Here is a 50,147-nt window from a genome sequence, read left to right on the forward strand (position 1 = left end):
GGCCGCTGCAGCCGCAGCACCAGTTCGATCAGCTCTTCCTTCGTCAGGCGCTGCAAATCAGTGCGATCCATGGCCCCATGGATTCAGGAATTGCGCCTGATGACAAGGGCGTGGGTAATTACCCGCCCAGAGCTCTCATTTCCAAGAGGGCAAGACGTTCGATTTCGGCTATGCCTTGTAAGACGGATAGTTTACCTGAGATGCCGCAACGAACCTGAGATTTGCCTATAGGACTTGAAGCTGTTCCCACGTGACAAAGCACATCAGCTCCTGTCGAGAGGGAGCTGTCATGCCACCTTGTCTATCAACGGAGCTGCGCATAGGTATCCCCTGTAATTGCGTCTTCGGCATCTCCACCTATGGACAGTGAGCACAGCTATAGCCTTGGACCGCGGGTACAGTATCCCATGCGATCGCGCAGGTACCTCAATCCCATCTATTCCATATCGCTTGAGGGCACTGCGGATCGACTTATGACCCTGACCATAAACTGCTGCCAGTTCTGAAAGCGGGACATAGTCTTCGAACAATTTGACGCATTCTCTGGGCTTCACCAGACGCCGGAAGCTGTCGTCCGACTTTGCGTCAATGCTCTCTAGCATGCCTCTGTCGATTAGTGCTCTAAGTAAGTTCGTTTCATAACCGCATTGCGCGGCCGCCCTCCTAATGTCGACAGGCTCATCAGGATCTGAAGGAAGGCACAATAAGTCCCTGGGATTTATGAGTAGCGAATTCAATCCCTTACGGCCTCTCAATTGCCCGAGTACGGCAACTTTCTTCTGAAGTATCGCAGCAAGAGCGTCAGGATACGATATGCGCGCTCGTTCGACCGCACGCCCGATTGGCAGAGTTTTCTCTGGCCTCCTGTCTACCACCGGCGCATGATTCGCCAATATGTCGAGTAAGTTCTTCACGCTAGACTTGAACAGATACTTGATTGGCCCCCTACCTGTTCGCCCTTCAAACCGGCGAAGTATTCCTGCTTCGCAAAGCATGTTAGCTGTCGTCGAGGTAATCCCAAGGATAATGGATGCGTCGCGCGTCTTGATCATATCACGGGCGAGACGCTTCAGCTCGTTTAAGGACGCTATCGGAACTGGTAAGGAAGCTCTGAATGGAGCCGCAGCGGGAACCAGCCCGATGTGCTTAGCGAGCAGAAATGTAATTCCTGGGTCGACGTGAATAGATCGCGATGCTGCCTTAATGTTCAACTTGCCTGTATTAACTGAACGACCGAATATTGTCGGGCGCACAGGTGTCACCATGTGTTTTTCTGCATGGTTCACCAAACGGGCCCTCAAGTCCTCCAACGCAGCAATTTTGCAAATGTCCAACCAGCGATAAAGACCCCCGTATATGCGCTTTGAACTGAACTTGGACTTTTTGTCTTTTTCAGATTGCCTCTCAAACAGTCTGTCTAAAAGGCACTCATACGCAGCATTCCCGCCCTTGGATATCTGAATGCCTAGGTTCTGCAGTTCGTGGGATGTCTCCCTATCGAACGAGTTCATGTTATATTTTGCACCATAGGCTTGCGCCGCTCCGAAAGCGCGCATTGCTGAGGCCGCCATACTAACGGTTAGTCGATCGAGCACTGCGATTGAGGTGCAGTTGCTTCCGGTTAGTCGGCCAACCAAATAATGATCCGCCTCACAATAATTCGACCCAACGTGTTTGGCTTTAATGCGCGAGAGATCGAAGCCACAAACACATTTCCAAGGAAGCAACTGATTGACACTCAGCTCACTCAAGCACGAAGGGCAAGATCTTACGAGTTTCACTTGATGAGTGGGACATGTATTGATGAATGTAAAGTCCCACCAGAATCTCAAGAATGGACGGAAGGCGCGAGGGCCATTATTCTCCTCACACCCAATTAGGTCGTTCTTAAGACAACACGGGCATACACGACGTATGCTCGGATTCCAGAATGACGGTGGGATGTTCTCCGCCTTCCATTGACGTGTAGGACCCATCGCGACAACGGTACTGTGTACTAGGAGGTCTGGATCGATCCCGGCAATTTCCGAAACGGACTCAAGACGCTGCGCGCAGCGAACATCGCGGTCGTAGTTTAGACCGGCGGTGGTTGCTAGTTCGCGACTGCTTTGAAAAAGATTTCGGGCAGCTAATCGGCCAAATAATCCATAAAGTGGCTCTCCCATTTGGAAGCGCACCCGCAAGGGCAACTTCTTCGGTGTAGGCATTTAATGCCCTCGTTTTGATGTCTGATAGCATAGCCACGACGGGTCATTGAACATTCTAGCTGGATTCGACGCGATGCTATCGCGGAACGATCTATAATGCTGGTAGAGCCACTGGTTTCCCGCAGCGCCATTATCGTTGCTGAAAGGCCCAAGTGCCGCCAGCCCTACACTGTCGATATTCCGTGGAAAACTGGGACTTAGAGCCTCTTAGGAAAGGTTATCTAACGATGGTGTATCAGACCATCGTACTGGCACGCTGCGACTGACGCATAGTGATGCACAACCTCTTGCCGTTGATCAGACCAAAGGCTCCATGCTCAATCCACACCCAAAGATTTGCCTGTTTTCCGTTAGAAAAGTCAGGTTTTATGGTTGTCTGTTCTGGAACTTTTGACTGTCAAGAGTCGTGAAGATTCCCAAAAAGCAACGCTTCTTGGCCCAGCCCTTTTCCTTGTCGGTACATATCTTCATATTGGAAATGCCAAAGGGCGCCTTCGCAAGAAGGCGCCCTTTGTGTTGATGGCATTCGCGTTGACTTCCGCTTAGTTGAAGACCCGCCAATCCTGCGAAGATGCACACTCCAGCAGCAGACCTGGATCGTCATCCCCAAGCACCCGGATCTTTTCCTCGACGAGGTCCGCCAAGACGCTTTCTGGGCTTGAAGCGCGCAACTCGCTGACGGCATCCCTGATCTGTTTCAAATCCCATGGCGATAGCGTCGTTCTTCTTTGCCCTTTGAGCTCCTGGTTCGAAGTCATCCTGATTCTCCGTGTGAGCCGGCACAGCAATGAAAGGGTGTACGCTAGAGCATCGGATTGGATCCCAAAAGTGGATCCACTTTTGGGATCCAATCCGATGCTCCACTCTTTGAAGAGCGCATCGTCGGGCGCGGAAAACCGGATCCACTTTTCCGCACGATGCGCTAGAACGAGGTTTACGGTAGGCGTGGCCGTTTGCCCGCTTCATTGCAGGAGAATTACAATTCCGTAATGCGACCGGTCGGATCGGAAGAGGACGAGGCCCGCACTGCCTCAAACGACAGGCTTCAGGTCTCCAAGAACCGTTGGAATCAGCTCCGAAACGGTCGGATGGATCGGCACCGCCCATTGCAGAATCGGATAATCGGCACCGGCATTCATCATGTTCAAGATGCCGTGAATGGCCTCGTCACCGCCGGTTCCGAGAATGGCGGCGCCGAGAATCTTTTTCGTCTCCGCATCGGCCACGATCTTCATGAAGCCCTTGGTCTCGTCCTTCTCGATCGCGCGCCCGACTCGCGTCATGGGACGCTTGGACACGAGGAGCTTGCGACCCGTCTTGCGCGCCTCCGTCTCCGTCATGCCGACGCGGCCGAGCGGCGGATCGACATAGAGCGCGTAGCCCAGCAGCCGGTCGCTGACGCGATGGGACGCGCCGTCGAGGAGATTGGCGGCAATGATTTCGTAATCGTTGTAGGCCGTGTGCGTGAAGGCGCCGCGTCCGTTGCAGTCGCCCATCGCCCAGATGCCCGGCACGTTAGTTGCGAGAAACTCGTCGACCACGATATTGCCGCGTGCATCGACCGCAACGCCTGCCTTGTCGAGACCGAGATCGTCCGTGTTGGACCGGCGCCCGACGGCGAGCAGCACATGCGAACCGACTACCGTCGGATCGCCAGAGGTGCAATCGACATCGACGGCGACGCCATTCGCATGCGGCTTGAAGCCGATGCAGGTGGCATTGGTGCGAACGGCAATCCCCTCTGCTGTCAGGATGTCGCGAATGGCGTCCGAGACATCCTCGTCCTCGCGCGCGATCAGGCGCGGTCCTTTCTCGACCACCGTCACCTCGGCACCGAAGCGGCGATACATCTGCGCGAATTCGAGCCCGATATAGCTGCCGCCGACCACCACGAGATGCTTGGGAAGCGTATCGAGCTGGAGGATCGACGTGTTGGTGAGGTAGGAAACGGTGTCGACGCCCGGCATGTCGGGAACGCTCGCGCGGCCGCCGACATTGAGGAAGATGCGCGGCGCCTTCAGCACCTCATCCCCGACGCGGATCGTGTCCGGCCCCTCGAAGCGGGCATGCCCTTCGATGACGGTCAAGCCATCCATGCCGCGCAGCCATTTCTCGACATTCGTGCGCGCATTGGTCGAGACGGTGTCGGCGCGGGCCCTGACCCGCTTCATGTCGATGGCGACGGGGCTCGCGATGGAAACGCCGTAATCCGTGCCCCTGCGCGCGAGATGCGCCGCATAGGCGCTCGCCACCAGCGTCTTCGTCGGCATGCAGCCGGTATTGACGCAGGTTCCGCCAAAGAGCTTGCGCTCGATGATGGCGACCTTCATGCCGGCGGTTGTCAGTCGCCCGGCAAGCGAAGGTCCCGCCTGTCCGGCACCGACGACGATGGCATCGAAGATCTGAGTCATGGCACCGCTCCCACGATCAAGGCCGCTCCGATGATCGCGACGGCGTCCTCGATCAGGGCGGCAGGGCGATCCTTGCCGAAGGCGGCGGCCAGACGCGCCCGGCCTTCCGCGCCTCCGAGCGTCCCAATAATGCCCCCAATGGCTCCGGCGACAAGCCCGCCGAGGAAGGAACCGCCTGCGGCCGCAATCGCACCGCCGCACAGGCCGCCCATGATAATTCTCGTCGTAAAGGGAAGCGGCGTTTTGCGGCTCGGTGTGGTGGGGAGCTGATCGCCGATCAATTCACCGATGGCGAAAACCGTCATGATCCAGGGCGTCCACCGGTAGCCCAGAAAGGCGAGCCAGGTTCCTTCGAGATTGATGAGGCCGAGGGAAGCCGCCCAGCTGATGGCCGCGGGAGCGGTCATCGCGCGCAAGCCGGCAATCACTCCGATCAGGAGCGCCAAAACGTAAAGAACCATCCCTCGTCCCCTCTGAAAGCGCTCAAGGTTGCAGCCCGCCGGCGCCTTTTTCAATCCTATCCGGAATCATCAACGTGACGTCGCAGCGGGTCGGCCGGATGGCGCGCGATAGCCCTCTTTTCACCATCCGGCCGAAAGGATGACATAAAGATACATATGACGCTATCAAGCTCGCCTTTTCAGGAACTCATTTTCAGCGGACGGCGCTCTCTACGAGGCCAAGTCGGCCGGACGGAAGAGCGTTGGCATCCGGCGATGCCTACTTCCGAATGATCAATATGAGCTGCTCGGCACAGATCTTCAGGGGATCCACGCATTGGCAGGCTTTCGACATCGCCATGGCACCGGAATAGGTTGCCACAACCAGCGTTGCCACGGCCTCGGGATCGAGGTCTTGAACAGTGCCAGTCTGCAGGTCTGCCCGGAGTTTGGCAGCGATGGCGCTGCGCCAGCGCAGGAAGATCGCATCGATCGCGGCTTGGAAGTCCTCATCCTGACGGGACAGTTCAAGGGCGAGATTGTTCAGCGGGCAGCCTGATACCGCTCCATTCCGCTCCAGTTCCGACACGATGCTGGCGAACACCGCCCGGATGCCCTCCGCCGTCGAAGGCGCACGTTCAACCGGTCCGATCCAGGTCTCCTCGACGGCATCCGCCACACGATCCTGAATCACAGCAAGCCCAAGGGCCTTCTTGGAGGGGAAGTGATGCGAAAGTGCTCCGCCCGTGACCCCTGTCTCGCGCCTGAGGTCATGCAGGGCAGTGGAATGGTAGCCGCGAGCCGTGAAGGCGGCATAGGCTGCATTCACGAGCCGCAGCCGCAGGCCTTCAGGATCGTTCGTGCGACGGTGCGGTGAGGCAGGCTTGGCCGCCATGGGGTCTCTCCTTGCCGCCAAGCATAGCAGGTTGACAAAACCGGACAAGCGTCCTGTAATCCGAAACAGGACGCTTGCCCGGTTTTCCGAGAGGCACACATGGCATCTTTCACAAGTCTCACCCAGGAGAGCGGATCCATTCCGCAGGCGACCGGGCCTATGGCCGACGCGATTATCGAACTGCGGCGGTATCGGCTGTATCCCAGCACCCGGGATACGCTGATCGACCTGTTCGACCGCGAGTTCATCGAGTCCCAGGAAACGCAGGGCATGAGCGTGATAGGCCAGTTCCGCGACCTCGATGATCCCAACAGCTTCGTGTGGCTGAGAGGCTTTCGCGACATGCCCTCGCGCGCAGCAGCCCTGAACGCGTTCTACACCGGCCCTATCTGGGCCGCTCACCGAGACCAAGCGAACGGCACGATGATCAATTCGGACAACGTCTTGCTGCTGCGCCCCACATCGCCTGGGGCTGGCTTTGCCCCTCCGCTTGTTCCGCGTCCTGCGCCTGGCGCGAGCGACATGCCGCGCGGGCTTGTGGTCGCAACAATCTGTTATCTCGCACCGCGCACGGAGGACGAGTTCGCCAGGTTCTTTGAGGCGGTTGTCAGGCCCCATCTCGAGCAGGCCTCGGCCACTGTTCTGGCCACATTGGTAACCGAGCGGAGCCCGAATACTTTTTCCAGGCTGCCCGTCCGCGAAGGGGAAACCGTCTTCGTCTGGTTCTCTACCTTCCCAAGTGTGGCTGCATACGAGACGCACCTTGCCGAACTTGCGCGATCCGCGACCTGGACCAGGGAGGCCGTCCCCGAGATGGAGCAGCGTACATGGCGGCAGAATGAGGTGTCGCGGCTCGCACCGACGACACGGTCGCTGCTGCCGTGATGCATTGCGTCGGAGGTGCCCGTGCGAGGACTGTCGATCAGGTTATGACGGTCTGGTGGCGTTTGCTGCCGAATGCCGAAAAATGCGGTAAGCCAAGAAAAAATGAGATGCTTCCACGCAAGTGGAAACATCTCCAGAGCATCGGATCCAAAAGTGGATTTTGCACTTTGGGATCGATCCGATGCTCCCTTCAATAGCGCATCGTTGGGCGCGGCCCTCTGGGCCCGCACGATGCGCTAGGAGCCACGATAGGCGCTCTCGAGCGTCTTCACATCGAGCTTGATCATCTTGAGCACCGCTTCCATGACGCGACGGGATTTTGCGGGATCCTTGTCCTTCATCATGGCGCCGAGCGCGGCTGGCACGACCTGCCACGACACGCCGTAGCGATCCGTGATCCAGCCGCATTGCTGCGGCGAACCGCCGTCCGACAAGGCATCCCACATCCGGTCGAGTTCCGCCTGATCGGTGCAGCTCACGGAGAGCGAGATCGCCGGCGTGAACTGGAAATACGGGCCGCCGTTGAGAGCCATGTAGCTCTCGCCGGCCAGCGTAAACTCAACCACCATCACGTCGCCGGGCTTTCCGCCGGGCGTCTCGACACTGTAGGGCACGACGGCGTCGATGCGCGAATTGGGCAGAAGCGAGACATAGAATTTTGCGGCTTCCTCTGCCTTTCCGTCGAACCATAGGCAGGGCGTGATCTTGGACATGGGCATCCTCCATCGTATTCGTCGAGACGATGTTTGGTTGAGGGATCAGCGGGCGATGGGCAGCAGCGCCCGCACGCGCGGATCGCGCAGCCAGAGCCCGGCCCACAGCGCGATTCCGAGATAGACGCCGAACAGGATGTGACTGAACAGCGGGCTGCCGATGCGCACATGGGTGGCGATCGCGCCGCCGAGATAGGCGGTGATCAAGATCGCTCCCAGGATCGCCGTGCGCGGAGTGGCATAGAGCAGGGTAGATGCAATGAGCACGATGCCGAGCGTGCGCCACAGAGCGGGATCCGTCGGCCAGCCGAGCGGGATCACGGTGTCGATCACCACTTGAAGCGGCGCGAGCTTGATCGCTCCATCGAAGATGAGAAAGAGGATGACGAAACGGCTTAAGACTCGTCCGATCCAGAGACTTCCACGGCTCCCCTTGCCGGGTTGTTCCGTTGCCGCGTAAGGCATCGTCGTCATCCGTTTTCTCCCTTCGATGACTACGCCGCAGAGGATACGGGCCGGCCTTCGGCAAGCTCCGCGAGCTGGCCTGCCACGATGCCCCATCCTTCATGGAAGCCCATCTGCTCGTGCTGCTTCAGGGCCTCTTCGCTCCAGTGCCGCACCCGGGCGGTGTAGCGGGTACCACCGCCTTCCGGGTCGAAGGTGAAGATGGCGGTCATGAACGCATCCTGCGGAATCCAGCCCGGTTTGAAGGCATCGGTCACGACGATCTTGCGATTGGGCACGACCTCCAGAAACACGCCTTCATGGGGCATGTCGGCGCCATCGGGCGAGCGCATCTTTGTGTAGGCGCGGCCGCCGGCCCGAAGATCGAATTCGACCACCGGCGTGGTGTAGGGGCGCGGCGCCCACCATTCGCCGGTGCGTTCCGTCCAGACCTTGTAGACGGCTTCCGGCGACGCTTCGATGAAACGCGTAATTGAGAGTTCGTACTTGGCGGCATTCTGGTCGGTCACTGTTGTCACTCCCATTCAAACTTGCGCTTACGCCGAGGCCGTATTGCTCATGGCTTCCGTAGCCGCCGCGAGGTCCATCCACATCATTTCCCAGATATGGCCGTCGGGATCCTCGAAGCTGCGGCCATACATGAAGCCGTAATCCTGCTGCGGGCCGGGATCGGCCTTGCCGCCAGCCGCCACGGCCTTGGCGAGCGTCGCGTCAACCTCGTCGCGGCTGTCGGCGGACAGGCAGATCAGCACCTCCGAGGTCTCCTTGGCATTGGCGATCTTTTTCGGCGTGAATTCACGGAACTTGTCGTGGGTCAGGAGCATCGCATGGATGGTCTCGGAGAAGACCATGCAGGCAGCCGTGTGGTCGGTGAACTGCTCGTTCTTCACCGCACCCAGGGCCTCGTAGAAGGCGATGGACTTCGGCAAGTCGGCAACGGGCAGGTTCACGAAGATCAACTTGGACATTGGATATTCCCCTCTTGGTTTGTGGTTTGACATTGATTCCACGGAAAGTTATAAATAGCAACTATGAAGTTAGAAAAAATAACTGAAAAATCGGAAGCCCGCACGAAGCGCCATTACGAGGACGCTTGCGCGACAGCTCACGCCCTCGATCTCGTCGGCGAGCGCTGGGCGCTTCTGGTGATGCGCGAACTCATGCTGGGGCCCAAGCGTTTCAGCGACCTGCGCGAGAGCCTGCCCGGAATCAGCGCCAATGTGCTCACCCAGCGCCTCGAAGGACTGGAATCGGCCGGCGTGCTCATCAAGCGCAAGCTGCCCCCGCCAGCGGCGGCGCAGGTCTACGAGCTGACGGAATGGGGATACGAGAGCGAGCCGATCTTTCAGGCGCTCGGCCGGTGGGCGGCGCGCTCGCCCTCACACGACCCGACCCTGCCGTTCAGCACGGCTTCCCTCATCCTGTCCATGAGGACGATGTTCAACGCCGAGCGGGCGAAGGATATGGATGCGCGAATCGGCTTCAGGATCGGCGAGGAAACCTTCCTCGCCCGTCTGACCGACGGAATAATCGTGATCGCCCGCAATCCTCTCGACGCGGCAGACGTGATCCTGACAGGCACGCCGCCGGCGCTGGCCGGCGCGATCTATGGCGGCCAGCCGCTGGAGGCGATGGAACAGGCGGGCGTATTGCAGGTCGAGGGCGATCGCGCCCTGGCCCGACGTTTCGTGAGCCTGTTCCCGCTGCCGTCGAAGGCTTCGAAGCCCGCCTGAGACATTGCGGACGAGCAAGCCCGATCTTAACGCAGCGTTTCTTCGAAGAAGGTCAGCAGCCGCTTCCAGTGCCGCTCGGCGCCGCCTTCGTCATAGACGCTGTGGTCGGAAACCGCCCAGCCATGAGCCATGCCGACATAATTCTCGATGATGTGATCGATCTCGGCCCGACGCAGCGCCTCTGCGAGCAGAGCCGATTGTTCCGGCGGGAAACTGCCGTCGACGCCGGCGCTGCCGACATAGACGCGTCCCCTGATCGTCGACACGTGACGATGCGGGCTGTCGGGCGCATCGCTCGCAAGGCGTCCGCCGTGGAAGCTCGCGGCAGCGGCGATGCGGTCGGGATAGGCCGCTGCCGCGTGGATGGCGCGGCTGCCACCCATGCAATAGCCGACGGTGCCGATGCGGCCCGTCGCACCTGCCTCAGTCAATGCAGCAAGAAACGCGGCCGTGTCGCGCCGGGTCATCTCCTGGCTCGTGCCGTCGATCATGCTCCGCAACTGGGTGCGTGTGTGCTCTTCGGAAAAGGCCGTCTTGGCATCGAACGGGCCATAATCGCCGAAGCGATGAAAGAGATCGGGCACGAGAACCACATAGCCCTCGCTCACGAGGCGCTCAGCCATCCCATCAAGAGCGGGACGGGGGCCGAAGGCATCCATGTACAGGATGACGCCTGCAACGGGTTGACGGCTCGGGCGGAACAGGCCTGCCTTGGCGGTTCCGTCGTCTGTCCGAATCGAAATGTCCTGCTTTGCCAAAACAATCTCCCCACGTCGTTCGGCCTCTTATCGCGCACATCGTGGGGACCGTCACCTGCTGCGGATACTATGATCTCAGGCTATGATCTCATGGCCCCCCGGCCAATGATCCGACCACCGCCATGGTCAGCTCGTCGAGGTTGACGCGGCCTTCGATGGTGATCATCTCGGCTTCGCCCGGCTTGACGCGAAGGCCCTGCTGTCCCGCCTCCGACTGGCGCTTCAGCTCGGCCATGATGGCCTCGCGCACTTGATCCTCGATATTCATCGCCGATGTCCTTTCGCGTGATGCTGCTCGCTGTCGAACGTCGGGATGGACAGGCCTGTTCCCACTCTTCTTCGCTTCACGCGCTCACGGTTCTTTCCGGTTCGCTTTCAGCACCTTGAACGCCTGCACATCCATGGTGCCGCGCTCGTTGTTGCAGGCGGAGCAGGCCAGCACGACGTTGTCGCGGTTGAGCGGGCCGCCGAAGGACTTCGGCATCACATGATCGAGGGTCGCGAGATCGGGCGCGCGCTTCACGCCGCGTCCCGGTCGCCGCGCGAGGATTCCGCAATAGACGCAATGCCCTTCATCACGGGCAAAGACATCGTTGAAGAGCTTGAGGCGCTGAGCCGCTTTCATGGCGGAAAACTGCGCGTCTTCCTGTGGAACCCGAGGGAAGTGGTGTGGTTGCCCCTGCGATGAGAGGAGCAGAAAGCCATGGTAGACACCCGCCGCAGGAATCGAAACCCTTTCGACGACGATAACGGATATGGCGATTTGCCTTCGCGTGGCGCTGTCGGCTTCCGGGACGATCGCCGTGGCAATCCGCACGGCTACGGCAGCGATGCCGGCGATTTCGCCGGAGGCGTGATCGAAGACGGACGGCGCGGGCCTCCGGATGACGAAGGTTTCGATCCCGGCTACAGCCGCTACCGCTCCGGTTACGGAGCATTCGGTTCACGCGATCCGAACGATCCGGAACTCCGCTCCGAATTTGACGACGAAGAGCGCCGCTCCCTCCGGAGCAAAAATCATCGCGGCCGCGGCCCCAAGGGCTACAAACGTTCGGACGAGCGCATTCATGAGGATGTGTGCGAACGCCTGACGGAAGACCCGTTCATCGATGCTTCGAACATCGAGGTGGCCGTGAAGGATGGCGAAGTCGCGCTGAACGGGACCGTTTCGAGCCGCGGTCTCAAGCGCCGCGTCGAGGATCTGGCGGAGCTGGCCTCGGGCGTCGCGCATGTGCAGAACAATCTTCGCGTCGAAGGCGCCTGAAATATATGAAAGCTCCCACACCGTGGAGCTTCCCCTCTCGATGGCCGATATCCCTCCAGATCCTTCGCCGATCATCTCGTCGCGGCTCACGGAACCTCGGGCGGCGGCATCGGATGAATGACCGGTTTTTCGGATTCCGGCGGTTGCTCGGGCATGGATGACGGCGCACTGGGGGGCACCGACGGCAGAGGAGTCTCGGGAGGAATCGGCATCGTGGGCACCGGCTCGGTCGGCGGCGGCTTGGGATAGAACTCGTCCGGCTGCGGACGGCTGCTGGTACTGAACACGGACAAGAAGCTCTCCCTTTGCAACATTCTGTCTCGTGTTCAACCGCCCACGCGCGTGAAAGTTCTCCTGCGATCGATGCCTTACGGTTCTTCTTGCTACGGTCACGATGGCGAAACCATAGGCGCAATCCACGGCTTGACCTTACGGCCGTTTGAGGCCACGACGGCAGGGTGGAATTTTGAACCGGAAGAGCCATGCGCGCAGCCCGAACCCTCGCCCTCCTGACTTTCCTCGCAGCCGGTTCGACCATGGCTCAGGCGGCGGATCTGCTCTTCTCGCCGGAGCCCATCCAGGACTCTTCGGGCTGGATCGTCACCGTGAAGGGCAACCTGCGGGTTGGGCCATCCTATCCCGGTTCGGACGAATTCAGCTTCATCGGCTATCCGTCCCTGAGCTTCCGCCGGGCCGGCACGGTGGAGCGCTACAGTGCCCCCGACGACGGCCTGAGCTTCTCGTTCCTGGAGGATTCCACCGTCCGCTTCGGTGTCGTCGGTCGTTTCGTGGGCGGCCGCTATCTGCAGGACAATCCGGAACTCTTCGGACTGGAGAAGATCGACTGGGCGGTGGAGCCCGGCGTCTTCGTGGAGTACTGGCCCCTCGAATTCCTGCGCGCGCGCGCCGAAATCCGGCGCGGCTTTGGCGGACATGAAGGCTTTGTGGCCGATTTCGGCCTCGATGCGGTCCAGAGGTTCGGAGCGTTCACCGTCTCGGTCGGTCCGCGCCTTGCGCTCGGCGACAGCGAATTCACCCGCACCTATTTCGGCGTGACGCCCGCCGAGGCCGCGCTGAACGGCCAGGTCACGCCCTATGACCCGTCCGGCGGTATCACCTCGGTCGGCGCGACGGGCGCGATCAGCTATGAGTGGTCGCAGCAATGGTCGACCACCGCTTTCGTCACCTACAAGCATCTGGTGGGCGATGCCGCCGACAGCCCGATCGTCAAGCGCTTCGGCTCGGAGAACCAGTGGGGCTTCGGCCTGACCGCATCCTACTCCTTCGGCTACGTGCCGTAAGCGCGGTGCCCGCATCAAAATGAAAGAGCCGCCTCACAAGCGCATCGTGCGGAAAAGTGGATCCGGTTTTCCGCGCCCGACGATGCGCTCATCATAGGAAGAGAGCATCGGACCCAAAAGTGCACTCACTTTTGGGTCCGATGCTTGAGGCGGCTCTTTCATTTTGGCGATGCGTCAATGTCTCAGGCTGCGAGGCTGGCTTCGCTCGCAGCTTCACCACGATAGATGCAGCCTTCCGTCGAGCCGGGCATGCCGCGCTTGAGCTCGACCTCTTCGAGGTTGGGAAACCGAGCCGTCACGAGTCTCCAGATATAGGGGGTGACGTTCTCGAGCGAGGCGATGCCGATCTCAGGGTTGAGATCGAGATTGCCGTGATCGAGGCCCGATCCGTGCTCGCCCTTGATTTCCTTGATGTAGTTCTCGACGTCATAGAGATTGACCGGCCAGCCATAGATCTCGTCGACGGCTCCACCGAACGTGAGTTTGACGATGAAGGTATGTCCATGCAGCCCGGAATAGGGAGCCACCGAGTGCGCGGCTTCGAACGTAAACTCGCAATATGTCTTCATTCACCTTGCTCCCGTCATCAGCTCTCTGTTCGTTGCGAATCTAAAGGCGCAGCGTGCTGAACATGCGATCCAATCGGCATTTCTGCGTTCAGGCAATGGAAAATCTGCCTAGCATATTTCGCTTCGTCGACAAAATCGCGCAAGGGCGCTGCGCATCGGCTATCGATCGTTCTCTACTAGCGCATCGTGCGGACCCAGCGGGCCGCGCCAGCGAAAAGTGGACCCGGTTTTCCGCACCGAACGATGCGCCGCTTAAGGGATTGAGCATCGGATCGATCCCAAAAGTGGGTCCACTTTTGGGTCCGATGCTCTAGGAATATCGAGGGGCCACTTATGACGCGACCCTGACCTTGTGCTGGAGCGCGGCCAGCGTATGGACCAGTTCCCGCGCCGGCTTGGGACGGCCGAAATAATAGCCCTGCGCATCGGTGCAGCCGGCCGCCTGAATCTGCCGCAGGTGGTCTTCCGTCTCGATGCCTTCGGCCACGGTCGGCATCCCTAAGCTCGCGCCGAGATTGGCGACCGATTGCACGATCGCGAGGCAGTCCGCGCGCTGGGACATTTCCCGCACGAAGGACTGGTCGATCTTGATCTTGTCGAACGGGAAGCTGCGCAGATAGCTCAGGGACGAATAGCCGGTTCCGAAATCGTCCATCGCAATGCGCACCCCGAGCCGCCGCAACTGATGCAGCGTCGAGACGGTCATCTCATTGTCCTGGAGCAGCACCGATTCGGTGATTTCCAGCTCCAGCCGGTTCGGAGCGAGTCCCGACGCCGCCAGCGCGCGGCTGACGCATTGCACGAGGCCCCTGTTCCTGAATTGAATCGGCGAGAGATTGACGGCGACATGAATGTCGCCCGGCCAGGAAGCTGCCGCCTTGCACGCCTCCTCCATGATCCAGTCGCCCAGGGGAGAGATCATGCCGGTATCCTCGACGACCGGGATGAACTCGGCCGGGGGGACGAGGCCGCGCTCGGGGTGATGCCAGCGCAGGAGCGCCTCGAAGCCGCTGATCTCGTTCCTCTGGATGTTGATCTGCGGCTGGTAGAACAGTTCGAACTCGCCGTTGGTCATCGCCTTGCGCAGATCGACCTCCAGCGCGCGGCGAGCCTGAAGCTGCTCGTCCATATCCGGCTCGAAGAAACGGAACGTACCGCGGCCGTCCGCCTTGGCATGATAGAGCGCCATATCCGCATGCTTCAGAACCTGGCTCGGGGTCATATGCCTCTGAGCCAATGCAATGCCGATGCTCGTGCCGATAAAGAGTTCCTGGCCGTTCACGCTGAAGGGTTCGCGCAGGGCCTCGACAATGCGCGATGCAAGCGCAGCGCTTTCCTCGGGCCGCCGAATCCCGGTCTGCAGAATGGCAAACTCGTCGCCGCCGAAGCGGGAAATCAGGTTTCGCACCTGACCTTCGCTGGCGGGAATGCAGGCGCGGAGACGCTCGGCCACGGCCTTGAGCAGTTCGTCACCCGTTTCGTGACCGAAGGAATCGTTCACATCCTTGAAATGATCCAGATCCAGATAGGAGACTGCCAACGTACGACCGTTCGGCTTCAGGCGCACGAGCGCGTATTCGAGCTCGTTGCGAAGCACCACACGATTGGGAAGGCCCGTGAGCGCGTCCTGATGCGCCAGGACGTGCAGCTCCTCATGGGCTCGCCCCAACAGGCGGTTATGCTTGTCGAGCAGGAAGATCAGGACAATTCCAACCAGGATCAAGCTTGCCGCAATGCCGGAGAAGGCCCAGTGCAGCCGGATCAGTTCCTCCTGATCCTTCTGAACGAGCGTTGCCCCATGGTTGTGCGCCACGGATGCGAGCTGCGCGAGTCTGCTTTCCAGCGGCCGCAGAATTTCAAGCGCCTCTCTGGCTGCTTCCGGATTCCGGTCGAGTTCCGCGATCAAGGGCTGCGCTGCAGCGAGCCTCTCCTGAAACTCGCGAAGGGTGGCATGATGCTCCGGATTGCGCTGGAGAAGATCCTGGAAGCTCCCCTCATTCAGCATCTGGGCCCGGCCGAGGAGAATGTCGTAGCGCAGCTCGACCTCGCCCTTGTCCACATCGCTTCCCGGCTTCCCGAACTCCGCCAGGCGATGTTCAAGACGGACGAACTCGGACGCGGCTTGTCCGGCCTCCCAGGCCGGGTTGTAGACGGAGATCTGCTGCAACGCACCTTGGCGTTGAACGACCAGCACCGAAATGTAGATGCCGGCGATCAGAAAACCGCCAATGACGATCGCAATAACCGTTTTGAAGGTGCGCAGGGACAAATGCTTTAGGCCTCCGAGACCTGCCGGCTGCTGCTACTTCACTTCGATCTTGGCGACCTGCCACGCCGAGCGCGCATAGTAGGTCTGAGTCTTGAGTTCGGGATTGCTGTCATAAGGATAGACGATGAAGAGCGGACCTTTGTCCCGCACGGGCATGTACTCGCCGTTGCGCTTGAGTGCGAGAATGACGTTGTACTTCCCGAAATCCGCCATCGGGATCTCGGTGGCGTAATCGTTCAGCGCCACGACCGACACGCGATCCCCCTTCGCTTCGACCTGCTTCATCAGCTTGTCGAGAGAAACGCCCTCGAATTTCACTTTGCCCTCGAACCAGGGCGTCGTCGTCTCGATGGTCACGAGACCGAGGGACTCCAGCATCGCGCGATCGAACTGGGCCGTGTTGTCCTTGTTGGTCACCCCGATCTTGCCCGAGATGGTGAGGATCGGTCGCTCCTTGGGGGCGGCCAGCGACGCGGCATAGGCCACGCCGATGATTCCCAGGAACGCGACAAACGTTCCCAGCAGGCCCGTTCTCAACTTGGCGCCAAGCATGCAAATCCCCTACGGAAAATTAATATAAGCGATAGAAGCACATAAAATTGATCAAAGTGTTACACAACTCTGCCGCAGAAGTAAAAGCGGCGAAACCGCTAGTGTTATTTTGTAATGGCATTTAAATCTCAAGGCATGAAATCCTAGATTGTGCCTGCAAAGAAAAACCGCCTCGCACGATGGTGCGAGGCGGCTTCAGGTCTTTCGGGGCTAAAGATCGGCAGCCTTTAGAGGGGCTTGAGACCTGCCTCGATCTCGGCCCGGCGCTGCTCCAGGAAGGGCGGCAGGGCCAAGCGCTCGCCGAGCTTGTCCATGGGCTCGTCCGTGGCAAAGCCCGGACCGTCCGTGGCGATCTCGAACAGGATCCCGTTCGGCTCCCGGAAGTAGAGGCTCCGGAAATAGTAGCGGTCGACCGGGCCGCTGGAGGGCGCCCTCAAGGACTGCAACCGCTCCCAGCATTCCTGATAGGTCTGCTCGTTGGGCGTGCGGAAGGCCACGTGGTGAACTCCACCCGCTCCGGGCTGGGCCGGGGACAGACCGGGCTCGACCGCCACATGCAGTTCCGCCGCCGGGCCGCCCTCGCCCATCTCGAACACATGAACCGGCGTATCACCCACGCGGTATTCACGGGCGGCGCGCATATCCATCGCTTCCGTCAGAACGCGGGCCGTGCGCTCGAGCTTCGGCACGCTGATCCGGATCGGCCCGAGTCCCCGGATCTGGTACTCGGCCGGCACAGGGCTGCGCTTCCACGGATGGACCTCGCCCTGCCCGCCATCGTCGACCAGGCTGAGGCGCTGACCCTCGAAATCCTCGAAATCAAGCGTGAGCCGCCCGTCGCGCTCGACGATCTGCTCGCTGCTGATGTCGAGGCTCTTGAAACGGTCCTGCCACCATGCCAGCGCCTTTTCGCCGTTCACGCGCAGGGCCGTCTGCGAGATGCTGTGCGTGCCGCGCCGCTCGCGCTCGACCGGCCAGTCGAAGAAGGTGATGTCGGTGCCGGGCGAGGCTTTTCCGTCCGCATAGAACAGGTGATAGGCGCTCACATCGTCCTGGTTCACCGTCTTCTTGACGAGGCGCAGCCCCAAGGACTGCGTATAGAAGTCGTGATTGCCCTTTGCATTGGCCGTCACGGCCGTCAAATGGTGAATTCCCGTCAGCTTCATGGTGCTGTCTCCATCGAATGTTGCGATGAAGATAGACTTGCAAAGGTGCCGTTGCGAGCCCGCGACACGCCAAGGCAACCTTGCCGAAATGCAAGAACGCCCCAGCCGTGGGCCAGGGCGCTTGCAGAATTGAAAGAGATTGATCGCTCAGGCCGCTTTCGCGCGCAGGTCATCCGGTGTCACGTCCTCCGGAATCGGGCAGAGATAGGCCCTTCCGCCATTGCGCTCCTTCAGCTCGGCCTTGGCCCGGACGATGAGATCCGGGTTGCGCAGGCAATCGGCGGCGGTCGCCGCCATGGCCTTGGCGGCGAGCACCATGCCCTTGTGCGCGGCCGGCAGATTTCCTTGAGTGACGAGCTGCCAGGTGTGGAATGGTGTGCCAATGGCAAAGCAGGCCGTGTGGCACTGCACCGTTGGCACGATCCAGCTGACATCGCCCACATCGGTGGTGCCCATCATGACCTCCTCGCGGGTCGGCATGGTGAGCACGCCGTCGTGAAGCACCTTGGTCTTGAGCGAGAGATCGTGCGGCTTCACGCTCGCGAGAATCTCCTCCTCGGTCAGCGCCGATTGCTGAAGCTTTTCGGCAAAGGCGAGATCGGCATCGTCGAAGTCGGGTGGCCCGAGGCGGCGCATGTTCTCGTACATGGCTTCCTGCAGTGCCTTGTTGGGCAATACGTTCGAGGTCGCATCCGTGATCTGCACCGAGCCGGAGGTTTCCGTCATCAGCGCCGCGCCCTCCGCGATCTTCTTCACGCGTTCGAACAAGCGCTCCGCGTCAGGAAGATGCGGCGAGCGCACGAGGTAAAGCGATTCCGCAAAGGCCTGCACCACGTTCGGTGCATCGCCGCCGGTATTGGTGGTCGCGTAATGCACGCGCGCATCGGATGGCATGTGCTCGCGCATGTAGTTCACGCCCACATTCATCAGTTCCACCGCATCGAGCGCGGAACGGCCCACATGCGGAGCAGCGGCCGCATGGGCTGCGCGGCCCTTGAAGCGAAAGTAAGCCTGGATACAGGCGAGCGAGGAAGTGGTCTGCACCTCGTTCACCACGCTCGGATGCCAGCAGAAGGCGGCATCGAGATCGTGGAACAGGCCGGCACGGGCCATGAAGGTTTTCCCCGATCCGCTCTCCTCCGCCGGGCAGCCGTAATAGCGCACGGTGCCGGCGATGCCTTCGGCTTCGAGTGCATCCTTGAGCGCAACTGCAGCCAGCGCGGAACCTGCTCCGAGCAGGTTGTGGCCGCAGCCATGGCCGGGTGTGCCTTTCACCGTCGGCGCATGCTCGGTGCGGCCGGATTCCTGCGCAAGATCGGGCAGAGCATCGAACTCGCCGAGAATGCCGACGATGGGACCGCCTTTGCCGAATTCCGCAGTGAAGGCAGTCGCCATGCCGCCGACATTCCTGGTGATGCGGAAACCCTCGCGCTCCAGCATGGCGATCTGCTCCTGAACGGCGCGATGCTCCTCGAAGGCGAGTTCCGGGACGGCCCAGATCCGGTCACTCAGGGCGCAGTAATCTTCGGCCTTGGCATCGACATGACGGGCGACAGCATCAAGGCTCAGGCGGTCGTTGTGCATAATGTTATGAGGTCTCGCGAAATGGGATCGGCGCGACAATATCGAGGTTCGCTCCGAGGTGAAAGGGTGGAGGCCTTTCGCAGTGCAGACTTTTACACCGCCTCGTCCGCCACGCCCTTGCGCGCGGTAAGAAACCCGCCAGACTGACGCGACCAGAGGCCGGCATAGAGGCCGCCGTTCTCCAGAAGCTCCTCATGGGTGCCTTCCTCGACGATCCGGGCCTCGTCCATGACAATCAGGCGGTCCATGAGCTGCAGGGTCGAGAGACGGTGCGCGATGGCAATGACCGTCTTGCCCTCCATGAGGGTGGCGAGCGATTCCTGGATCGCGGCCTCGACCTCGGAATCGAGTGCAGATGTCGCCTCGTCCAGCACCAGGATCGGCGCATCCTTCAGGATCACACGGGCAATCGCAATGCGCTGGCGCTGGCCGCCAGAGAGCTTGACGCCGCGCTCGCCCACATGGGCATCGAAGCCGCGCCGACCGCGTCCATCGATGAGACGCTCGATGAACTCGACGGCATGGGCCTGACGCGCCGCCTCGCGCATCGCTTCCTCGCTGGCTTGAGGCCGGCCGTAGAGGATGTTCTCGCGGATGGAGCGGTGCAGCAGGGACGTATCCTGCGTCACCACCGAGATCTGCGAGCGCAGACTTTCCTCCAATGCATCGGCGATATCCTGATTGTCGATCAGGATGCGTCCCTCCTGCGGCTCGAAGAAGCGCAGGAGCAGATTGACGAGCGTCGTCTTGCCGACGCCGGAGCGTCCGACGAGACCGACCTTCTCGCCCGGCCGGATGGTGAGGTCCAATCTGTCGATGACCCTGTCGCCATCGCCGTAGGAGAAGCTGACGTCATCGAAACGAATCTCGCCGCGTGTTACCGTCAAGGGCCTGGCGATTGGCTTGTCCTGCATGGTGAGCGGACGCGAGATCGTCTTCATGCCTTCCTGCACCGTGCCCACGTTCTCGAAGATGCCCATGACCTCGAAGGCGACCCAGCCGGACATGGAGACGATCTGGGTGGAGAGCAGCAAGGCGGTGGTCATGGTGCCGGCGTCGATCCGGTTCGCGCTGAAGAGCCAAACCGCCACTGCGCCGGTCGAGACCAGGAAGATCGCATTGAGGAAGGTGAGGCCGGCCACATAGAATGTGTTGATGCGCTGCTGACTCATGAACGCGTCGTTGAGCCGGCGATAGCCCTCGCTGATATACTCGTCCTCGTCCTTCCGGCGCCCGAACAGCTTGACGGTCATGATGTTGGTGAAACTGTCCACTACCTTGCCGGTCACGGCCGAGCGCGCCTCGCTCGACGCACGCGACCGCGTCTGGATACGCGGCAGAGACACGACCAAAAGCGTGGCGTAAAGGGTGAACCATCCGGCCATGGGCAGGGCGAGACGCCAATCCTGCGTGCCGAGAAGGCCGATGGAGGCCGCGCCGAAAACCAGGATCTGCCAGACCGCGCGGGCCACGGACAGAACCGTCTCGCGCAGGGGCCGACCCGTCTGCAGCACCCGGTTGGCGATGCGCCCGGCAAAATCCTCCTGGAAGAAGCCCAAAGGCTGGCGCACCACGTGCCAGTAATTCTGCCAGTGGACCATGGTGGTGAACGAGACCGCCAGAGAATGGTTGACCAGGAGCCGGAACAGGATCGTCCCGAGCGGTCGCACCAGGAGGATGATCGCCCCCATGGCGATCAGCAGCGGCCCGGCCTCACGGAAGATGCCTTCAGGCGACGTATGCGAGAGGGCATTGACCAAGCGGCCGATGAGATAGGGAATGAGCGCTTCGACGACGGCAAGCACGAAGCCCAGCGCAAAGAGTGCGAAGAACAGGCCCTTCGCCTGGGCGATGAAGTGCCAGTAGAAGCCCCAGAGATTGTCCGGCGGCGATTCCTCCGGGGGCTTTTTCTTGAAGTCAATCCGGGTCTCGAAGTAGCGGAACATCGGCACATCTCATCGTCATCGACCCGAATCAGACGGGCGAGAGGCGCAATGATGCAACACTCTTTGTCCCTGGGGTGACAATCGCGCTAAGTTGATGACTTGTCCAACTGCGAAGAAGCCCGAGAGACGGATAGGGACGGATAGAGCCTCTCTCAGACAACCCTGCTTCAAAACTACGGCAATGGGACAGTGTTCGGCGGCAGATGCCTCGAACGAATATCGTCGATGAAGAATTGGAGATGGTGTATCCTGTCTTAAATGCGTCAGGAGGTTGAAATGCCTCTTCTACTTTACCCTTCGATGCCTGGCGGAAACTGAGGATCTTGGCTCAGTTTATCTGCCCGATCTCACGGCCGCCCGCGATGAGGCACAGAGGATTGCCCAAGCCTTCGCAGCGAGAATGCCGGATGAGGGCTTGGACCCAACCCTGTGTGTCGTCGAAGTCGCTGACGAAAGACACCTGTTGGTCCAGGTGGTCCCGTTGAACGGATCGTGAATACATTTTCCAAAAAGGAGCGGTGGCTGTATTCTTGGAACTGGAGAACGGCCATGGTCGGGCTTGGGCCAAACTCAGTCATCTTGTGGGATACCCTGAAACTCTCAGCCGAGCCCTTGCGAGGGCGCAGCGATATCTTGGTCGTTGCTCAGGTGAAGGTGCAGAAGAACGGGCAAAGAGGCTCTGACGAGTATCGCATCAATTTTGAGCTCAACAGGCACCACGGCCTCGTGTCCCAGGACACTGAAGTCCTGATATCGGCCGCTGGAGCAGATGAGCCGCTCTGGAGATATTCAGGTCGCCGCGACCTTGTTGTGGCAATCAAGAATCGCTTTCTCAAAACGCAGTTATACTCGCACATCGCCGGTCAACTCGGCTGGATGCTTGACCCGCATGTTGATCTGATTCAGGCACCTTTAGACCCGTGATCCCATGAACAGATATCGACCATCTGTCTTGATGATCGCACGCCTTACCCCACCGCGAAGAGATCCCGGGTCTCGGGCACTTGCGGCTCCTCGAAAGCGTTCGGGTCGCCGGGGCCGGTCTCCCACCCAAGATCGGGGAGCGCGATGATGCGCAGGCCCCGCGGATCGTTGCGGGTCACGACGATGTTGCGGCTTTCCATATAGGCGATGAGGCGCCGGGCACGTCCGGGCGAGCGGCTGCCGCAGGCGCGGGCGATCTCGCCGTCGGGCGGGCAGGCCGAGCCTTCCATGGCGGCGCGGGCCATGAGCAGGAACACGCCCTGGATGTCTTCCGCCAGATCGGCCGCGAAGGCAACCGCGCGGTCCCATTCGGAACCTTCGGCGGTGGCCGTATCGACGCCGGCGCGGGCGACCGCGAGCCGGCGACGGAAGGCGTTAAGGTTCAAGGGTTCGCCGGAAACGCGGCGGATGCGGCAGCGGACGAGGAAATCCTGATACAGAACGGCAACCGAGCGGAACGCGGCTTCCGGATCGTCGAGGATCTCGCGCAGGATCGCATCGAGGGCGGCCTCGCGCTCGGCCTTGGACTGCTCGTTCTCCTCGGGCTGCGGCTCGGGCGCGGCTGCGGGGCGGGTGCGGGCGAGCTGGGCCAGAAGATCGTTGGTGGACGGAGCCGGAGGCGGCGGGGGTGCACGACGCGGCATGACCGGGCGGGCGACCACCTCGTCCTCGCCGGCCTTGAAGATGAGATCGCGGGCCTCCGCCTTCGGCTGCTCCGGCAACGGCATCAGCTTGAAGGTGCCCGTGCGGGTGGAGGTCTCGACCGCACCGATACGGATCGGCAACGGGCGGCGCGAGAGCGCGGGCCCGAGCGCCACGAAGTGGCCGCGCTCAAGATCGCGGAACATCTCGGCCTGCCGGCGCTCCATGCCTAAAAGGTCGGCAGCGCGGGCCATGTCGATGTCGAGGAAGGTGCGCCCCATGAGGAAGTTCGAGGCTTCCGCCGCCACGTTCTTGGCGAGCTTGGCGAGACGCTGCGTCGCGATGATGCCAGCCAATCCGCGCTTACGGCCGCGGCACATGAGGTTGGTCATGGCACCGAGCGAGACCTTTCGCGCCTCGTCGGACACATCGCCTGCCGCGGCAGGGGCGAAGAGCTGCGCCTCGTCCACCACCACGAGCATCGGATACCAGTAATCGCGCTCCGCATCGAAGAGGCCGCCGAGGAAAGCCGCGGCGCAGCGCATCTGGGCCTCGGCGTCGAGCCCCTCCAGACTCAGCACCACGGAGACACGGTGCTGACGCACGCGGGCGGCGATGCGCTGCAGATCGCCCTCGCTGCGGGAGGCATCGACCACCACATGGCCGAATTTGTCAGCCAGCGTGACGAAATCGCCTTCCGGATCGATGATGGCCTGCTGGACGAGATTGGCGCTCTGCTCGAGAAGGCGGCGCAGGAGGTGCGACTTGCCGGAACCGGAATTGCCCTGGACGAGCAGACGCGTCGCCAGAAGCTCTTCCAGATCGAGCAATGCCGATTGTCCTCCAGGGGCGGAAGACGCCTGTCCCATGTCGATGCCGACCTTCATCAGCCTCCCTCTTGCTATCCTCGAAAACAACCCGGCCCGGTCCTAACACGGCAAGGCTTAAGGAAGTGCCGGGTCGGTGTCAGTCCTCCACAGGCGAAATAGGCTTTCCCCAGCCATGACGCCGCAGGTTTTGGGAAACCTGCCTGCTCCCCGACCATTAACTTTCGGAACGACCGTGGACCTCGATACAGGAGGGGATCGATGCCCGGCGAGCTTTCCGTCAGCCGCGTCCTTCATGCCGTTCCGGCCCTCGTTGGAGAAGAGCCAGGCTGGATTCCGGTTCCGGAGGCAGCAGCCGATCGGTCAATCATCCAGGAGGAAACCAACGGGTTGATGCTCCCGCCTGCCGGCGCCTCACGCGCCGAGACGGTTTTCACGACCGTCGGCATCGTCCTGCTGGTGATTCTCACCATCTCGCTTCTCTTGACCCTGGTACGCCATCATCGGCGATAGGCGGTTTGGCGATGCTTTAGTCACCCGCTCACGGGTTTCAGACCCGCCCGAACCTCACAATGGCCCCCACAAAGTCAGCCCGAGCGAAATCCGATTCGACTTCCGAATTGATTTTCCCTATAATGACTGCCCAGTCAGTCAATTGATTGGTGAGGATGTCGTGACGGCACGGCAGCAGACGAAACGGCGGGCTCCAGCCCGGAGCGAGAGCGAACGTCAGGCTAAGCTCCAGACGATCCTGGATGCCGCCCTCGACATCTTTCTGGAAAAGGGATTTGCGGATGCCCGCCTCGACGACGTGGCCGCCAGGGCGGGCGTCGCCAAGGGCACCCTTTACCTTTATGTGTCCTCCAAGCAGGCCCTGTTCGAGGCGCTGGTGCGCTCCGGCATCGGCGGTCCCGTCGGTCTCATCGAGCAGAAGATTCCGGATCCCGACCTCTCGGCCGAGGAGCAGCTCAGGGCGCTTTTCCATTTCTTGAGGACGGAGATCCTCGGTACGCGCCGTCGCGAGATCGTCCGCCTCCTCCTGATGGAAGCGAGCCGCTTTCCGGAACTGGCGGAGGTCTATCACCGCGAGGTGATTGCCCGGGGCTTAAGGATTCTGCGCGGTATCGCGGAGCGGGGAGTCGCCCGAGGCGAGTTCCGCTCCGATGAGATCGCGAGGTTTCCGCAGCTCGCCATTGCGCCCGGCCTCGTCGCCCTGCTCTGGACCAGCCTCTTCCAGCGCTTCGATCCCATCGATATCGAGGCGATGCTGGAAGCGCACCTGACGCTTCTGATGAAGGCGCTGAAAGGGCATCCGTCATGAAGGTCGCGCGGCTCATCGCCCTCGCCGTGCTGCTTCTCGCCGGGGGAACTGCCGCCTGGTTTTTCTGGCCGCGGTCGGACGGCACAACCCGCTTCCAGGGCTATGTCGAAGGCTATCTCGTCTTCATGGCGCCCGAGGAAGGTGGGCGCATCGATGAACTGACTGTCGATTCCGGAGATCGCGTGACGGAGGGCAAGCTTCTCTTCAGGCTCGACGCATCGGTGCAATCCGCGCAGCGCAACGAGGCCGACGCCAAACTGCAGCAGACCCGCGCGCAGCTTGCTAATCTTAAAGCAGCTCTCCAACGGCCAGAAGAGATCGCTGTTCTCGAAGCCCAGGAGGAACGCGCGCAGGCGCAACTCAGCCTGTCGCAAGTGGAACTCGACCGGCAGAGAACCCTGTTTGAGCGCGGCATCGCCGCAAAGGCGCAATACGATCAGGCGAGAACCGCCTTCGAACGCGACAAGGCCGCGCTGGCCGAAGTGCAGCGGCAGATCCAGGCCGGACAGATCGCGGGACGTTCGGGAGAGATCGGAGCGGCGGAAGCAGCCGTGCAGGCGAATGAGGCGGCTCTGGTGCAGGCGGAAACCCGCCTTGCCAAGCGCGAGGTGAAGGCCCCGTCCGATGCCCAGGTGCAGGACGTTTATTTTCGCGCCGGGGAGACGGTGAATGCCGGCCAGCCGGTGCTCGCGCTCCTGCCTCCGGCCAACCGTCGCATCCGCTTCTATGTGCCCGAGCCGTTGCTTGCCACCATCGCGCTTGGGCAGACAGTCGGCCTCACCTGCGACAGCTGCAAGGAGGGGCTCCAAGCCCGCATCAGCTTCATCTCCAACGAGGCAGAATTCACCCCGCCGGTGATCTTCAGCGAGCAGGAACGGGCAAAGCTGGTGTTCCGCGTCGAGGCTCGTCCCCTCGACGGAACCGATCTGCCCATCGGCCTGCCGGTGACGGTCACGCCCACCGAGCCTGGACCGCAATCATGACCCTGGATGCAGCCCCATCGCACCCTGTCGCGACGGAACCCGAGATCGTCATCGATGTCGAGGGGCTTACCAAATCCTTCGGTGGCCGCACTGTTGTGAAGAACCTCTCCATGCAGGTGCGGCGCGGGCTGATCTACGGCTTTCTCGGTCCCAATGGCAGCGGCAAGACCACGACCATCCGCATGCTGTGCGGATTGCTGACGCCCGACAGCGGGCACGGCACCTGCCTCGGCTACGACATCCTCACGCAATCGGCCGAGATCAAGCGTCACGTAGGCTACATGACGCAGAAATTCTCGCTCTATGCGGACCTGTCGATCCGCGAGAATCTCGAATTCGTCGCCAGGGTCTACAATCTCGAGGATCCGCGTCTAGCCGCGCGCAATGCGATCCAGCGACTCGGTCTCGAGAACCGCGCCGAGCAGCTAGCGGGCGAATTGTCGGGCGGCTGGAAGCAGCGTCTGGCGCTCGGCGCGTGCATCCTCCCCGAGCCGCAGCTTCTACTCCTCGACGAGCCGACCGCCGGCGTCGATCCGAAGGCACGCCGCGATTTCTGGGACGAGATCCATGCGCTCGCGCATGAGGGCATGACCGTGCTCGTCTCGACCCATTACATGGACGAGGCCGAGCGCTGTCACGAGATCGCCTACATCGCCTATGGCGAATTGCTGACGCAAGGCTCTGTTGCCGATGTCATCGCGAATGCGCATCTGGCGACCTACACCGTCACGGGCCCCGATCTTGCGGAACTCGCCGAACGCCTCAAGATGCTTGACGGCGTCGACATGGTCGCACCTTTCGGCATGGCGCTTCATGTGAGCGGGCGCGACAGCGAGAGGCTCGATGCAGCCACGAAGGAGCTGCGTGAGCGCGGGCCGCAGAAATGGGAGCCGGGCGAAGCGACGCTCGAGGACGTGTTCATCGATCTGATGAGCCGGTCGAAGGACAATTTCGGATGAGCGCCGGCATTAACGATGTCGACCGCCGCACGCGAGGTTTCAGGGCTTCGCTGATGCGCCTTCGCGCTGCCTTCATCAAGGAGTTCATCCAGCTGCGGCGCGACCGCATCACCTTTGCGATGATGATCATGATCCCGCTCCTGCAGCTCACCCTGTTCGGCTACGCAATCAACACCAGCCCGCGGCATCTCCCCACCGCCGTTCTCGTGCAGGATGACAGCGCGTTTGCACGCTCCTTCATCGCGGCGATGCGCGCCACCGATTATTTCGACATCTCCATATCGGCCACGAGCGAGGAGGATCTCGACCGCCTGATTCTCTCCGGCAAGGTGCTGTTCGGTGTGCAGATCCCGGCGCATTTCGGGCGCGATCTCATGCGCGGCGAGCGGCCCGCTCTTCTCGTCGTGGCCGATGCCGCCGATCCGACGGCGACGAGTGGTGCCGTTGCAGCCCTCCAGGGGCTCTCGGCGCAGGTCTTCTCCCGCGAACTCACCGGCCCTGCAGCAAACCTTGCGCCCCAGCCGCTGCCCTACGAATTACGCGTGCACCAGCGCTACAACCCGGCGGGCGAGACCCGCCTCAACATCGTGCCCGGTCTCATGGGCCTGATCCTGACACTCACCATGCTGGTCTTCACGGCTTTGTCCGTTACCCGGGAGATCGAGCGCGGCACGATGGAGAGCCTGCTTGCCATGCCGATCCGCCCGGTCGAGATCATGCTCGGCAAGATCACACCCTATCTGATGGTCGGCGGTGTGCAGATGACCATCATCCTTGTTGCCGCAAGGCTTCTGTTCAACATTCCGGTAATCGGGAACCTCTGGCTTCTCATCGGCCTGACGCTGCTGTTCATCCTGGCGAATCTATCGATCGGCTACACCTTCTCGACCATTGCCCAGAACCAGCTTCAGGCGATGCAGATGTCGTTCTTCTTCTTCCTGCCGAACATCCTGCTCTCCGGCTTCATGTTCCCCTTCAAGGGCATGCCCGGCTGGGCACAGGCCATCGGCGAGATCCTGCCGCTGACCCATTACCTGCGCATCGTGCGCGGAATCATGCTCAAGGGCGCGACCTTCACCGACCTGCAGACCGACGTTCTGGCGCTCGCGGTCTTCACTCTGTTCGCCATGGGCGTGGCGGTGGCGCGCTTCCGCCAGACGCTGGACTAGCGCATCGTGCGGACCCAGAGGGCTGCGTCAGCGACCCGTAGGGCCACGCCAGTGAAAAGTGGACCCGGTTTTCCGCACCAAACGATGCGCTGCTTAAGGGATTGAACATCGGAATTGATCCCAAAAGTGCAATCCACGTTTGGGTCTGATGCTCTGATGATCAATCGGCCACCGCCGCCTCGGCGGCCTTGATCGCGCTGCCGCGCAGGGGCCGCTCTTCGAGGGCGAGGAGAAAGGCGAGCGAAAGCCCGAAGCCGATGACGGCCGCCACGAACACGTAGCTGAACACGTCGGCCAGATCGACGCCGCTCTGGGCCGCGACCGCGCTCAGGGTCTCGAAGCTCATCGCGCCGCTCAGGCCTGACGCACCGAGCACGATGGCGCCGAAGATCGCCACGATGAAGGCACCGCCGAGCGACCGGAAGAAATTGGCCGTGCCGGTCGCGGTGCCCATCTGGTGCGGAGCGACCGCGTTCTGGGTCGTCACCATGGTGACGGGCAGGACCGTGCCCAGGCCCACGCTGATCACGGCCAAGATGATCTCGACGGTGAGGATGGACAGGGAGGATCCATAAACCGCGAGCACGCCCGTGGTCGCCATCGCCACGAGAAGACCGGCGGTGGGAAGCCGCTTGTAGTGCTTCACCTTCGCCATGCTGCGGCCGGACATGGTCGCACCGACCACCGTTCCGGCCATGAGCGGAATGAGCGCAAGACCCGATGCGCTCGCCGAGAGACCGCGCACGGCCTCGAAATAGACCGGCAGGTAGATGGTGAGCCCGATATAGGTGCCCATGGCGAAACAGGCGGCGAGCACGGCCATGCGCACCACGGGATTGTGCAGCACCCCCGGCGGGATCAGCGGCTCGGGCGCGAGGCGCATGCGAGTGGCGAACAGACCCCAGAGCGCGAGGGACAGGGCAAAGAGCCCGAGGATCGGCCAGGAGCCCCAGGGATAGCGCAACCCGCCCCAGCTCAGGGCCAACAGCATCGCCACGGTGGCCGCCACCAGGAGAAGCGCGCCGAGCAGATCGAGCTTGTGAGGGCGTTCGAAGCGCGGGAGCTTCTTCAGGGAGTGGAAGGCGATGGTGAGAGCGAGCAATCCAAGCGGCAGGTTGATCCAGAAGATGACCGACCAGTGCAGGTGCTCGGCGAAGAAGCCGCCCAGCACTGGGCCAAGCAGGCTCGAACTCATGAAGACGCTGGCGAAATAGACCTGATAGCGCCCGCGCTCCCGCGGCGCGACGATGTCGGCGATGATGGTCTGTGCCAGCGCGATCAGCCCACCGCCGCCGATGCCCTGCAGGCCGCGCGCCAGAATGAGGACGATCATGTTGGGTGCGAGCGCACAGGCAATGGAGCCGATGATGAAGATCACGATGCCGATCAGCATGGTGACGCGCCGGCCATAGGAATCGCTGAACTTGCCGTAGAGCGGTGTCACGGCCGTGGAGGTCAGAAGATAGACCGTCACGATCCAGGGCAGGTGCTCCAGATCGCCGAGTTCGCGGCCGATGGTGGGAAGCGCCGTCGCGATGATGGTCTGGTCGAGCGCCGCCAGGAACATGGCGAGCATCACGCCGAGGATGATCGTGCGGATTTCGGTGTGGCTCAAAGCAGGTGTCGGATTTCCCCGCAGGCTCTCGTTCGTTGACTGGTCCATCGTATCCATCGCGTGCCGGAGAACCCATCTAGAAGAGACAAAGCAGTTTTGTCCGACCCTCAGTTGCAGGGCAGATATGCGTTCGAACCACAGATTGATCTAAAGTATAAGGTCGATCCACAGGTTCCGCCTCTTTTCATCGTCAGGTGGAAATCTCGCCTCTGGCGTCGGCCAGCGATGTTCCACTATTGTTCGCGTCATGGCAATTCGCACCAAGTTCTCCCTTGCCCAAGCCCGGCGCATTGCGCTCGCCGCCCAGGGGTTTCACGAAAGCCGACCGAGCGCGGCGACCAAGCGCCATTTGAGCCGCGTGCTGCAACGCTCGCACCTGCTCCAGATCGATTCGGTCAATGTGCTGGTGCGGGCCCATTACATGCCGCTCTTCTCGCGAATCGGCGCCTATGACCGGGGCCTGCTAGAAAAGACTGCCTATAACCGCAAGAAACGCGAAGCCTTCGAATACTGGGGTCACGAGGCTTCGCTGATCCGGCTCGATCTGCAACCCTATTTCCGCTGGCGCATGGATCGCGCCAGGCGGGGCGAGGACATCTATGGCGGACTCGCCCGGTTCGGGCTGGAGAAACGCGCCTTCATCGAGGAGGTCCGCCGCGAAATCGCAATGCGCGGCCCCATGGCGGCGGGCGAGCTGTCCGGCAGTCATAAGGGGCAGGGCTCATGGTGGGGCTGGAGCGACGGAAAGCGGGCGCTGGAGTGGCTGTTCTGGGCCGGCGAGGTGACCACCGCCACGCGGCGCGGATTCGAACGCATCTACGACCTGCCCGAGCGGGCCCTGCCCTCCGAGATCGTGAACGCCCCGACACCGGCCGAAGACGAGGCGCAGCGCGAGCTGCTGCGGCTCTCCATCCGCTCGCTCGGCATCGCGTCCGAACGTTGCCTGCGCGACTATTTCCGCCTGGGACCGCGGGACGCGAAGGCGCGAATCCCCGAGCTCGTGGAGGCGGGCGATCTGGTCCCTGTCACCGTCGAGGGCTGGAACGGGCCGGTCTATCTCGACCCACAGGCCAAGATCCCGCGCCGCGTCGAGGCGAAAGCGCTTGTCTCGCCCTTCGACCCGATCGTCTGGGAGCGTACGCGCACGGAGCGGCTGTTCGATTTCCGCTACCGGATCGAGATCTACACACCAGCCGAGAAGCGCGAATTCGGCTATTACTGCCTGCCCTTCGTGCTCGGCGAGAAGATCGTCGCCCGCGTCGACCTCAAAGCCGACCGCGCCGCAGGCAATCTCATCGTGCACTCGATCCACCCGGAGGCGTCCGTTCCCCCAGACGAGATCGCACCCGCTCTCGGCGACGAGCTTCGCCTGATGGCCGAATGGCTCAACCTCGGCAGCATCACTGCGCCGAAGCCGTGGCGGAAGCGGCTGGAAGTGTGACCTACCGGGGTGTCATTCCCGGCCGGAGCGCAGCGAAGGGGAAGGGAATCCACTTGCAGGCACTGCTCTATGGATCCCCTTCCCTCGCCTTCGGCTCGCCGGGGATGACACGGGCAACTCTTCAACCCTCGTCAGACGTCTCAAACTTTCCTATCTCATGGGACCATGAACTCGCTTCTCGCCCCTGCCACGCGCCTGTGGCTTCGCCTGCGGCTCAATGAAATCGGCCCGCTTCTGTCCTTGTCCGCCTGCGGTTTCTTCGCCTGGGCCTTCATCTCGCTGGCCGACGAGGTGCGCGAGGGAGAGACCCACGCCATCGACAGCCAGCTTCTGCTCGCCCTGCGCGACCCGCAGAACCCGGCCAATCCGCTCGGGCCGTCCTGGGTCGAGGAGGCTGCGCGGGACATCACCGGCCTCGGCGGCTATGCCATCCTCACCTTCCTGACGCTTGCGACCCTTGCCTATCTCCTGATGATCGGCAAGCGCGGTGCAGCCCTTCTCGTGCTGTTTGCCATCGTCGGCGGGATGCTGATCTCCACCGGCCTCAAGATCGGTTTCGAGCGCCCCCGGCCGGATCTCGTGCCGCATGCGGCCCGCGTCTACACGGCAAGCTTTCCGAGCGGCCATGCCATGCTCTCCGCCATCACCTACCTGACCCTGGGAGCGCTTCTCGCCCGGGTCGAGAAGAGCAAACGCGTCAGCGCCTTCATCATGACGCTCGCCATCGTCGTGACCCTGCTCGTGGGCGTCAGCCGCGTCTATCTCGGCGTGCACTGGCCAAGCGACGTGCTTGCCGGCTGGACCGTCGGCGCGGCCTGGGCGGCTCTGTGCTGGTTCGTGGCCTTGCAGCTGCAACGGCGCGGCCAAGTGGAAAAGCCGGGCGAGAGCGCGCCCACATCCGACGCGAAGCCGGAATGACCCAGGACGACAAGCCGGCCCGCAAGCCGCCGCGAAAGGTCACGCCCGCCTATCTGCAGCGCGCGGCGCTCGCCTATCTCGAGCGCTATTCATCTTCCGCCGAGAACCTGCGCCGCGTGCTGCGGCGCAAGGTGGACAAGCGCTGCCGCCTGCGCGGCGAGGAACCGGCTGAGTTTCACGAGATGATCGACGAGGTGGTGGCCAAGAGCCTGCGCAGCGGCCTCATCGACGATAGCCGCTATGCCGAGGCCCGCGTCGCATCCTTACGCCGCCGCGGCGGCTCGGCCCGTGCAATCCAGGCCAAGCTCTCCGCCAAGGGCGTCGACCGCTCGACTATCGCCGCCGCCCTGGAAGGCGAGGAAGGCGACGAGCAAGAGGCCGCCCGCGCCTTCGCCCGCCGCCGCAAGCTCGGACCGTTCAGACCCGGCGAGCGGGCGCCCTATCGCGACAAGGATCTCGCCGCCATGGCGCGGGCCGGCTTTCGGTTCGACGTGGCGCGGGATGTGATCGACTCGGAGCAGGACGACGAGCCTGACATTTCATAGGCCGCTGTTTTACCCGGATATTATTGACAAGTTAATTTAACCCGGATAAAACTCGCCGACATTCGACAACGGCGAGGACATCATGGGCGATCCAATCAAGACATACACGGCCTTTGCGGGCCCGCGCCTGATCGCTTCGGGCCCCCTTGCCGCGGTTGCCAAGGCAACCAAGACCGTTCTCGACGAGGGCGAGAGCGCGCCGGTGCTCGTTCTCGACGACGAGACCTGTCGGGTCGTTGAGGTGGATTTTCGCGGCACGCCCGAAGATGTGCTGAAGCGGCTGGGTGAGGTTTCCGACAAGCCCGAGCCCCGCGGCCCGGGCCGGCCCAAGCTCGGCGTCGTTGCGCGAGAGGTGACCCTGCTGCCGCGGCATTGGGAATGGCTCAATGTCCAGCCTGGCGGTGCGTCCGTTGCGCTGCGCAAACTGGTCGAGGAAGCAAGGCGCAGCAACGAGTCCAAGGATCGCGTACGGCAGGCCCAGGAGGCGCTCTAGCGGTTCATGTCGACTCTCGCCGGTGATGAAGCCGGTTTTGAGGAAGCCTCGCGTGCGCTCTTTGCCGGAGATCGGAGACTGTTCAAGGCCTTGATCCAGCTCTGGCCGCAGGATCTTCGAGCCCACGCCGAGAAGCTTGCCGGCGCCGCATTCGCGAGCGAGTCGTCTGAGGCGTGAGGCGATAGAAGCGCGTGTCTATCGCACGAACATGATGGTCGGATTGCCCTTGTAGGTCGTGTGCTGCCATTCCCGGTAGCCGCATTTTTCCGCCACCCGGATCGATGGCGCGTTCTCGGGCGCGATGATGCAGGCCGTGCGCACGGGACCGAAATGCTTTTCGCCCCATGCGATGGCAGCCCGTGCGGCTTCCGTTGCATATCCTCTGCCATGGCTGTGAGGCGCCAGGACCCAGCCGATTTCCGGTACCCCATCGAGGGAGGGCTCGATCTCCCGCCGGAAATCAGCAAACCCGACCTCTCCCATGAAGCGATCGGTTCCCTTTTCGATGATGACCCAATAACCGAACCCCAGCAGGGCCCAATGTCCGGCATAGCGCAGCAACCTTGCCCAGACCTCCTCCTGCGTGGACGGCTTGCCGCCGATGAAGCGAGTCACCTCCGGGTTTGTCCAGAGAGCGAAGCAATCGGCGAAATCCTCCGCCTGATGGCCGCGCAGCATGAGGCGCTCGGTTTCGAGAACGGGCACTGTTTCGGAGAAGACGAGGGAAAGTGACATCGAGAAGCCTGGAGTTTTTGGCGCGAGGAATGTTCTAGAGCAATCCCGCGCCGACATTCACCGCCAACGCAAGAATCGTAGTGTTGAAGAGGAAGGCCAGGATCGTGTGGGCGAGCACCAAGCGGCGCATGCGCCGGGAGACGATCACCACGTCCGAGGTCTGCGCCGCTGCGCCGAGGTTGAACGAGAAATACAGGAAGTCCCAGTAATCGGGCTCACCCTTGCCCGGAAAGGCGAGCCCCTGTCGCTCTCCATCATCGCCGTAATATTCATGCGCGTAATGGATGGCATAGATCGTGTGCACGAAGAACCATGAACAGAGAATGGTGATGCCGGCGATGGTCAGGTGAAAGCCTTGCTGATCGGCCTGGCTATTGTGAATATTGGTCAACTCCACCGCGATGGCAGCCAGACTCGCGACGGACGCTGCAAGCGTCAATGCAAGCACGACGACCCCGCTTTCGTCCTCCTGCGTCGCACGCTCCTGCATCTGAGTCGTGGAGGAGCGCAGGGCCATCGTCCAGGCGAGGAAGAGATAGAAGGCAACACCGATATCCCAGCCCACGAGCATCCGCGAATTCGCCGGCCAGGACGACGGCAGAATGGCGAAGACCAGAAGCGTGACGACGGCGGAGCCGAGAAGCCGTGGACGCAGGCGGGCCTGGAGGGGGATAAGCATCGAGAACTCGCAAACCAAACCGAACGGGACCTCTGGAGCCTGACACGATCTGTCTTAGAGCATCGGATCGAAAAGTGGACTCCACTTGTGGGATCAAACCGATGCTCCACTTTTCCGCGCGATGCGCTAGATCACCAAGCCTATCCGCAAAAGGAGATCAGGATGAACCGCAAAGCAAGAGCCGTCTGGCAGGGCACGGGCAAGGATGGCACCGGACATCTCACCTCGGATTCCGGCGTCCTGTCAGCGACGCCCTATTCCTTCAAGACCCGGTTCGAGAACGAGAAGGGCACGAATCCCGAGGAACTGATCGCCGCCGCTCATGCCGGCTGCTTCACCATGGCCCTTGCCTTCCAGCTCCAGGGCGCCGGCTTCACGCCCACCGAGCTTGCCACCGAGGCGGTCGTCTCCCTCGAGCAGGAGGGCAGCGGCTTCACGATCAAGAAATCGGCCCTGACACTCAACGCCAACGTGCCGGGCATCGACCGCGCCAAGTTCGAGGAATTGGCCCGTGCGGCGGAGAAGAACTGCCCGGTCTCCAAAGTGCTCAACGCCGAAATCACGATGAATTTCACGCTAGCTTGAGTTTCCAATCCTCAACGTCATGGCCGGGCCTGTCCCGGCCATCCACGTCTTTAAGCGAGCAAGACGTGGATCCCCGGAACAAGTCCGGGGATGACGGGCAGGGGCAGGATTACATCGCCGCCTTCTTGTAGCTGTCGATGATCGCCTGTCCGTCGCTACCAGCCTTCTTCAGCCAGTCCTGCGTCAGCTGCTCGCCGACCTTCTGCAGACCCGACTTGAGCCCTGCACTTGGCGGCTGAACTTTCATGCCCTTCGAGGCCATCTGGTCGGTGTACCACTTGGTCTTTTCCTGAGCCAGCTTCCAGCCGCGTTCCTCCGCCGTCTTGGCGGCTTTCAACACGGCTTCCTGGGTCGGCTTGTCGAGGGCATCGAAGGCCGCCTTGTTGACGAAGGTCAGGTTCTTCGGAATCCAGGCCTGCGTGTCGTAGAAGTGCGAGAGCGATTCCCACACCTTCGAGTCGTAGCCGGTGGCGCCCGAGGTCATGAAGGTGTTGACGACGCCGGTGGCGAGCGCCTGCGGCAGGTCCGCCGCCTGCACCGTCACAGGCTGTGCGCCGACGAGCTCCGCAATGCGCGCGGTGCCGGGATTGTAGGAGCGCCACTTCACGCCCTTCAGATCCTCGACGGTGTTGATATCCTTCTTGGCGAAGATACCTTGCGGAGGCCACGGCACCGCAAAGAGCAGCATCAGACCCTGGCTCGCGAGCTTCTTCTCGACCGCCGGCTTCTGGACGTCCCAAAGCTTCTTCGCCTGATCGAAGGAGGTGGCGAGGAAGGGCACCACGTCGAGGCCGTAGACGGGATCCTCGTTCTCGTGCAGCGACATCAGCACCTCGCCGGCCTGGGCCTGCCCGGTCTGCACCGCGCGCTTGATCTCCGGCGCCTTGAACAGCGAGGCATTGCCGTGGACCGTGATCTGCAGCTTGCCGCTGGTGGCATCCGCCACGTCCTTGGCGAAGGCATTCAGGTTCTCGGTGTGGAAATTATCCGGCGGATAGGCGGCCGGCAGATTCCACTTGGTCTGTGCCATGGCGGGCGCTGCCACGAGCAGCGCGCCCGCGAGGGTCAGACCGAAGCGTGTCATGTGTCTCATCATCGTTCTCCTCTGGTTTTTATGAACGGATCTAATCCGGAAAGGCCATCTGCGGCAGCACCATCACGATCTGCGGGAACACGGTGATGATCGCGACCGCCGCGACGAGCAGGAAGAAGAACGGCAGTGCTGCGAGCGCCACCGTGTTCGAATCCTTGCCCGACATGGTCTGCAGCACGAAGAGGTTGAAGCCGACCGGCGGCGAGACCTCCGCCATCTCGACCACGAGAATGAGGAAGATGCCGAACCAGATCAGGTCGAAGCCTGCGGTCTTCACCATCGGGATCACCACCGCCGTCGTCAGCACGATCATGGAGATGCCGTCGAGGGCGGTGCCGAGCAGGATGTACATGATCGTCAGTGCGGCGATGAGCGCGTAAGGCGAGAGGTGCAGGCTGTCGACCCAGGTCGCGAGCGCCTGGGGAATGCCCGTATAGGCCATCGAGGTCGACATGAAGGAGGCACCGGCGAGAATCAGCATGATCATGCAGGTGATGCGCGTCGTGCCCATCACGCTGGCCCAGAACGATTCCCACGACAGCGAGCCCGACCACCACGCAATCGCCAGCGAGCCGAGCACGCCCCAGGCCGCGCATTCGGTGGCCGTGGCCCAGCCGAGCAGCAGGGTGAGGAAGACGAGCGTGATCAGCAAGGCCACGGGGATGAGATTGGTCGATTCCTTGATCTTCTCGCTAAGGCTCATCCTCGGTTCGGGCGGCGGCGATTTCTTCGGATTGAGCAGCGACCACACGGCGATGTAGCCGGAATAGAGCGCCATCACGAGCAGCCCCGGCAGGAAGCCCGCCAGAAAGATCTGGATGATCGAGACGTTGGCGGCGACCGCATAGACCACCATGGTGATCGACGGTGGAATGAGGATGCCGAGCGTGCCTGCACCGGCAAGCGAACCCAAGCTCACCGTCTCGTCGTAGCCACGCTTCTTCAATTCGGGCAATGCAATCTTGGCGACCGTCGCACAGGTTGCCGCCGATGAGCCGGACACGGACCCGAAGAGGCCGCAGGCGAGCACGTTCACGTGCATCAGCCGCCCCGGCAGCCAGTTGAGCCAGGGCGCGAGGCCGCGGAACATCTCCTCCGATAACCGCGTGCGGAACAGGATCTCGCCCATCCAGATGAAGAGCGGCAGCGCCGCGAGCGTCCAGGACGCGGAATTGCCCCAGATCGTGGTGGCGAGCACCGAGCCCGCCGGAATGCCGCCTCCGACAAACTGCATGCCGACCCAGCCGCAGGCCATGAGCGCGATCGCGATCCACACGCCGCCGGCAAGCAGCACTGCGAGGAACAAGAGCAGCAGGCCCGAAATCTCGATGAGTTCCATCTGGCCTTACACTCCGCTCTGGATCGCGCGCTCCACCACCTCTTCGGCAGTGGTGGCAGGCGGCTTCTCGTAACGCGGATCGCCGCCGCGCAGCACATGGATGAACTCGTCGACGAAGGCGATGAACAGGATCACGAGGCCGGTGGCGTAACCGATCTGCGGGATCCAGAGCGGGATCGCCAGAACGCCCTGGGCCATGTCGTTGAAGCGCCAGCTGTCATAGGTGAGCACCACCGCATGCCAGGCGAAAAAGCCGACGAAGCAAAGGCCGATCACGAGCGCAAACATCTCGAACCACCAGCGGGCGCGTCCCCGCAGGCGGTCGGTGATCAGCCCGACCCGGATCATCTCGCCGGAGCGAAAGGTATGGGCCAAGCCCAGGAAGGCCATCGCGGCCATGGACCAGGAGGCGAGATCGTCGCCTGCGGGAATGTTGATGCCGACGCCTCGCCCGAGGGACAGGCCCATCATGAGGAGAAAGATGATGAGGAGAAAAACGCCAGCGAGGTAGCCAGCGAAAAGATAAAGGCCGTCGAGGAAGGTTCGGATCATGCGGTCCGTGTCAAAAGATCGACGAGAAAGCGTAGCCGAGTTTAGGACCATTCACGGCAGGAGCAAGGGGGGTCCTTAATGCCGCGCTGCACAGACATTCAGCAAAGCCTGCGACACTACCCGTCTTCCTGACAGAACCAATCGCCAACTTCGCCGTTGAGAGGTCAGATGCGATCGTGCGTCACATAAAATCAGGAGGAATACATGGCTTCCAAACATCTCATGATGGCGCTTCTCGGCACGGCTCTGCTGTCGGTGCCCGCTCTCGCCCAAACGCAATCGCCCAGCTCGCCCGCGAGCCCGAGCGCCGCTTCGTCGTCCACCATGTCCACGGGCAACTGGATGACCCAGGAGCGGCCGGGCCAATGGCGCGCCTCCAAGATCGAAGGCTTGAACGTCTACAACGAAGGCAACGAGAAGATCGGCGACATTCGCGAATTGCTGGTGGATCAGAGCGGCCGGATCGAGGCCGTCGTGGTCGGCGTCGGTGGCTTCCTCGGCATGGGTGAACATGACGTGGCCGTTCCTTTCGACCAGATCAAGTTCGTCAACGAGCCGCGCGCGGCTGCGACCGCGGCGAACACCGCCCCTCCTGGGGCAGCCGGCACAACGACGGGCGCCACCACAAGCGCCCCGACAACGACAGGTTCGACTGCGACGACGGCTCCGGCCGCGCCTGCGGACACCATGAATCGGGCGGCCCCGGATCATGCTCTCCTGAACATGACCAAGGATCAGCTCAAGGCTGCGCCGGAATTCAAGTACAGCCGCTAAGCCCTCTCGCTGGAGTGAGAAAGGGGCCCGATGGGCCCCTTTCTTATTGGCTGCTTACGATTTCTGGTGTGCGATGATCCGGTCCTTGATCGCATCATAGGCATTCTGCGGAATGATCTTCCTGTCCACGAGTTCGTTCTTGGCCTTGTACGGGCGGCCCTTGATGATCGCATCCGCCCGGGCCGAGCCGATCTGGGGAAGCTTGTCGAGCTGATCCTTGGGCGCGGTATTGATATCGAGCAGAGCGCTGGTGGAGGCTGTCGTGTGGGGCATAGGCTTGGCTGTGCCCGCCGGGGCCGTGCTGGTCATTGGTGGCTTCGCCGCTGTGCCGGATGGAGCCGCACCTGGAGCCGCCGTCTGCGCGAAAGCGGGTGAGACGAGCAACGAGCCGAGAGCGAGCAAAGTTCCGATTTGAGACAGACGCATGGAAATCTCCTTCGATGGCCGGGTTGTTCCCGAAGGCCTTCACCCGGCATCATCCAAGTCCAAAATTAGCGCACAGTTAGACTTGGATGCTCTATAGACTTAGATGCTCTATTCTCCTTGGTTCAGCTTCCGGTTTCACAACCGCACGATGCGACCTCCCGCCCCTCCCAGCGACGCTCGCCATCGTCTCACCTTCATGCTAGAACAAAACAGGAACAATTCTGCGAAAGACCCATGGACGAGAAGCTTAGCCGGAAGCTGCGCATCCTGGCGGATGCGGCGAAATACGATGCCTCCTGCTCCTCCTCCGGTGCGCCCAAGCGCAACGCGGATGTAGGAGGCTTAGGCTCGACGGTCGGAACCGGCATCTGCCACGCCTACACGCCGGACGGGCGCTGCGTGTCGCTGTTAAAAATCCTGCTCACCAATTACTGCCTGTTCGACTGCGCCTATTGCGTGAACCGGCGCTCGTCCAACGTGAAGCGGGCGAAGTTTTCCGTCGACGAGGTGGTGACGCTCACGATCGAGTTCTACAAGCGCAACTATATCGAGGGCCTGTTTCTCTCCTCCGGCATCATCCGCTCGCCCGACCATACCATGGAGCAGATGCTGCTGGTGGCGAAGAAGCTGCGGCGCGACCACGGCTTTCGCGGCTATATCCATTTGAAGATGATTCCCGAAGCGAGTCCCTGGCTCATCGAGGAGGCGGGCCTGTGGGCCGACCGCCTGTCGATCAATCTCGAACTGCCGACGGAAAAGAGCCTGGAGCGGCTGGCACCGGAGAAGGACGGTGCTTCCATCGAGAGCGCCATGGCGCAGATGTTCGAGCGCATCGAGGAGGCGCGCGAGGAACATCGTCATTTCTCACCCGCGGGTCAGACGACACAGATGATCGTCGGTGCCGACGAGACCACGGATGCGGACGTCTTACGCACCTCGGCCAAGCTCTACGGCCATTACGACATGAAGCGCGTCTATTACTCCGCCTTCAGCCCGATCCTGGATTCGAGCGCGATCCTGCCGCTGAAATCGCCGCCGCTGATGCGCGAGAGCCGATTGTATCAGGCCGATTGGCTGCTGCGCTATTACGGCTTCGACGTGGACGAGATTGCGTCGAGCGGTGAGAAGGGCATGCTTGATCTCGACATCGACCCCAAGCTCGCCTGGGCGCTCAAAAACCGCCACCGCTTTCCCGTCGATGTGAACTGCGCCGAGCGCGAGATGCTGCTGCGTGTGCCAGGCCTCGGCGCGCAGGCGGTCGACAAGATCGTGGTGGCCCGCAGGCACACGGCCTTGCGGCTCGACGACATCGCCCGTCTCACCTCGGGGCTGAAACGCGCCAAACCCTTCCTCATCACGGCCGATCATCATCCAAGAGCGAAGCTCGACCAACTCGGCCTGCGCGAGCGGCTGATCGAGAAGCCGGAACAGTTGAGCTTGTTCGGATGAATCAACCAACGAACTGTCATTCCGGGGCCGCGCAGCGGAGCCCGGAATCCATAAACACGACGGCATTCAAGGTATCGGCTGCGCTTCTTCCTTCATCGTTAGCGGTTATGGTTTCCGGGCTCTCGTTTCACTCGCCCCGGAATGACAGTGGAGAACACCCATGACACTCCACCGCATCACCCTGAAGGCCGGCGCCGATCTCCACGCCTTCCGCAAGGCCGTGCGCTGGCTGATCGCGGAGGAGCTGGCGCCGCAGCATGTCGTCTTCGAGATCGATGAGGCGCCTGCCCTCTTCGGTCGCGATGTCGCTGGCGACGCGCCGCCAGTGTCGATCCCGAAGGGCATCGCACGATTGATCGAGCAGGTCGTCTGTCACAGCGATCCAGAGCGCTATGCCCAGCTCTACCAGCTCGTCTGGCGGGTGCTGAACGGCGAGCGCAATCTTCTCGAGATCGCCAGCGATCCGCTGGTCCACCGCATCGACCTGATGGCGCGCTCCGTGCGGCGCGACCTGCACAAGATGCACGCCTTCGTGCGCTTCCGCCGAATGGGAGGCGAGGATCTCGAACGCTTCGCTGCCTGGTTCGAGCCGGAGCATTTCATCCTGGAGGCGGCAGCGCCCTTCTTTGTCGACCGCTTCCGCTCGATGGACTGGACCATTCTCACGCCCATCGGCTCCGTGCGCTGGGACCGCGCGGCCCTGACCTTTGGCCCGCCAGCGCGGCGCGAGGATGCGCCGGCCGAGGACAGCTTCGAGGAGGGCTGGCGCGGCTATTACGAGAGCGTGTTCAATCCGGCACGGGTCAACCCGACCGCCATGCGCGCCGAAATGCCGAAGAAGTACTGGCGCAACATGCCCGAGACCGCCGCGATTCCCGGTCTGATCCAAACCGCCGCCCAGCGCGTTGACCGGATGATCGAACAGGAGGCGACGATGCCTACCAAACGCACCCCCGAGCGTGCTCTTGAAGCCATGTGGGATCAGGAGCCGAAGAGCTTGAAGGAGCTCAACGCCATCATTGCCAAGGCCGGACCGCTCGTGCCGGGCGCAACCCAGGCGGTGTTCGGCGAGGGTCCGACCCATGCCGAGATCGTTTTCGTCGGCGAGCAGCCGGGCGATCAGGAGGATGTGCAGGGGCGGCCCTTCGTGGGTCCTGCCGGCAAGCTCTTCACCAAGGCGATGACGGAGGCTGAGATCGACCGCAAAGATGTCTACCTCACCAATGCGGTGAAGCACTTCAAATTCGAGCAGCGCGGCCAAAGGCGCATCCATTCCAAGCCGACCGCCGGCGAGGTGAAGCATTACCGGCCCTGGCTGATGAAGGAACTGGAACTGGTGAAGCCCAAGCTCGTGGTGGCGCTGGGTGGCACAGCGCTTCTGGCACTGACCGGAAAATCCACGCCGATCTCCCGCTCGCGCGGCCGTGCCCGGTTCGGGCCGTATGAGGGCTACGTCACCGTGCACCCATCCTACCTGCTGCGCCTGCCCGACGAGGCGACGAAGCGGGAGGCCTATGAGGCGTTTCTCAACGACCTGCGCCGCATTCACGATCTCGCCCAGGCCGATCTGGAGACGGGAGAGCTGCCGCTGGCGGCAGAGTAGGGCATTCTTGCAACAGGTCCGGAGCCAAGGTGTTAACCCCCGTTAACTGCCCCTTAAACCGCCACAATTAGGGTCTCCAGAGCATGAAAGGCCAGACGATATACCGGCCATATCGATGCGGGGTTTTTAGAGGTGGCGAACGGACGTGATCGGCGCGAGCCGGTCTTCGATGCACCCGCTGGGGAAGCGGGGGAGCTGGACTTTCGCCTCTCGCCCGAAGACCGGGCAGGGGGAACAATGGCGCGCAGGCGAGCTTCTTCGAACGGCGGCGATGGGCCGCGCCGCGTCGCCAAGCCGAAGAAAGCCAAGCGCAAAGGCGGCCGTTCCCTCTTCAGCAAGCTTGTCTATGCCGGTGTCGTGCTGTGCCTCTGGGGCGTCATCGCCATCGGTGGCGTGGTGGCCTATTACGCCTCGCAGCTGCCGCCCATCGACCAGCTCACAGTGCCGAAAAGGCCGCCGAACATCGCCATCATGGCAAGCGACGGCTCGCTTCTCGCCAATCGCGGCGAGACCGGCGGACGCACCGTCACGCTGAAAGAACTGCCGCCCTATCTGCCGAAGGCCTTCGTGGCCATCGAGGACCGGCGCTTCTATGACCATTTCGGCATCGATCCCGTCGGCATCTCCCGCGCGATCTATCGCAATCTCTCCCGCAGCGGCGGCCTTCAGGGCGGCTCGACCTTGACGCAGCAGCTCGCCAAGAACCTGTTTCTGACCCAGGAACGCACCGCCTCGCGCAAGATCCAGGAGGCGATCCTGGCGCTCTGGCTCGAGCGTAACTATTCGAAGGACCAGATCCTCGAGCTCTATCTCAACCGGGTCTATTTCGGCGCCGGCGCCTATGGCGTCGAGGCGGCCGCCCAGCGCTATTATGGCAAGTCGGCCCGCAACGTGTCGCTCTCGGAAGCGGCCGTGCTCGCGGGCCTCGTGCAATCGCCGTCGCGCCTTGCGCCCAACCGAAACCCTGAGCGGGCGCAGGCCCGCGCGGAACTCGTGATCGCGGCCATGAACGAGCTCGGCTTCATCACGCCGGGCATGACCAAGACCGCGCTCGGCACACCGGCCGAGCCGGTGCGCCCGAACGGCGCGGGCTCCGCCAATTACGCGGCCGATTACGTGATGGACGTGCTCGACGATTTCGTCGGCAATGTCGAATCCGATATCGTGGTCTCGACCACCGTCGAACCCACCATGCAGGCGGCGGCCGAGCGCGTTCTCGTGGACGAGCTCAACGCCAAGGGCCAGAAGTTCAACGTGAGCCAAGGCGCCTTCGTGGCCCTGCAGCCGGACGGCGCCGTCAAGGCGCTGGTGGGCGGCCGCAATTACGAGACGAGCCAGTTCAACCGGGCCACGGCCGCGCGGCGCCAGCCGGGCTCGTCCTTCAAGCCCTTCGTCTATCTCACCGCCGTAGAGAAGGGCTACACGCCCGACATGGTTCTGGAAGACGGCCCGGTCAATTATGGCGGCTGGGCGCCGAAGAATTACGACCGCAAGTACCGCGGCCCCATCGCCATGCGCGATGCGCTGGCGCTCTCGCTCAACACCATCGCGGTCAAGCTCAACATGGAGGTCGGGCCGAAGAACGTGGTGCAGACGGCGCAGCGTCTCGGCATCTCCTCGCCGCTCCAGGCCAACGGTTCGCTCGCGCTCGGCACCTCGGAGGTCACGCCGCTCGAACTGGTCAGCGCCTATGCGGCCTTCGCCAATGGCGGCATCGGCGTCGTGCCTTACGTGATCACCCAGGTGAAGACCACGGACGGCAAGCTCGTCTACAAGCGTCCGAACTCCGGCGGTCTCGGCCGTGTCATCGATTCGGGCGTCGTCGCGATGATGAACGAGATGATGCACAACACCTTCGTCATCGGCACCGCGCAGAAGGCGCAGGTGCCCGGCTGGTCGCTCGCCGGCAAGACCGGAACGACCGACGATTACAAGGATGCATGGTTCGTCGGCTTCTCCGGCAATCTCGTCGCCGGCGTCTGGCTCGGCAACGACGACGGCACGCTGACCAAGCGCGTCACCGGCGGCAACCTGCCGACTGAGGTCTGGCACAACTTCATGCAGATTGCCTTGAAGGACAAACAGCCCGTCGCGCTGCCCGGCAGCGAGCGGTTCCGCACCCCATCGGGCCCGGCGGTCGCCAGCGCCGGACAGGATCCGCGTTACGCCAACGCCGGCGAGAACGGCTGGATCCCGCCGCAGCCTGCCCCCCAGCGCCGTGCCAGCCGCGAGAAGAATTTCTTCGAGAAGCTGTTCGGGCTTTAGCGCCGGTCTTCTCATACACCGCACTGTCATTCCGGGGCGGCTCGTCAGAGCCGAGCCCGGAATCCATAAACACGGTGTTTCAAGAATGAGTGATCACCGGCGCACTTCTTCCTGCAACGTTAGCGGTTATGGATTCCGGGCTCGCACCAAAGGTGCGCCCCGGAATGACAGAGGAGTGAGTTGAGATAACCCGCAAACCATTACGTGTCACGTAATCGCCAGCGCTCCCTGCTCCCGGCATGCTCGCTCCATCGAATGAAGGAGCAACCCATGTCCACTTATGCCATCGGCCACCTGCACGACGTTAATCTCGGTCCCGACATCATCGAATATCTGCGTCGCATCGACGAAACCCTAGCCCCGTACGGCGGGCGTTTCATCATCCACGGCGGATCCGTGACGGTGGCGGAGGGATCCTGGTCGGGCGACTTGATCGTGATCGCGTTTCCGGACAAGGCGAGCGCTGGCGCGTGGTACGATTCCCCGGCCTATCGGCAGATCCTGCCGCTTCGGACAAACAATTCCAGAGGCGATGTGTTCTTCATCGACGGCGTTTCGGCCGATCACAAAGCGACCGATATCCTGGCCGATATCCCGATGATGGATCAGCCCTTGGGCTGATGCTCCCGCGCCCGTCCCGTCGCCAGGAACAGGGCAAGCGCCAGCAGGCCGGTCGTTGCGATGGTGGCGGGCAGAGGGATCGCGGAGGCATCGAGATTGCGGCCCAACAGAATTCCGACGATGGCCGCAAAGGTCATCTGGCAGATGCCGAGCAGCGACGAGGCCGCACCGGCACGATCGGGAAAAGGCATCAGCGCCGAGGCCATGGATTGCGGCATGGTAAGGCCGACGCCGATGCCATAGATCGCCATTGGCGCGCTGATGCTTAACGATGACGGAACGCCCGCCAGCACGAGAGCCAGCATGGTGACGCCGCCGAGCGCCAGACACGTCACGCCAAGCCTGATCGTGCCGTCGAGCCCATAACGGCCGACGAAATGCTGCGCCAGCATGGTGCCCGTCATGAAGCCCGCCACCACGAAGGTGAAGGAAAAGGCGAAGGACAATTCATCGAGACCGTAGATCTTCTGCAGCACGAAAGACGAGCCGGAGATGAAGGCGAAGAGCCCGCCATAGGTGAGCATCGACAAGCCCACATAGGTCCGGTAGCCGGCGTGTCCCAGCAGGAGCCTGAATCCGCGCAGGATCGCCGCAAACGAGATCGGCACATCCGATTTCTTGCGAATGCTCTCCGGCATGCGAAACAGGATCGTGGCGGCGAGCGCCACGCCGAACAGGATCATCACGCCGAAGGTCACACGCCAGCCGGTGAAGCGCTCGATGACGCCGCCAAGAACGGGAGCAGCGGCGGGCACCACGCCCATGATCGTGCCCATGCGCGACAACTCACGGCCTGCGCGCGGCCCCTCGTAGAAATCGCGAACGATAGCGCGCCCGAGCACGATTGGGCCCGACGCGCCGAGCGCCTGGAGGAAGCGTGCGCCGATCAGGGTTTCGATGTTGGGCGAGAGCGCGCAGATCAGGCTCGCGAGGGTGAAAAGCCCGAGCCCGAAGAGCAGCACGGGCTTGCGTCCGATCCGGTCGGAGATCGGCCCGTAAAAGAACTGCCCTGCGGCAAAGCCGAGCAGGAAGGCGGACAGCGTGAGCTGCGTCTGTCCCGTGGTGGCCTCAAGCCCCGACGCAATCGCCGGCAGCGACGGCAGATACATATCCGTCGAGAGTGGCCCGAGCGCGGTCAGAAGCGCCAGGACGATTGTGAGGGCCAGCGTATCGGGCTTGAGCATGAGAGAGGTTCAACAATGACAGGCACGCCGGGTTAAGCCCAAACGGCGTTCCTGTCATCTGTTTTAGGCGCTTTAAGCAGCGCGGACGGTTGCCAGGAAGTCGTTGACCTGATGGCGCAGGTGCTCGGCCTGGCTCACGAGTGCCGAAGACGATGTCAGCACCTGATGGGCCGCCACCTCCGTTTCCTCGGCCACCTGGGCGACCCTGTTGATGTTGGCCGTCACCTCGCCCGTTCCCGCAGAAGCCTGATTCACGGAAGTGACGATCTCCTGCGTGGCGGCGCCCTGCTGGTCCACCGCCATGGCGATGCTGTCCGAAACATCGCTCATCGCCTGGATGCGGTGAGTGATGCCGTTGATGGCCTCCACGGCCTGCGCGGTCGAGGCCTGGATCGCGGCGATCTGGCTCGAAATATCGGCGGTCGCCTTCGAGGTCTGGTCGGCGAGAGACTTTACCTCGGTCGCCACCACGGCGAAGCCGCGGCCGGCCTCCCCGGCACGGGCGGCCTCGATGGTGGCGTTGAGCGCCAGAAGGTTCGTCTGGCCGGCGATGGCCGAGATCATGTCGATCACCGCGCCGACCCGATCGGCGGCAGTGCTCAGCTGCGAGACGATCTCCGTCGTCAGGGTCGCGGCCTGCACGGCCTCGCGGGACATGACGGCGGATTGCTCGACCTGACGGCTGATCTCGCTCACGGACGCGCCGAGCTCTTCCGTGGCGCTCGACATGGCGAGCACGTTGGCCGAGGTCTGTTCGGCGGCCGCGGCAACGGCCGTGGAGCGCGAGGAGGTCGCCTGAGCGGAATTCGTCAGCTGCTCCGCGGTCGATTGCATGCGGCCGGCGGCCGTCGAGACCGACTGGATGATCTCGCCGATGGCGTTGTCGAAGGTCTCGGCCAGCTCGGTCATCATCCGCTTGCGCTGAACCTCAGAGGCCTCGCGGGCCTGCACCGCCTCGTGCTCGAGCGCCTTGTTGCGGACCATGCGATCCTTGAACACCTGCACGGTCTCGATCATCTGGCCGATGTCGCGGCTGCGATTGCCGGAGGGCAGTTCGACCGCAAGATCGTCATTCGCCAGACGGCGCATGACCGAGGTCAGGTTGCGCAGAGGCGACACGATGCTGAACCGCGTCATCAGCAGGCTGATCAGCACGCCGAGGACGATACCGATGGCGGCAACGCCGATCTGAAGCCTGATGGCGGCATTCGCGCCCTGTTCGGCGGTCGCGCGCATGTCGGCGAGCTTCTTCGCCGTGTAGGTGCTGTACGCCTTCACCGTGTCGGTGACATTGCGCTGTGAGGCCAGACCCTTCTCGACCTCGGCGTTCATGATCGCCTGATCGCTGCCCTTGTCGGAGGCCGCCACCTTGATCATGGAGCGGATGACGTCGAAATAGGCGTTCAGCGCAGCCCGCGTCTGATCGAGCAGGGTCTTTTCCTGCGAATCCGCGACAGCTTCGAGCATCTTGAAGCGGTCGAGCATCTCTTTCGTACGGCGGTCGGCCTCGGTGCTGAAATCGGACGCCTTGTTCGGCTGCTGCGCGACCTGATAGGTCATCCGGCTGATGGCGATGATGTCGACGCGCAGATCCATCGCCTCGCGCGCGGCCTCTTCGCGCAGGCCGACGATTTCCATCGCGTCCTTGAGCTTGGACGTCTCGCGCCAGCCCACCACGGCGATCATGGCGGCGACGAGCCCCATGAGAGAAACAACCGCAATCACCTTCTGCGGAATCGAAAAATTCTTCAGTGCCATTGAAATCATGCCCCTGCAGACCGGCCCGCCTTCCAGCTCTGGGAGGATGGCTGGATTGGCACGCAAGCGGTCTATTGCCCTAACGTCATGTCTCTGGGGGCGATGGTTAAAAAAGCGATAAATTGTTCAATGGAAACAAAGGGATTGAGGATGGGGCGTTCCGAGATCGCGATCCTCTATGTCATTCCCGGCCGGAGCGTAGCGGAGGGGAATCCACTTGCAGGCGCTTGGCGCTATGGATCCCCTTTCCTCGCCTGCGGCTCGCCGGGGATGACACCCTGCACGTCATGACGGGCTTGTCCTGGCTATCCCGGTTCTGAAAAGCGCTTCAATCCATCGGGATCACCATCCCGATCCCGACGGGCTGCCGGGATGACACGGCGCGGCGGCCCTCACCCGATCCGATGCAGGGCGCTGCCGTAGGTCTTGAGCCATTCCTCCGCCTCGTCCGTGCGCGGGCAGAGCTGGTGGGTGAGCTTCCAGAAGCGGTGGGAATGGTTGAGTTCGCGCAGGTGCGCCACCTCGTGGGCGGCGAGATAATCGAGCACGAAGGGCGGGGCCATGATCAGCCGCCAGGAGAAGTTGAGTGCCCCATTGGCCGAGCAGGAACCCCAGCGACTCTTCGTGTCGCGCACGGTGATGCGCTTGGCCGGCACGCCGAGCTGGGCGGTATGCTTCTTCACGGCCACGGCAAAGTCACGTCTGGCCTCGGTTTCGAGGAAATCCCGCACCCGCCGGGCCACATGGGCCACCTCGCCGGCAACCGCGATGATCGGCTCGCCCGCGCCGCCCCTGGTCGCCTGAGTCACACCCCGGACGGACGACCAATGGACGATCCGGTGGGGGATGCCGCGAAAGGGCACGAGGGCGCCCGGCTCGAAGAGGACCCGCTCCGGCACCTTGGCGAGCCGGGTGGCGATCCATTGGCTGTGGCTGTCGGCGAATTTCTGGGCCAGGCCCACATCGGTGCGCTCGGGGATCGAGAGCACGACCTCGCCGGTCGCGTTGGAGATGCGCAGCGTGATCCGCTTCGCAGTCGGACGGCGTTTGAGGGCCACCTTGAAGGGATGTCCCTCATGGAAAACTTTGAGATGAGGAGGGTCCGCAGGAACGCGGCGGAACAGGGCGGATTTCATGTCCGCAATCTGCCCCATCAGCTCGATTCTGTCAGCGGAGCCGTTTGCCGCTCCTAGGAACGCATCAAGAACAGGTTCAGGCTCTTGACGGCTTCCCCCGGACTGGTTCTCGATTGTGATTCTCAATGAATTCAACGATTCGAGGAGCGATCTGAGCCCTGAAACGAGAACCGTTGAAGACGCCATAGTGACCGACCCCGGTCTGCAGGTGATAGAGTTTCTTGTCCGAGGGAAGGTTAGGGGTCAAGTCCAGGGCCGCAAGGGTCTGGCCTACGCCCGAGATGTCGTCCCGTTCGCCCTCGACCGCCATGATGGCGCAGCGCCGGATGGCCATGAGGTCCACGGGCTGATCCCGATGCATCATCTCGCCCTTGGGCAGCTCGTGGTTCACGAAGACCTTCTCGATTGTCTGCAGGTAAAACTCGGCGGTCAGGTCCATGACGGCGAGGTACTCGTCGTAGAAGTCGCGGTGCTTCTCGGCCGAATCGCCGTCGCCGTCGACGAGATGGTTGAACATCTCGTAATGGGCGCTGAGGTGCCGGTCGATGTTCATGGCCATGAAGCCGGACAACTGCTGGAAGCCCGGATAGACGTCGCGCCAGAAGCCCGGATGGGACGGGGGCACCTTGGTGATACAGTGCCGACGGAACCACTCGATGCCGCGCTCCTCCGCCAGCCGGTTCACGGCCGTGGGCGAGCGGCGGGTGTCGATGGGTCCGCCCATGAGGATCATGGAGCGTGGAATGAAGGGATCGTTCTCGGCCTCGAGGCGGGCGACCGCCGCCATCACCGGCACGGCCGGCTGGCACACGGCCATCACGCTGAGGTTCGGCCCGAGCTTGCGGACCATGGCCTTGAGATAATCGATGTAATCGTCGAGGTCGAAAGCGCCC

52 protein-coding genes and 2 pseudogenes are annotated in these 50,147 nt (G+C 62.3%); 22 read left to right on the top strand and 32 right to left on the bottom strand.

Annotated elements, in window-relative coordinates; all coding sequences use genetic code 11:
• On the top strand, positions 1-218 hold a 218-nt coding region (locus ACS5Q1_RS25270), incomplete at its 5' end, for a hypothetical protein (protein WP_473100765.1).
• A gap of 69 nt (positions 219-287) precedes the next feature.
• Here the strand turns inward: ACS5Q1_RS25270 and ACS5Q1_RS25275 are convergent.
• The 6 genes and pseudogenes from ACS5Q1_RS25275 to ACS5Q1_RS25300 all read right to left on the bottom strand — a co-directional run bounded on the left by ACS5Q1_RS25275 (position 288) and on the right by ACS5Q1_RS25300 (position 5,953).
• Entirely contained in the window at positions 288-1,511 is a 1,224-nt protein-coding gene (locus ACS5Q1_RS25275) for a hypothetical protein (RefSeq protein WP_473100811.1), read from the bottom strand.
• A gap of 273 nt (positions 1,512-1,784) precedes the next feature.
• Positions 1,785-2,207, bottom strand: a pseudogene (locus ACS5Q1_RS25280) (TniQ family protein); the annotation flags it as partial.
• 542 nt (positions 2,208-2,749) lie between these two features.
• Complete coding sequence (locus tag ACS5Q1_RS25285) at positions 2,750-2,965, bottom strand: hypothetical protein (protein ID WP_473100766.1); 216 nt, start codon at positions 2,963-2,965, stop codon at positions 2,750-2,752.
• A gap of 273 nt (positions 2,966-3,238) precedes the next feature.
• On the bottom strand, positions 3,239-4,618 hold the full coding sequence (locus tag ACS5Q1_RS25290) for an FAD-containing oxidoreductase (RefSeq protein ID WP_473100767.1): 1,380 nt from the start codon (positions 4,616-4,618) through the stop codon (positions 3,239-3,241).
• A complete protein-coding gene (locus ACS5Q1_RS25295; protein WP_473100768.1) occupies positions 4,615-5,079 on the bottom strand; it encodes a DUF4126 domain-containing protein in 465 nt (154 codons plus the stop codon). Before ACS5Q1_RS25295 ends, ACS5Q1_RS25290 begins: the two co-directional genes overlap by 4 nt.
• Positions 5,080-5,338: 259 nt before the next feature.
• A complete protein-coding gene (locus ACS5Q1_RS25300) occupies positions 5,339-5,953 on the bottom strand; it encodes a TetR/AcrR family transcriptional regulator (RefSeq protein ID WP_473100769.1) in 615 nt (204 codons plus the stop codon).
• A gap of 99 nt (positions 5,954-6,052) precedes the next feature.
• Between ACS5Q1_RS25300 and ACS5Q1_RS25305 the strand changes: the two genes are divergently transcribed.
• A complete protein-coding gene (locus ACS5Q1_RS25305) occupies positions 6,053-6,838 on the top strand; it encodes an NIPSNAP family protein (protein WP_473100770.1) in 786 nt (261 codons plus the stop codon).
• A 236-nt stretch (positions 6,839-7,074) separates the two neighbouring features.
• Here ACS5Q1_RS25305 and ACS5Q1_RS25310 read toward each other — a convergent pair whose 3' ends face one another.
• The 4 genes from ACS5Q1_RS25310 to ACS5Q1_RS25325 are packed head-to-tail and all read right to left on the bottom strand — an operon-like array spanning position 7,075 to position 8,984.
• Entirely contained in the window at positions 7,075-7,551 is a 477-nt protein-coding gene (locus ACS5Q1_RS25310) for a VOC family protein (protein ID WP_473100771.1), read from the bottom strand.
• A gap of 45 nt (positions 7,552-7,596) precedes the next feature.
• Positions 7,597-8,016, bottom strand: a complete 420-nt coding sequence (locus ACS5Q1_RS25315; RefSeq protein ID WP_473100807.1) for a DoxX family protein — start codon at positions 8,014-8,016, stop codon at positions 7,597-7,599.
• Positions 8,017-8,045: 29 nt separating this feature from the next.
• The gene (locus ACS5Q1_RS25320; RefSeq protein WP_473100808.1) at positions 8,046-8,534 is read right to left on the bottom strand and encodes an SRPBCC family protein; all 489 of its coding nucleotides are present in this window, start codon (positions 8,532-8,534) and stop codon (positions 8,046-8,048) included.
• A gap of 18 nt (positions 8,535-8,552) precedes the next feature.
• Positions 8,553-8,984, bottom strand: a complete 432-nt coding sequence (locus tag ACS5Q1_RS25325; RefSeq protein WP_203441712.1) for a VOC family protein — start codon at positions 8,982-8,984, stop codon at positions 8,553-8,555.
• 63 nt (positions 8,985-9,047) lie between these two features.
• Between ACS5Q1_RS25325 and ACS5Q1_RS25330 the strand changes: the two genes are divergently transcribed.
• Entirely contained in the window at positions 9,048-9,749 is a 702-nt protein-coding gene (locus ACS5Q1_RS25330; RefSeq protein WP_473100772.1) for a winged helix-turn-helix transcriptional regulator, read from the top strand.
• A gap of 26 nt (positions 9,750-9,775) precedes the next feature.
• Here the strand turns inward: ACS5Q1_RS25330 and ACS5Q1_RS25335 are convergent, their stop codons facing one another.
• The 3 genes from ACS5Q1_RS25335 to ACS5Q1_RS25345 form a co-directional block, all read right to left on the bottom strand.
• Positions 9,776-10,507 carry a dienelactone hydrolase family protein gene (locus ACS5Q1_RS25335; protein ID WP_473100773.1) on the bottom strand — a complete coding sequence of 244 codons (732 nt, stop codon included), beginning with the start codon at positions 10,505-10,507 and terminating at the stop codon, positions 9,776-9,778.
• A gap of 88 nt (positions 10,508-10,595) precedes the next feature.
• Positions 10,596-10,775, bottom strand: coding sequence for a hypothetical protein (locus ACS5Q1_RS25340; RefSeq protein ID WP_473100774.1), 180 nt, complete (start codon positions 10,773-10,775; stop codon positions 10,596-10,598).
• Positions 10,776-10,859: 84 nt separating this feature from the next.
• The gene (locus ACS5Q1_RS25345) at positions 10,860-11,132 is read right to left on the bottom strand and encodes an HNH endonuclease (protein ID WP_473100775.1); all 273 of its coding nucleotides are present in this window, start codon (positions 11,130-11,132) and stop codon (positions 10,860-10,862) included.
• A 78-nt stretch (positions 11,133-11,210) separates the two neighbouring features.
• Between ACS5Q1_RS25345 and ACS5Q1_RS25350 the strand changes: the two genes are divergently transcribed.
• On the top strand, positions 11,211-11,771 hold the full coding sequence (locus tag ACS5Q1_RS25350) for a BON domain-containing protein (protein WP_473100776.1): 561 nt from the start codon (positions 11,211-11,213) through the stop codon (positions 11,769-11,771).
• Between the two features lie 86 nt (positions 11,772-11,857).
• On the opposite strand, the gene ACS5Q1_RS25355 is transcribed toward ACS5Q1_RS25350, so the two are convergent.
• Positions 11,858-12,064, bottom strand: coding sequence for a hypothetical protein (locus ACS5Q1_RS25355; protein WP_473100777.1), 207 nt, complete (start codon positions 12,062-12,064; stop codon positions 11,858-11,860).
• 189 nt (positions 12,065-12,253) lie between these two features.
• Here ACS5Q1_RS25355 and ACS5Q1_RS25360 point away from each other — a divergent pair, with 189 nt between their 5' ends.
• Entirely contained in the window at positions 12,254-13,072 is an 819-nt protein-coding gene (locus tag ACS5Q1_RS25360; protein ID WP_203441719.1) for a MipA/OmpV family protein, read from the top strand.
• A 182-nt stretch (positions 13,073-13,254) separates the two neighbouring features.
• Here ACS5Q1_RS25360 and ACS5Q1_RS25365 read toward each other — a convergent pair whose 3' ends face one another.
• The 6 genes from ACS5Q1_RS25365 to ACS5Q1_RS25390 all read right to left on the bottom strand — a co-directional run bounded on the left by ACS5Q1_RS25365 (position 13,255) and on the right by ACS5Q1_RS25390 (position 21,158).
• The gene (locus ACS5Q1_RS25365; RefSeq protein WP_473100778.1) at positions 13,255-13,641 is read right to left on the bottom strand and encodes a 6-carboxytetrahydropterin synthase; all 387 of its coding nucleotides are present in this window, start codon (positions 13,639-13,641) and stop codon (positions 13,255-13,257) included.
• A 331-nt stretch (positions 13,642-13,972) separates the two neighbouring features.
• Complete coding sequence (locus ACS5Q1_RS25370; RefSeq protein WP_473100779.1) at positions 13,973-15,910, bottom strand: putative bifunctional diguanylate cyclase/phosphodiesterase; 1,938 nt, start codon at positions 15,908-15,910, stop codon at positions 13,973-13,975.
• A 33-nt stretch (positions 15,911-15,943) separates the two neighbouring features.
• A complete protein-coding gene (locus ACS5Q1_RS25375; RefSeq protein ID WP_473100780.1) occupies positions 15,944-16,462 on the bottom strand; it encodes a putative pterin-binding protein in 519 nt (172 codons plus the stop codon).
• Between the two features lie 227 nt (positions 16,463-16,689).
• Positions 16,690-17,628 carry a ring-cleaving dioxygenase gene (locus tag ACS5Q1_RS25380; RefSeq protein ID WP_473100781.1) on the bottom strand — a complete coding sequence of 313 codons (939 nt, stop codon included), beginning with the start codon at positions 17,626-17,628 and terminating at the stop codon, positions 16,690-16,692.
• Positions 17,629-17,775: 147 nt separating this feature from the next.
• A complete protein-coding gene (locus tag ACS5Q1_RS25385; RefSeq protein WP_473100782.1) occupies positions 17,776-19,212 on the bottom strand; it encodes a M20 family metallopeptidase in 1,437 nt (478 codons plus the stop codon).
• Between the two features lie 92 nt (positions 19,213-19,304).
• Positions 19,305-21,158: an ABC transporter ATP-binding protein gene (locus tag ACS5Q1_RS25390; protein WP_473100783.1), complete on the bottom strand. Its 1,854-nt coding sequence runs from the start codon at positions 21,156-21,158 to the stop codon at positions 19,305-19,307.
• Between the two features lie 271 nt (positions 21,159-21,429).
• On the opposite strand from ACS5Q1_RS25390, the gene ACS5Q1_RS25395 reads away from it, so the two are divergent.
• The gene (locus ACS5Q1_RS25395) at positions 21,430-21,654 is read left to right on the top strand and encodes a DUF6894 family protein (RefSeq protein ID WP_473100784.1); all 225 of its coding nucleotides are present in this window, start codon (positions 21,430-21,432) and stop codon (positions 21,652-21,654) included.
• Positions 21,651-22,082 carry a hypothetical protein gene (locus tag ACS5Q1_RS25400; protein WP_473100785.1) on the top strand — a complete coding sequence of 144 codons (432 nt, stop codon included), beginning with the start codon at positions 21,651-21,653 and terminating at the stop codon, positions 22,080-22,082. Before ACS5Q1_RS25395 ends, ACS5Q1_RS25400 begins: the two co-directional genes overlap by 4 nt.
• Positions 22,083-22,126: 44 nt before the next feature.
• Here ACS5Q1_RS25400 and ACS5Q1_RS25405 read toward each other — a convergent pair whose 3' ends face one another.
• On the bottom strand, positions 22,127-23,671 hold the full coding sequence (locus tag ACS5Q1_RS25405; RefSeq protein ID WP_473100786.1) for a helicase HerA domain-containing protein: 1,545 nt from the start codon (positions 23,669-23,671) through the stop codon (positions 22,127-22,129).
• Positions 23,672-23,872: 201 nt separating this feature from the next.
• On the opposite strand from ACS5Q1_RS25405, the gene ACS5Q1_RS25410 reads away from it, so the two are divergent.
• The 5 genes from ACS5Q1_RS25410 to ACS5Q1_RS25430 all read left to right on the top strand — a co-directional run bounded on the left by ACS5Q1_RS25410 (position 23,873) and on the right by ACS5Q1_RS25430 (position 28,043).
• Positions 23,873-24,124 carry a hypothetical protein gene (locus tag ACS5Q1_RS25410; RefSeq protein WP_473100787.1) on the top strand — a complete coding sequence of 84 codons (252 nt, stop codon included), beginning with the start codon at positions 23,873-23,875 and terminating at the stop codon, positions 24,122-24,124.
• A gap of 160 nt (positions 24,125-24,284) precedes the next feature.
• Complete coding sequence (locus ACS5Q1_RS25415; RefSeq protein ID WP_473100788.1) at positions 24,285-24,932, top strand: TetR/AcrR family transcriptional regulator; 648 nt, start codon at positions 24,285-24,287, stop codon at positions 24,930-24,932.
• Complete coding sequence (locus ACS5Q1_RS25420; protein ID WP_473100789.1) at positions 24,929-25,915, top strand: HlyD family secretion protein; 987 nt, start codon at positions 24,929-24,931, stop codon at positions 25,913-25,915. Before ACS5Q1_RS25415 ends, ACS5Q1_RS25420 begins: the two co-directional genes overlap by 4 nt.
• Entirely contained in the window at positions 25,912-26,874 is a 963-nt protein-coding gene (locus ACS5Q1_RS25425; protein ID WP_473100790.1) for an ABC transporter ATP-binding protein, read from the top strand. Before ACS5Q1_RS25420 ends, ACS5Q1_RS25425 begins: the two co-directional genes overlap by 4 nt.
• The gene (locus ACS5Q1_RS25430; RefSeq protein ID WP_473100791.1) at positions 26,871-28,043 is read left to right on the top strand and encodes an ABC transporter permease; all 1,173 of its coding nucleotides are present in this window, start codon (positions 26,871-26,873) and stop codon (positions 28,041-28,043) included. Before ACS5Q1_RS25425 ends, ACS5Q1_RS25430 begins: the two co-directional genes overlap by 4 nt.
• Positions 28,044-28,203: 160 nt before the next feature.
• On the opposite strand, the gene ACS5Q1_RS25435 is transcribed toward ACS5Q1_RS25430, so the two are convergent.
• On the bottom strand, positions 28,204-29,715 hold the full coding sequence (locus ACS5Q1_RS25435; RefSeq protein ID WP_473100792.1) for an MDR family MFS transporter: 1,512 nt from the start codon (positions 29,713-29,715) through the stop codon (positions 28,204-28,206).
• A gap of 196 nt (positions 29,716-29,911) precedes the next feature.
• Here ACS5Q1_RS25435 and ACS5Q1_RS25440 point away from each other — a divergent pair, with 196 nt between their 5' ends.
• The 4 genes and pseudogenes from ACS5Q1_RS25440 to ACS5Q1_RS25455 all read left to right on the top strand — a co-directional run bounded on the left by ACS5Q1_RS25440 (position 29,912) and on the right by ACS5Q1_RS25455 (position 33,232).
• Positions 29,912-31,099, top strand: coding sequence for a winged helix-turn-helix domain-containing protein (locus ACS5Q1_RS25440; RefSeq protein WP_473100809.1), 1,188 nt, complete (start codon positions 29,912-29,914; stop codon positions 31,097-31,099).
• A 165-nt stretch (positions 31,100-31,264) separates the two neighbouring features.
• Complete coding sequence (locus tag ACS5Q1_RS25445; protein ID WP_473100793.1) at positions 31,265-32,017, top strand: phosphatase PAP2 family protein; 753 nt, start codon at positions 31,265-31,267, stop codon at positions 32,015-32,017.
• A complete protein-coding gene (locus ACS5Q1_RS25450) occupies positions 32,014-32,562 on the top strand; it encodes a regulatory protein RecX (protein ID WP_473100794.1) in 549 nt (182 codons plus the stop codon). Before ACS5Q1_RS25445 ends, ACS5Q1_RS25450 begins: the two co-directional genes overlap by 4 nt.
• Before the next feature lie 82 nt (positions 32,563-32,644).
• Positions 32,645-33,232 (top strand): annotated as a pseudogene (locus ACS5Q1_RS25455) (DUF2239 family protein).
• 18 nt (positions 33,233-33,250) lie between these two features.
• Here the strand turns inward: ACS5Q1_RS25455 and ACS5Q1_RS25460 are convergent.
• Together ACS5Q1_RS25460 and ACS5Q1_RS25465 are read right to left on the bottom strand one after the other, a co-directional pair.
• Entirely contained in the window at positions 33,251-33,790 is a 540-nt protein-coding gene (locus ACS5Q1_RS25460; RefSeq protein ID WP_473100795.1) for a GNAT family N-acetyltransferase, read from the bottom strand.
• Between the two features lie 34 nt (positions 33,791-33,824).
• Positions 33,825-34,469, bottom strand: a complete 645-nt coding sequence (locus ACS5Q1_RS25465; RefSeq protein WP_473100796.1) for a DUF1345 domain-containing protein — start codon at positions 34,467-34,469, stop codon at positions 33,825-33,827.
• 162 nt (positions 34,470-34,631) lie between these two features.
• On the opposite strand from ACS5Q1_RS25465, the gene ACS5Q1_RS25470 reads away from it, so the two are divergent.
• Positions 34,632-35,054 (top strand): OsmC family protein, encoded by a 423-nt coding sequence (locus ACS5Q1_RS25470; RefSeq protein WP_473100797.1) that lies wholly within the window; start codon positions 34,632-34,634, stop codon positions 35,052-35,054.
• A 109-nt stretch (positions 35,055-35,163) separates the two neighbouring features.
• Here the strand turns inward: ACS5Q1_RS25470 and ACS5Q1_RS25475 are convergent, their stop codons facing one another.
• From ACS5Q1_RS25475 to ACS5Q1_RS25485, 3 genes are read right to left on the bottom strand one after another with little or no spacing between them, the layout of a single operon-like run.
• Entirely contained in the window at positions 35,164-36,147 is a 984-nt protein-coding gene (locus ACS5Q1_RS25475; RefSeq protein ID WP_473100798.1) for a TRAP transporter substrate-binding protein, read from the bottom strand.
• A gap of 31 nt (positions 36,148-36,178) precedes the next feature.
• Entirely contained in the window at positions 36,179-37,486 is a 1,308-nt protein-coding gene (locus ACS5Q1_RS25480) for a TRAP transporter large permease (RefSeq protein ID WP_203441742.1), read from the bottom strand.
• A gap of 6 nt (positions 37,487-37,492) precedes the next feature.
• Positions 37,493-38,038, bottom strand: a complete 546-nt coding sequence (locus tag ACS5Q1_RS25485; protein WP_203441743.1) for a TRAP transporter small permease — start codon at positions 38,036-38,038, stop codon at positions 37,493-37,495.
• Positions 38,039-38,242: 204 nt separating this feature from the next.
• Here ACS5Q1_RS25485 and ACS5Q1_RS25490 point away from each other — a divergent pair, with 204 nt between their 5' ends.
• Entirely contained in the window at positions 38,243-38,812 is a 570-nt protein-coding gene (locus tag ACS5Q1_RS25490; protein WP_203441744.1) for a PRC-barrel domain-containing protein, read from the top strand.
• Positions 38,813-38,866: 54 nt separating this feature from the next.
• Here the strand turns inward: ACS5Q1_RS25490 and ACS5Q1_RS25495 are convergent, their stop codons facing one another.
• Entirely contained in the window at positions 38,867-39,238 is a 372-nt protein-coding gene (locus tag ACS5Q1_RS25495) for a ComEA family DNA-binding protein (RefSeq protein WP_473100799.1), read from the bottom strand.
• Between the two features lie 234 nt (positions 39,239-39,472).
• Here ACS5Q1_RS25495 and ACS5Q1_RS25500 point away from each other — a divergent pair, with 234 nt between their 5' ends.
• The 4 genes from ACS5Q1_RS25500 to ACS5Q1_RS25515 all read left to right on the top strand — a co-directional run bounded on the left by ACS5Q1_RS25500 (position 39,473) and on the right by ACS5Q1_RS25515 (position 45,176).
• Positions 39,473-40,687, top strand: a complete 1,215-nt coding sequence (locus ACS5Q1_RS25500) for a putative DNA modification/repair radical SAM protein (RefSeq protein WP_473100800.1) — start codon at positions 39,473-39,475, stop codon at positions 40,685-40,687.
• 160 nt (positions 40,688-40,847) lie between these two features.
• On the top strand, positions 40,848-42,290 hold the full coding sequence (locus ACS5Q1_RS25505; RefSeq protein ID WP_473100801.1) for a UdgX family uracil-DNA binding protein: 1,443 nt from the start codon (positions 40,848-40,850) through the stop codon (positions 42,288-42,290).
• A gap of 132 nt (positions 42,291-42,422) precedes the next feature.
• The gene (locus ACS5Q1_RS25510) at positions 42,423-44,555 is read left to right on the top strand and encodes a transglycosylase domain-containing protein (RefSeq protein ID WP_473100802.1); all 2,133 of its coding nucleotides are present in this window, start codon (positions 42,423-42,425) and stop codon (positions 44,553-44,555) included.
• A 270-nt stretch (positions 44,556-44,825) separates the two neighbouring features.
• On the top strand, positions 44,826-45,176 hold the full coding sequence (locus ACS5Q1_RS25515) for a DUF1330 domain-containing protein (protein ID WP_473100803.1): 351 nt from the start codon (positions 44,826-44,828) through the stop codon (positions 45,174-45,176).
• Here the strand turns inward: ACS5Q1_RS25515 and ACS5Q1_RS25520 are convergent.
• The 4 genes from ACS5Q1_RS25520 to phaZ form a co-directional block, all read right to left on the bottom strand.
• Positions 45,161-46,360 carry a multidrug effflux MFS transporter gene (locus ACS5Q1_RS25520; RefSeq protein ID WP_473100804.1) on the bottom strand — a complete coding sequence of 400 codons (1,200 nt, stop codon included), beginning with the start codon at positions 46,358-46,360 and terminating at the stop codon, positions 45,161-45,163. The two genes, ACS5Q1_RS25515 and ACS5Q1_RS25520, sit on opposite strands and share 16 nt — an antisense overlap.
• Positions 46,361-46,432: 72 nt before the next feature.
• The gene (locus ACS5Q1_RS25525) at positions 46,433-48,118 is read right to left on the bottom strand and encodes a methyl-accepting chemotaxis protein (protein WP_473100805.1); all 1,686 of its coding nucleotides are present in this window, start codon (positions 48,116-48,118) and stop codon (positions 46,433-46,435) included.
• Between the two features lie 392 nt (positions 48,119-48,510).
• The gene (locus ACS5Q1_RS25530) at positions 48,511-49,254 is read right to left on the bottom strand and encodes a M48 family metallopeptidase (RefSeq protein ID WP_473100810.1); all 744 of its coding nucleotides are present in this window, start codon (positions 49,252-49,254) and stop codon (positions 48,511-48,513) included.
• 76 nt (positions 49,255-49,330) lie between these two features.
• Positions 49,331-50,147: polyhydroxyalkanoate depolymerase (gene phaZ, locus ACS5Q1_RS25535; RefSeq protein ID WP_473100806.1), on the bottom strand; the 817-nt coding region annotated here is incomplete at its 5' end.

This window comes from Microvirga sp. GN3, assembly GCF_055792825.1.

Excerpts from the sequence above, each read along its gene's own strand:
- ACS5Q1_RS25460 (WP_473100795.1), bottom strand. The coding sequence starts at position 33,790 with ATGTCACTTTCCCTCGTCTTCTCCGAAACAGTGCCCGTTCTCGAAACC.
- ACS5Q1_RS25500 (WP_473100800.1), top strand. The coding sequence starts at position 39,473 with ATGGACGAGAAGCTTAGCCGGAAGCTGCGCATCCTGGCGGATGCGGCG.
- ACS5Q1_RS25505 (WP_473100801.1), top strand. The coding sequence starts at position 40,848 with ATGACACTCCACCGCATCACCCTGAAGGCCGGCGCCGATCTCCACGCC.
- ACS5Q1_RS25385 (WP_473100782.1), bottom strand. The coding sequence starts at position 19,212 with ATGCACAACGACCGCCTGAGCCTTGATGCTGTCGCCCGTCATGTCGAT.
- ACS5Q1_RS25345 (WP_473100775.1), bottom strand. The coding sequence starts at position 11,132 with ATGAAAGCGGCTCAGCGCCTCAAGCTCTTCAACGATGTCTTTGCCCGT.
- ACS5Q1_RS25285 (WP_473100766.1), bottom strand. The coding sequence starts at position 2,965 with ATGACTTCGAACCAGGAGCTCAAAGGGCAAAGAAGAACGACGCTATCG.
- ACS5Q1_RS25295 (WP_473100768.1), bottom strand. The coding sequence starts at position 5,079 with ATGGTTCTTTACGTTTTGGCGCTCCTGATCGGAGTGATTGCCGGCTTG.
- ACS5Q1_RS25525 (WP_473100805.1), bottom strand. The coding sequence starts at position 48,118 with ATGGCACTGAAGAATTTTTCGATTCCGCAGAAGGTGATTGCGGTTGTT.
- ACS5Q1_RS25475 (WP_473100798.1), bottom strand. The coding sequence starts at position 36,147 with ATGAGACACATGACACGCTTCGGTCTGACCCTCGCGGGCGCGCTGCTC.
- ACS5Q1_RS25305 (WP_473100770.1), top strand. The coding sequence starts at position 6,053 with ATGGCATCTTTCACAAGTCTCACCCAGGAGAGCGGATCCATTCCGCAG.
- ACS5Q1_RS25405 (WP_473100786.1), bottom strand. The coding sequence starts at position 23,671 with ATGAAGGTCGGCATCGACATGGGACAGGCGTCTTCCGCCCCTGGAGGA.
- ACS5Q1_RS25360 (WP_203441719.1), top strand. The coding sequence starts at position 12,254 with ATGCGCGCAGCCCGAACCCTCGCCCTCCTGACTTTCCTCGCAGCCGGT.
- ACS5Q1_RS25425 (WP_473100790.1), top strand. The coding sequence starts at position 25,912 with ATGACCCTGGATGCAGCCCCATCGCACCCTGTCGCGACGGAACCCGAG.
- ACS5Q1_RS25390 (WP_473100783.1), bottom strand. The coding sequence starts at position 21,158 with ATGTTCCGCTACTTCGAGACCCGGATTGACTTCAAGAAAAAGCCCCCG.
- ACS5Q1_RS25330 (WP_473100772.1), top strand. The coding sequence starts at position 9,048 with ATGAAGTTAGAAAAAATAACTGAAAAATCGGAAGCCCGCACGAAGCGC.
- ACS5Q1_RS25310 (WP_473100771.1), bottom strand. The coding sequence starts at position 7,551 with ATGTCCAAGATCACGCCCTGCCTATGGTTCGACGGAAAGGCAGAGGAA.
- ACS5Q1_RS25435 (WP_473100792.1), bottom strand. The coding sequence starts at position 29,715 with ATGGATACGATGGACCAGTCAACGAACGAGAGCCTGCGGGGAAATCCG.
- ACS5Q1_RS25290 (WP_473100767.1), bottom strand. The coding sequence starts at position 4,618 with ATGACTCAGATCTTCGATGCCATCGTCGTCGGTGCCGGACAGGCGGGA.
- ACS5Q1_RS25530 (WP_473100810.1), bottom strand. The coding sequence starts at position 49,254 with ATGAAATCCGCCCTGTTCCGCCGCGTTCCTGCGGACCCTCCTCATCTC.
- ACS5Q1_RS25365 (WP_473100778.1), bottom strand. The coding sequence starts at position 13,641 with ATGAAGACATATTGCGAGTTTACGTTCGAAGCCGCGCACTCGGTGGCT.
- ACS5Q1_RS25515 (WP_473100803.1), top strand. The coding sequence starts at position 44,826 with ATGTCCACTTATGCCATCGGCCACCTGCACGACGTTAATCTCGGTCCC.
- ACS5Q1_RS25300 (WP_473100769.1), bottom strand. The coding sequence starts at position 5,953 with ATGGCGGCCAAGCCTGCCTCACCGCACCGTCGCACGAACGATCCTGAA.
- ACS5Q1_RS25490 (WP_203441744.1), top strand. The coding sequence starts at position 38,243 with ATGGCTTCCAAACATCTCATGATGGCGCTTCTCGGCACGGCTCTGCTG.
- ACS5Q1_RS25420 (WP_473100789.1), top strand. The coding sequence starts at position 24,929 with ATGAAGGTCGCGCGGCTCATCGCCCTCGCCGTGCTGCTTCTCGCCGGG.
- ACS5Q1_RS25470 (WP_473100797.1), top strand. The coding sequence starts at position 34,632 with ATGAACCGCAAAGCAAGAGCCGTCTGGCAGGGCACGGGCAAGGATGGC.
- ACS5Q1_RS25450 (WP_473100794.1), top strand. The coding sequence starts at position 32,014 with ATGACCCAGGACGACAAGCCGGCCCGCAAGCCGCCGCGAAAGGTCACG.
- ACS5Q1_RS25495 (WP_473100799.1), bottom strand. The coding sequence starts at position 39,238 with ATGCGTCTGTCTCAAATCGGAACTTTGCTCGCTCTCGGCTCGTTGCTC.
- ACS5Q1_RS25480 (WP_203441742.1), bottom strand. The coding sequence starts at position 37,486 with ATGGAACTCATCGAGATTTCGGGCCTGCTGCTCTTGTTCCTCGCAGTG.
- ACS5Q1_RS25465 (WP_473100796.1), bottom strand. The coding sequence starts at position 34,469 with ATGCTTATCCCCCTCCAGGCCCGCCTGCGTCCACGGCTTCTCGGCTCC.
- ACS5Q1_RS25315 (WP_473100807.1), bottom strand. The coding sequence starts at position 8,016 with ATGCCTTACGCGGCAACGGAACAACCCGGCAAGGGGAGCCGTGGAAGT.
- ACS5Q1_RS25485 (WP_203441743.1), bottom strand. The coding sequence starts at position 38,038 with ATGATCCGAACCTTCCTCGACGGCCTTTATCTTTTCGCTGGCTACCTC.
- ACS5Q1_RS25275 (WP_473100811.1), bottom strand. The coding sequence starts at position 1,511 with ATGAACTCGTTCGATAGGGAGACATCCCACGAACTGCAGAACCTAGGC.
- ACS5Q1_RS25430 (WP_473100791.1), top strand. The coding sequence starts at position 26,871 with ATGAGCGCCGGCATTAACGATGTCGACCGCCGCACGCGAGGTTTCAGG.
- ACS5Q1_RS25350 (WP_473100776.1), top strand. The coding sequence starts at position 11,211 with ATGGTAGACACCCGCCGCAGGAATCGAAACCCTTTCGACGACGATAAC.
- ACS5Q1_RS25375 (WP_473100780.1), bottom strand. The coding sequence starts at position 16,462 with ATGCTTGGCGCCAAGTTGAGAACGGGCCTGCTGGGAACGTTTGTCGCG.
- ACS5Q1_RS25325 (WP_203441712.1), bottom strand. The coding sequence starts at position 8,984 with ATGTCCAAGTTGATCTTCGTGAACCTGCCCGTTGCCGACTTGCCGAAG.
- ACS5Q1_RS25410 (WP_473100787.1), top strand. The coding sequence starts at position 23,873 with ATGCCCGGCGAGCTTTCCGTCAGCCGCGTCCTTCATGCCGTTCCGGCC.
- ACS5Q1_RS25520 (WP_473100804.1), bottom strand. The coding sequence starts at position 46,360 with ATGCTCAAGCCCGATACGCTGGCCCTCACAATCGTCCTGGCGCTTCTG.
- ACS5Q1_RS25340 (WP_473100774.1), bottom strand. The coding sequence starts at position 10,775 with ATGAATATCGAGGATCAAGTGCGCGAGGCCATCATGGCCGAGCTGAAG.
- ACS5Q1_RS25380 (WP_473100781.1), bottom strand. The coding sequence starts at position 17,628 with ATGAAGCTGACGGGAATTCACCATTTGACGGCCGTGACGGCCAATGCA.
- ACS5Q1_RS25445 (WP_473100793.1), top strand. The coding sequence starts at position 31,265 with ATGAACTCGCTTCTCGCCCCTGCCACGCGCCTGTGGCTTCGCCTGCGG.